At 39.3% G+C, this 57671-nt stretch carries 47 protein-coding genes and 4 pseudogenes; 21 read left to right on the forward strand and 30 right to left on the reverse strand.

The genetic code is table 11. The annotated features are described in order from the left end of the window. The 3 genes and pseudogenes from ACFIKY_RS05255 to ACFIKY_RS05265 form a co-directional block, all read right to left on the reverse strand. Window positions 1-325: pseudogene (locus ACFIKY_RS05255) on the reverse strand (tol-pal system protein); the annotation flags it as partial. Window positions 326-377: 52 nt separating this feature from the next. Continuing rightward, complete coding sequence (gene pal / locus ACFIKY_RS05260; protein ID WP_375644457.1) at window positions 378-899, reverse strand: peptidoglycan-associated lipoprotein Pal; 522 nt, start codon at window positions 897-899, stop codon at window positions 378-380. Window positions 900-1100: 201 nt separating this feature from the next. After that, a complete protein-coding gene (locus ACFIKY_RS05265) occupies window positions 1101-1796 on the reverse strand; it encodes a DUF1013 domain-containing protein (protein ID WP_375611764.1) in 696 nt (231 codons plus the stop codon). Window positions 1797-2163: 367 nt separating this feature from the next. Here ACFIKY_RS05265 and ACFIKY_RS05270 point away from each other — a divergent pair, with 367 nt between their 5' ends. Further along, the gene (locus ACFIKY_RS05270) at window positions 2164-2910 is read left to right on the forward strand and encodes a YebC/PmpR family DNA-binding transcriptional regulator (protein WP_005774608.1); all 747 of its coding nucleotides are present in this window, start codon (window positions 2164-2166) and stop codon (window positions 2908-2910) included. 1080 nt (window positions 2911-3990) lie between these two features. Here the strand turns inward: ACFIKY_RS05270 and tolB are convergent. The 10 genes from tolB to ACFIKY_RS05320 form a co-directional block, all read right to left on the reverse strand. Then, on the reverse strand, window positions 3991-5316 hold the full coding sequence (gene tolB / locus ACFIKY_RS05275) for a Tol-Pal system beta propeller repeat protein TolB (RefSeq protein ID WP_015856942.1): 1326 nt from the start codon (window positions 5314-5316) through the stop codon (window positions 3991-3993). Window positions 5317-5359: 43 nt separating this feature from the next. Continuing rightward, complete coding sequence (locus ACFIKY_RS05280; protein ID WP_375661511.1) at window positions 5360-6679, reverse strand: cell envelope biogenesis protein TolA; 1320 nt, start codon at window positions 6677-6679, stop codon at window positions 5360-5362. 106 nt (window positions 6680-6785) lie between these two features. After that, on the reverse strand, window positions 6786-7238 hold the full coding sequence (gene tolR, locus ACFIKY_RS05285) for a protein TolR (RefSeq protein ID WP_375661512.1): 453 nt from the start codon (window positions 7236-7238) through the stop codon (window positions 6786-6788). A gap of 15 nt (window positions 7239-7253) precedes the next feature. Further along, window positions 7254-7967, reverse strand: coding sequence for a protein TolQ (tolQ, locus tag ACFIKY_RS05290; protein ID WP_015856945.1), 714 nt, complete (start codon window positions 7965-7967; stop codon window positions 7254-7256). 1733 nt (window positions 7968-9700) lie between these two features. Then, window positions 9701-10141 (reverse strand): tol-pal system-associated acyl-CoA thioesterase, encoded by a 441-nt coding sequence (ybgC, locus tag ACFIKY_RS05295; protein WP_375635534.1) that lies wholly within the window; start codon window positions 10139-10141, stop codon window positions 9701-9703. Between the two features lie 213 nt (window positions 10142-10354). Next, window positions 10355-11449 carry a Holliday junction branch migration DNA helicase RuvB gene (gene ruvB, locus ACFIKY_RS05300; protein WP_375635533.1) on the reverse strand — a complete coding sequence of 365 codons (1095 nt, stop codon included), beginning with the start codon at window positions 11447-11449 and terminating at the stop codon, window positions 10355-10357. 13 nt (window positions 11450-11462) lie between these two features. Then, entirely contained in the window at window positions 11463-12077 is a 615-nt protein-coding gene (gene ruvA, locus ACFIKY_RS05305; RefSeq protein WP_375661513.1) for a Holliday junction branch migration protein RuvA, read from the reverse strand. A gap of 13 nt (window positions 12078-12090) precedes the next feature. Continuing rightward, on the reverse strand, window positions 12091-12606 hold the full coding sequence (gene ruvC / locus ACFIKY_RS05310) for a crossover junction endodeoxyribonuclease RuvC (protein WP_273787693.1): 516 nt from the start codon (window positions 12604-12606) through the stop codon (window positions 12091-12093). 1235 nt (window positions 12607-13841) lie between these two features. Continuing rightward, on the reverse strand, window positions 13842-14360 hold the full coding sequence (locus ACFIKY_RS05315) for a DUF1465 family protein (RefSeq protein WP_015856950.1): 519 nt from the start codon (window positions 14358-14360) through the stop codon (window positions 13842-13844). 182 nt (window positions 14361-14542) lie between these two features. After that, window positions 14543-15685 (reverse strand): OpgC family protein, encoded by a 1143-nt coding sequence (locus ACFIKY_RS05320; RefSeq protein WP_375661514.1) that lies wholly within the window; start codon window positions 15683-15685, stop codon window positions 14543-14545. Window positions 15686-16050: 365 nt separating this feature from the next. Here ACFIKY_RS05320 and ACFIKY_RS05325 point away from each other — a divergent pair, with 365 nt between their 5' ends. Together ACFIKY_RS05325 and ACFIKY_RS05330 are read left to right on the forward strand one after the other, a co-directional pair. Further along, a complete protein-coding gene (locus tag ACFIKY_RS05325; protein WP_375644454.1) occupies window positions 16051-16713 on the forward strand; it encodes a thiamine phosphate synthase in 663 nt (220 codons plus the stop codon). Window positions 16714-17024: 311 nt separating this feature from the next. Then, entirely contained in the window at window positions 17025-17780 is a 756-nt protein-coding gene (locus tag ACFIKY_RS05330; RefSeq protein ID WP_375644453.1) for a TIR domain-containing protein, read from the forward strand. A 305-nt stretch (window positions 17781-18085) separates the two neighbouring features. Here ACFIKY_RS05330 and ACFIKY_RS05335 read toward each other — a convergent pair whose 3' ends face one another. Continuing rightward, on the reverse strand, window positions 18086-18349 hold the full coding sequence (locus tag ACFIKY_RS05335; RefSeq protein WP_375644452.1) for a type II toxin-antitoxin system RelE/ParE family toxin: 264 nt from the start codon (window positions 18347-18349) through the stop codon (window positions 18086-18088). Further along, window positions 18349-18537: an antitoxin gene (locus ACFIKY_RS05340; RefSeq protein WP_375619989.1), complete on the reverse strand. Its 189-nt coding sequence runs from the start codon at window positions 18535-18537 to the stop codon at window positions 18349-18351. The genes ACFIKY_RS05335 and ACFIKY_RS05340 overlap by 1 nt, the downstream gene beginning before the upstream one ends. Window positions 18538-19033: 496 nt before the next feature. On the opposite strand from ACFIKY_RS05340, the gene ACFIKY_RS05345 reads away from it, so the two are divergent. From ACFIKY_RS05345 to ACFIKY_RS05380, 8 genes and pseudogenes are all read left to right on the forward strand, one after another. After that, window positions 19034-19399 (forward strand): helix-turn-helix domain-containing protein, encoded by a 366-nt coding sequence (locus tag ACFIKY_RS05345; protein WP_273787686.1) that lies wholly within the window; start codon window positions 19034-19036, stop codon window positions 19397-19399. Window positions 19400-19740: 341 nt separating this feature from the next. Further along, window positions 19741-20784 carry a tetratricopeptide repeat protein gene (locus tag ACFIKY_RS05350; protein WP_375661515.1) on the forward strand — a complete coding sequence of 348 codons (1044 nt, stop codon included), beginning with the start codon at window positions 19741-19743 and terminating at the stop codon, window positions 20782-20784. A gap of 602 nt (window positions 20785-21386) precedes the next feature. Next, a complete protein-coding gene (locus ACFIKY_RS05355) occupies window positions 21387-21746 on the forward strand; it encodes a helix-turn-helix domain-containing protein (RefSeq protein ID WP_375652710.1) in 360 nt (119 codons plus the stop codon). A 642-nt stretch (window positions 21747-22388) separates the two neighbouring features. Beyond that, window positions 22389-22787, forward strand: a complete 399-nt coding sequence (locus ACFIKY_RS05360) for a hypothetical protein (protein WP_375647364.1) — start codon at window positions 22389-22391, stop codon at window positions 22785-22787. Between the two features lie 315 nt (window positions 22788-23102). After that, on the forward strand, window positions 23103-23480 hold the full coding sequence (locus ACFIKY_RS05365) for a helix-turn-helix domain-containing protein (RefSeq protein WP_375661536.1): 378 nt from the start codon (window positions 23103-23105) through the stop codon (window positions 23478-23480). A gap of 610 nt (window positions 23481-24090) precedes the next feature. Continuing rightward, on the forward strand, window positions 24091-24666 hold the full coding sequence (efp, locus tag ACFIKY_RS05370; RefSeq protein ID WP_273787683.1) for an elongation factor P: 576 nt from the start codon (window positions 24091-24093) through the stop codon (window positions 24664-24666). Between the two features lie 11 nt (window positions 24667-24677). Then, on the forward strand, window positions 24678-25469 hold the full coding sequence (locus ACFIKY_RS05375) for an inositol monophosphatase family protein (protein WP_273787682.1): 792 nt from the start codon (window positions 24678-24680) through the stop codon (window positions 25467-25469). A gap of 154 nt (window positions 25470-25623) precedes the next feature. Continuing rightward, a pseudogene (locus ACFIKY_RS05380) lies at window positions 25624-25839 on the forward strand (inositol monophosphatase family protein); the annotation flags it as partial. Between the two features lie 475 nt (window positions 25840-26314). On the opposite strand, the gene ACFIKY_RS05385 reads toward ACFIKY_RS05380, so the two are convergent. Together ACFIKY_RS05385 and ACFIKY_RS05390 are read right to left on the reverse strand one after the other, a co-directional pair. Then, entirely contained in the window at window positions 26315-27583 is a 1269-nt protein-coding gene (locus tag ACFIKY_RS05385; protein ID WP_375655771.1) for a hypothetical protein, read from the reverse strand. An 875-nt stretch (window positions 27584-28458) separates the two neighbouring features. Continuing rightward, on the reverse strand, window positions 28459-30249 hold the full coding sequence (locus ACFIKY_RS05390; RefSeq protein ID WP_375661516.1) for an ABC transporter transmembrane domain-containing protein: 1791 nt from the start codon (window positions 30247-30249) through the stop codon (window positions 28459-28461). 187 nt (window positions 30250-30436) lie between these two features. Between ACFIKY_RS05390 and rpmE the strand changes: the two genes are divergently transcribed. From rpmE to ACFIKY_RS05405, 3 genes and pseudogenes are all read left to right on the forward strand, one after another. Then, window positions 30437-30658 (forward strand): 50S ribosomal protein L31, encoded by a 222-nt coding sequence (rpmE, locus tag ACFIKY_RS05395; protein WP_015856961.1) that lies wholly within the window; start codon window positions 30437-30439, stop codon window positions 30656-30658. A 243-nt stretch (window positions 30659-30901) separates the two neighbouring features. After that, window positions 30902-31027: a hypothetical protein gene (locus ACFIKY_RS05400; protein WP_375635519.1), complete on the forward strand. Its 126-nt coding sequence runs from the start codon at window positions 30902-30904 to the stop codon at window positions 31025-31027. A 339-nt stretch (window positions 31028-31366) separates the two neighbouring features. Further along, a pseudogene (locus tag ACFIKY_RS05405) lies at window positions 31367-31618 on the forward strand (ABC transporter); the annotation flags it as partial. 1978 nt (window positions 31619-33596) lie between these two features. On the opposite strand, the gene ACFIKY_RS05410 reads toward ACFIKY_RS05405, so the two are convergent. The 5 genes from ACFIKY_RS05410 to tkt form a co-directional block, all read right to left on the reverse strand. After that, on the reverse strand, window positions 33597-33935 hold the full coding sequence (locus ACFIKY_RS05410) for a hypothetical protein (protein WP_375635518.1): 339 nt from the start codon (window positions 33933-33935) through the stop codon (window positions 33597-33599). A 738-nt stretch (window positions 33936-34673) separates the two neighbouring features. Beyond that, on the reverse strand, window positions 34674-35705 hold the full coding sequence (locus ACFIKY_RS05415; RefSeq protein ID WP_375647357.1) for a class I fructose-bisphosphate aldolase: 1032 nt from the start codon (window positions 35703-35705) through the stop codon (window positions 34674-34676). 128 nt (window positions 35706-35833) lie between these two features. Beyond that, window positions 35834-37027 (reverse strand): phosphoglycerate kinase, encoded by a 1194-nt coding sequence (locus tag ACFIKY_RS05420; protein WP_375661537.1) that lies wholly within the window; start codon window positions 37025-37027, stop codon window positions 35834-35836. A 515-nt stretch (window positions 37028-37542) separates the two neighbouring features. Beyond that, window positions 37543-38550, reverse strand: a complete 1008-nt coding sequence (gap, locus tag ACFIKY_RS05425; RefSeq protein ID WP_375661517.1) for a type I glyceraldehyde-3-phosphate dehydrogenase — start codon at window positions 38548-38550, stop codon at window positions 37543-37545. 202 nt (window positions 38551-38752) lie between these two features. Beyond that, a complete protein-coding gene (gene tkt, locus ACFIKY_RS05430) occupies window positions 38753-40759 on the reverse strand; it encodes a transketolase (protein ID WP_375635515.1) in 2007 nt (668 codons plus the stop codon). 334 nt (window positions 40760-41093) lie between these two features. On the opposite strand from tkt, the gene ACFIKY_RS05435 reads away from it, so the two are divergent. Continuing rightward, window positions 41094-41369 carry a DUF4164 domain-containing protein gene (locus ACFIKY_RS05435; protein ID WP_005774573.1) on the forward strand — a complete coding sequence of 92 codons (276 nt, stop codon included), beginning with the start codon at window positions 41094-41096 and terminating at the stop codon, window positions 41367-41369. 12 nt (window positions 41370-41381) lie between these two features. Further along, window positions 41382-41759 (forward strand): cell division protein ZapA, encoded by a 378-nt coding sequence (locus tag ACFIKY_RS05440; protein ID WP_375635514.1) that lies wholly within the window; start codon window positions 41382-41384, stop codon window positions 41757-41759. Window positions 41760-42394: 635 nt separating this feature from the next. On the opposite strand, the gene ACFIKY_RS05445 is transcribed toward ACFIKY_RS05440, so the two are convergent. The 3 genes from ACFIKY_RS05445 to ACFIKY_RS05455 form a co-directional block, all read right to left on the reverse strand. Beyond that, on the reverse strand, window positions 42395-42586 hold the full coding sequence (locus ACFIKY_RS05445; protein ID WP_375661518.1) for a hypothetical protein: 192 nt from the start codon (window positions 42584-42586) through the stop codon (window positions 42395-42397). 663 nt (window positions 42587-43249) lie between these two features. Continuing rightward, window positions 43250-44686, reverse strand: coding sequence for a pyruvate kinase (pyk, locus tag ACFIKY_RS05450; protein WP_375661519.1), 1437 nt, complete (start codon window positions 44684-44686; stop codon window positions 43250-43252). Then, window positions 44683-45171, reverse strand: coding sequence for a DUF1036 domain-containing protein (locus tag ACFIKY_RS05455; protein ID WP_375661520.1), 489 nt, complete (start codon window positions 45169-45171; stop codon window positions 44683-44685). Before ACFIKY_RS05455 ends, pyk begins: the two co-directional genes overlap by 4 nt. 263 nt (window positions 45172-45434) lie before the next feature. On the opposite strand from ACFIKY_RS05455, the gene ACFIKY_RS05460 reads away from it, so the two are divergent. After that, on the forward strand, window positions 45435-45695 hold the full coding sequence (locus tag ACFIKY_RS05460) for a DUF2312 domain-containing protein (protein WP_005774567.1): 261 nt from the start codon (window positions 45435-45437) through the stop codon (window positions 45693-45695). A 534-nt stretch (window positions 45696-46229) separates the two neighbouring features. On the opposite strand, the pseudogene rimJ reads toward ACFIKY_RS05460, so the two are convergent. From rimJ to ACFIKY_RS05480, 4 genes and pseudogenes are all read right to left on the reverse strand, one after another. Further along, window positions 46230-46794, reverse strand: a pseudogene (rimJ, locus tag ACFIKY_RS05465) (ribosomal protein S5-alanine N-acetyltransferase). A 558-nt stretch (window positions 46795-47352) separates the two neighbouring features. Further along, entirely contained in the window at window positions 47353-49215 is a 1863-nt protein-coding gene (locus ACFIKY_RS05470; protein WP_375661538.1) for an ABC-F family ATP-binding cassette domain-containing protein, read from the reverse strand. Beyond that, window positions 49215-49601 (reverse strand): hypothetical protein, encoded by a 387-nt coding sequence (locus tag ACFIKY_RS05475; protein ID WP_375661521.1) that lies wholly within the window; start codon window positions 49599-49601, stop codon window positions 49215-49217. Before ACFIKY_RS05475 ends, ACFIKY_RS05470 begins: the two co-directional genes overlap by 1 nt. Before the next feature lie 103 nt (window positions 49602-49704). Next, window positions 49705-50340: a thiamine diphosphokinase gene (locus ACFIKY_RS05480; protein ID WP_375635511.1), complete on the reverse strand. Its 636-nt coding sequence runs from the start codon at window positions 50338-50340 to the stop codon at window positions 49705-49707. Window positions 50341-50487: 147 nt separating this feature from the next. Here ACFIKY_RS05480 and ACFIKY_RS05485 point away from each other — a divergent pair, with 147 nt between their 5' ends. Beyond that, window positions 50488-52065: a M48 family metalloprotease gene (locus ACFIKY_RS05485; RefSeq protein ID WP_375661522.1), complete on the forward strand. Its 1578-nt coding sequence runs from the start codon at window positions 50488-50490 to the stop codon at window positions 52063-52065. Window positions 52066-52381: 316 nt separating this feature from the next. On the opposite strand, the gene ACFIKY_RS05490 is transcribed toward ACFIKY_RS05485, so the two are convergent. Then, window positions 52382-53293, reverse strand: coding sequence for an RNA polymerase factor sigma-32 (locus ACFIKY_RS05490; RefSeq protein WP_015856975.1), 912 nt, complete (start codon window positions 53291-53293; stop codon window positions 52382-52384). A 581-nt stretch (window positions 53294-53874) separates the two neighbouring features. Between ACFIKY_RS05490 and ACFIKY_RS05495 the strand changes: the two genes are divergently transcribed. The 3 genes from ACFIKY_RS05495 to ACFIKY_RS05505 all read left to right on the forward strand — a co-directional run bounded on the left by ACFIKY_RS05495 (window position 53875) and on the right by ACFIKY_RS05505 (window position 56709). Beyond that, entirely contained in the window at window positions 53875-55455 is a 1581-nt protein-coding gene (locus ACFIKY_RS05495) for a hypothetical protein (RefSeq protein WP_375661523.1), read from the forward strand. A 21-nt stretch (window positions 55456-55476) separates the two neighbouring features. Further along, window positions 55477-55818: a ferredoxin FdxA gene (gene fdxA / locus ACFIKY_RS05500; protein WP_375635508.1), complete on the forward strand. Its 342-nt coding sequence runs from the start codon at window positions 55477-55479 to the stop codon at window positions 55816-55818. Window positions 55819-56124: 306 nt separating this feature from the next. Next, window positions 56125-56709 (forward strand): CarD family transcriptional regulator, encoded by a 585-nt coding sequence (locus ACFIKY_RS05505; protein WP_375635507.1) that lies wholly within the window; start codon window positions 56125-56127, stop codon window positions 56707-56709. The last annotated feature ends 962 nt before the right edge of the window (window positions 56710-57671 follow it).

Consider the following 57671-nt stretch of genomic DNA (forward strand, 5'->3'; position numbering starts at 1 on the left):
CGCTAGATGCTGCTTTATCAGCTGCTTCAGGTGCTTTCTTCACTGCATCGATAGCCTTATTAACAGTGTCAGTGGCTTTTTCCTCCGCGCTAGATGCTGCTTTATCAGCTGCTTCAGGTGCTTTCTTCACTGCATCGATAGCCTTATTAACAGTGTCAGTGGCTTTTTCCTCCGCGCTAGATGCCTTATCAACTTCATCAACTTTATCCGTATCATGTGCAGGATATTCGGAAGCCCTTCGTGCCGCACTTTGAACAAGTGAAGTAGAACAAGCTATGAAAACCGCCATATAAAAGAGTGTTTTCCAATTGATTTTACGATACATTCCTTTTTCCCCTTAAGAGCTTATTGAATAGTTGAAACAAACAATCTTCTTTTTAATGACTATTCATGTCACTCAACGTTGTCACAGCACGTCGATTTTGATTCCAACAGGAAATATCATCACAGACCGCTACAGGTCTTTCTTTTCCGTAAGAAATTGTTTGAATCCGTTGTTCAGACACACCTAGAGACACCAAATAGTTTCGCACAGCAACAGCACGGCGCTGTCCAAGTGCCAAGTTATATTCACGTGTTCCCCTCTCATCAGCATGACCTTCGATCATAATAGAATAATAAGGATAATGAAGCAACCATTCCGCTTGGCGCGTTAAAATACGTTCAGCATCAGCATCAAGTGAAGAAGAATCGAGACTAAAAAACACGCGATCACCCACATTAACCGTAAATTCTTGTCCTGAGCCTGGTGGCACCTGATTCAAACCAGCATCATTCATATAAGCGCCATTCATACCGTTAAGTGCACCGACATTTTTTTTGCCACACCCAGCCAAGCATAGTGCGAAAAAAAAGAGGACAGCTAAGGAATAAGAGAGGTTTTTTTGGGTAGAGCGCATAGTCCGTTTCTCCTTGAGTGTCGTAAAGAAGGGTAAATTCTTAAAAATATTTTCAAGAATAACCGTTAATTCCTAATGAAGACGAAATTTTTCTGTTTTTTGGTCATCATTTTTATTTTTGAGTCTCTGCCAATTTTTCTTCTCTCCAGCCATTCCTCTAACATTTCCATAAGAAATGTTTCCCTTATACGTCATAGCTTTTTATGCATCATCTTGATCTTGACGATTTTTTTGCAGCGCGTTCAGCTTTGCAAAAACTTTATCAGCATCAAAAGTCTTATGCAGATTTTCTTCACTCTCATTTTCCTCTAGGGCAGCGTTTTCCGTCACAGAAGCGGGAAGCAACGACCTATCTTCTTCTGCAGCAACAGGGCGATTTTTCGCCGCACGCTGGAGCTCAAAATCTAAATCGATTTGCGAACACAAACCAAGTCCTACAGGATCAAGAGGAACCAAATTTGCACTATTCCAATGGGTTCTAAGGCGGATTTGTTCAATTGTCGCTTTTGTTGTCCCAATCAACCGTGCAATTTGTGCATCTTTCAACTCAGGATGGTTCGTAACCAACCATAGGATACCATTGGGACGATCTTGGCGTCGAGAAAGAGGGATATAGCGCGCCCCTTTGCGTTTTTTTTCAGGAATATGCACCCTAGATTGAGAAATTTTCAAGCGTGCGTTTTGATCAGCCTCCACCCGTGCAATTTCACTGCGCGTCAATTGCCCAGAACTAATCGGATCTAAACCTTTAATACCATAAGCCGCATCACCATCGGCAATAGCTTTTACTTCCAAAACATGCAATTTACAAAATTCTGCAATCTGATCAAAAGAAAGAGCTGTATTATCAACCAACCAAACAGCTGTTGCTTTGGGCATCAAAAGTTGCGTTGCCATTTTTTATAAATCCTCTTCTGCGCCTCTTCTATGAGGCCGGTTACCGCCCACTCAAGAGCACTAGAACTTTTTATATGTTAGGTCTCTCCAACCACTCCTAAAACAAAGCGAGGCATGGAATAAACCATTTTGCCATGAGATTACATTCTGTTATAGCGTTATTTTTGCTCAACGACAAGAGATCTCTCTTGTAATGATCCTCAACTAAGGTGTCTTTACCTTTAAGATGAATTTTCTTATAAAGGGTTTATTCGATTACTTCACCTCATGCTGTGGCACATTTATTCTGGTGGGATGCGTGTTTTGTCGCCTTAAATTCTAAAGAGTATCCAACTGGAAAGAAAGCCCTAAAATAGGAAGGAAAACTATGGCTGGCCATTCACAATTTAAAAATATTATGCACCGTAAAGGGCGTCAAGATGCAATGCGCTCGAAAATATTTTCTAAACTTGCGCGGGAAATTACCGTAGCAGCAAAACAAGGTGCTCCTGATCCAGCCATGAATCCACGTTTAAGGCTGGCTGTTCAAAATGCCAAAGCACAATCGATGCCGAAAGATAATATTGAACGCGCGATTAAAAAAGCTTCAGGTACCGATGTCGAAAATTATGATGAAGTACGCTATGAGGGCTATGGACCAGGTGGCGTTGCCGTCATTGTTGAAGCTTTAACTGATAACCGCAACCGCACCGCTTCAAATGTGCGCGCCGCCTTCACAAAATCAGGAGGAGCCCTAGGAGAAACAGGATCGGTCAGTTTCATGTTTAATCGGATTGGTGAAATAATCTATAAGCCAGAAGCAGGGACAGCCGATAACATCATGGATGCAGCAATTGAAGCCGGTGCTGAAGATGTGCAATCAGAAGAAACCGGACATCATATTACCTGCGCATTTGAAGATATTGGTGAAGTTTCCAAAACACTTGAAGCAAAACTTGGTGAAGCAGAATCGATTAAAACGATTTGGAAAGCCACCACCCTTGCACCAATAGATGAAGAAAAAGCTTTGTCCGTTTTACGACTGATTTCAACATTAGAAGAAGATGATGATGTACAAAATGTTTATGCCAATTTTGATGTCAGCGATGAGATTTTGGCAAAATTATCTGTATAATTCCTATCATTTGCACAAGCCCTCTCTTCATTCATGAGGGCTTCAAAAGCATCTGTCACCTCGCCTCTTTATCCGCACATATAAAAGCCCCGCGTCAATAGCGGGGACTAACCATTGGTGCAACAAGAAAACCGCCATTAATTCCAGAAAACATAACCCAAAAAAGAAAGCATAAAAAACTCTGTAGCCTCACGCCTTTCTTACATGCCCCAAAGATTATCCCTATAACCCCTCTCTATTTAATCTTTTTGTTCTTTAAGATTAACCTCCCCACCCTCAAGTAATGAAGATGATCTGGTCTGTAAACAATTCGGATTTTCTTGACGTATTCCTATAACGAATCACTCATGGAATTCATTTGAAACTTAAGGCTCAAAAAATACACACTCCCCTAAATATTCGCCATGCACTTAAAAAACACTTAAATATCTCAAGGAAGTTTATATGCCTTATATCGCCACACCTCAAATGACAGTGTTTTTACAACATCACAGAATAAAAATAAGCAAATGGAAAGCCAGAGCTGATTGTTTAGCAAAGTATTATCCAAAAAGCCGATATATCTCTCTAATCCGTTGCGGATAAATTTTTGACTTTATAGCATTAACTTTATGGCATCGTATGTTTCATAAAATAATGTCATTTATCTTAAAAATCTGTCCTTTTGCTATTACCGATCAATCAATATTCTGACCTAAAACAACAGCGTACTTGAATAAAACACATCAGAGAGCAGCAGAAAAACACCCTTGACAAGAGTCTGGACTCTTCGCAAACCAAATCAAAGAGGAAGTCAAAAAAACATAGAGAGACACTTTGAATAAAAAGTTGAAATCTAGAGACCTCAGAATTTTCTGACTATATTTTTTCAAGATGTTGTTTTTGAATTTTTTAAGCATTTTCCCCCAAGGAAATTCTATTGTCGATAAACAACCGTAGATGATAGATGAAATCTACATAACTCCCCATGCCCACTATAATCGATTCCTTCTTTTAAATAATTAAAGACAATTGAGATTGTGTAAACTTGAAACTGTATAGACTATATTCCTTCTATGTTCTGTTTTTAAGCATTTTGTTTTACTGTATATTGAGCAATGGCGACCATGCTGGATCCGAAGCATCATTGGGGGTGGGTAATTGACGTTCATTGCGTCCTGTAATGTCAATCGTATAGATTTTTGGTCCCATACCGGGATTTTTGCGAAAGAACATCAGCACACGACCATTGGGTGCCCAAGTTGGTCCTTCATTGTGAAACCCTGTGGTTAAAATTCGTTCTCCTTGTCCATCAGGGCGCATAACACCGATAGAAAATTGTCCGCTTAATTGTTTTGTAAAGGCGATATAGTCACCCCGTGGAGACCAAATAGGTGTCGAATAACTCCCCTCGTTTGAAGAAATACGCTGAATATCACTCCCATCCGCATTCATTTTATAGATTTGCGGCTTTCCACTACGATCTGAGGAAAAGACGATTTGTTTTCCATCCGGTGAATAAGAAGCAGAAGTATCAATAGCAGAAGTTGTTGTAAGTCGCGTCATCGTACGGGTTCGTAAATCCATGGTGTAAAGATTTGCACTGCCATCATTTTGTAACAAACTCATAATGACCTTTTGTCCATCAGAAGAAAAACGCGGAGCAATTGTCATGTTATTAAACGTTCCGATCAACTCTCTTTGTCCCATTTCAATTTGTTGAAGATAAACATGAGGTACTTGATTGTCCTCATAAGCCATATAGGTCATTTCTTGTCTTTTTGGGGAAAAACGTGGTGTAAGCACCAATTCACTTCCATCAGACATATAAATCAAATTTGCGCCATCTTGATCCATCATTGCTAAGCGTTTAATGCGTGCATTTTGGGGGCCTGTTTCATCGATAAAAACAATTCGTGTATCAAAATAACCACTTTCTCCTGTCATCTCACTATAGATCTCATCTGCGATCATATGTGCCACACGCCGCCAACGTTCTGTCGCGGTATAAAAACGCCGTCCTTTCAATTGTCTTTGTCCAAAAACATCCCATAAACGAAAATCGACCCTCAAACGTCCATCGATTTCTCTCATGACTTGCCCCGTAACTAAACCTTGCGCTTTTATTTTCTGCCAAGACGCAAAATGCGGTTGTTTATTAGGATTAGAAATATTTTCAAGAAAATTTTCTTTATTAAGCGGTAAAAAAAGCCCCGACCGCTCAAGATCGGCTGTCACCACAGCAGATATTTTCAACCCAATCGAATCATTGGAAATAAAGTCTGTAATTGCAATGGGAATGGGATTAAAATCAGCGCTCGAAATAGTCCCTTTCAATTGCGCATAGCCCGATGAAATACTTGAAAGCCACAACCCACAAGTGACAATAAACCAAGCAAAAACTTTATGTCTCGTTATAGTCATCATGGAATGTGTCCTTTCGTTAAGCCAATTTATTTTTTCTCATTTATCATCTGATTTCTTGGAGGGGATCAACGTTAAAGTCAAAACCTTGCCCCCATAGATCATATTGATCACGTGGGAGATCTGCATAAGGTTGGCATGAAAAGACAGCGGCGTACACCTGCCTTATCATAATAGCTTGTTGACTCTCAAGACCGCTTACGGGATCAATGATAGGATCGCCCACAACCATCCCTTCACGATCTAAATAAAATCGCAACCGCACAACCGGACGGTTTTTTAAATCGCCACCAAGCGCCACAAGTTTAAGCTTCTGTTGAATACATGCCCCCGCAATATTGACCAATGTTTGTGCCATTTTTGTGGTATCATCAATGTTTTTTCTTGCGCCCAAAGCTTCTGGTGTATGAGAACGTTTTGCTCCCCCTCCTTGTGACCGCGCACGATTGAGCAAATTATTTTCCTCCAGTGCTAAAATATCTTCAATAGTCTGTTTTTCTTGGTTTTTCTTGTTAAGCTTTGGCGTCTTTTGATTCAATGCAGCCGCATTCTTCCTTGGAAATTCTTCGTCAAATTTTGGTTTAAACTGTGGAAGAAGAGATTTTTCTGGAAGTGTAATTTTGGGCGCTTGATGAACAATCTGTTCTGCTGGTACCTTCTGTACCGTTGGAGCCAATTCTTTTGGCGATATCATCTCTTCATTTTTGTGCGCAGGCTTGAGCGCATCTTCCGGCGCGCTCAAAGGCATCTCAGGCGCAACCTTGGGGGTATCCTCCGGCGGTGCGCTCAAAGGCATCTCAGGTGCAACCTTGGGAGTATCCTCCGGTGCTCTCAAAGGCATCTCAGGTGCAACCTTGGGGGTATCCTCCGGCGCGCTCAAAGGCATCTCAGGTGCAACTTTGGGAGTATCCTCCGGTGCTCTCAAAGGCATCTCAGGCGCAACTTTGGGAGTATCCTCTGTTTTTGCTTCTAATAATTCTGGTTTTGTAAGTTCGGGTGCAAATGTTTCTGACGTGTTCTTGCTTGGTGGTAGCGATGCTGTTTCAACAGGACGCAGTTTTTCCTTTGGTTGAAAAGGTGCTAGACTATCTATTTGTCCCTCTCCAATATGGCGTGCATCTTCTTTCTCTTGTGGTTGCATAGTTGGTTTAACGGCAGGGATTGCACGGATGGGAGCCTTCACGGATCCTTGTTGAGAGGACAACTCGTCCACTAAAGGAGCAAGAGTGATGGGAATTGCTTCCAATGGTTGTGGTAAAGAGACAGAGCTTGTAAACTGAACGGCTCCCCAACTGAGAAAAATGACATGGACCACAAGGGATAAAGCCAAGCCTCGTTTCATGCTATGATAGGAGTCTTTGTTCATTCTTTATGCCTTATTTATGACTTATATTTTTTCATTTTTAATCACTCTTCGCTCTATTAAACACTTTAAAAACAACGGGTTATGCGAAAATTTTATTACTTATTATTTATTGTGCTAGACTTGCTAACGCAACTTGAGAAAACCCCGCTTTTTGAATATCCGCCAGCAGTTTTAATACTTGCTGATATTCAACAGTTTTAGCAACCCGCACAAAAACCCGTTGATCTTTTTGTGTAGCATCTTCTTCCAGAAGAGTTTTAAGGTGTGCAATCAGTGCTTGTGACGTTTCATAATAATCTTGATTAATGGCAAAGTGCCCTTGCGCGTCAAGTGAAACCGTAAGGGGCGTTTTTTGAGCTCGTACGGGACCCGCTTGACTATGAGGCAAATCTAGAGGAACACCGTTCACTAAAAGGGGGGCAGAGACCATAAAAATAATCAACAAGACCAGCATGACATCCACAAAAGGAGTGACATTGATCTCACTCATCAGTTGGCTTCGTGAATGATAGCGCCTGCGTGTATTTTTTCGAGAAGAAGAAGCAACAGAAATTCCCATGGGATAAGCTCCTTTTTATAATGAGGAAGGTGCTGTGCGTGTTTCATCAATACGCCGCGATACAATTGTTGAAAATTCATCGGCAAAATTTTCTATTTGTGCAATGATGCGCGCACTTTCATGAGTCAACTTGTTATAAGCAATAACGGCTGGAATTGCTGCAAACAAACCAATAGCGGTTGCTAAAAGCGCTTCTGCAATCCCTGGCGCGACAATGGCAAGTGATGTATTTTGAGAAGCTGAAATAGAAAGAAAAGACTCCATAATACCAATAACTGTTCCAAAAAGTCCGATAAAGGGCCCCGCAGATCCCAGTGTCGCAAGAAAACTTAATTTTGATTCTATTTTTTCACTTTCACGTCCCAGCGTCAAATCCATAGCCTTATCAATTCTGCTCTGCAAACTTTTCGATGTATGGGTCCCTTTTTCAAGAGATTTTTTCCATTCAATCATCGCCGCCATAAAAACGGCGGATATACTATTGGTGTGTTGACTTTTACATGATGCATAAAGATCTTCTAGCGCTTTGCCTGACCAAAATGTACGTTCGAACTGCTTTATTTCACGCCGTATTCTCCGATACGTAAAAATTTTATCAAAAATAATTGCCCAACTCCAAATGGAAGCGAGCAGCAACCCGATCATAACACCTTTCACGATCCAACTCGCTTGCATAAACAAATGCAACATTCCAATTGTTTCCGGATTCGTTAGTTCACCATGCGGCATAATTTTTGTCCCTCTAAATAAAAGGTGTATTTTTTAAAATTCTATAAAACAGATTATTTTATAGTTTCTAAATTTAAGTAAAAAACCTTAGTTTCACATAAATTCATGTGCTAAAACAAGACTTGTTTCTTAAATTTCTTTAAAAAGTGATGACGAGAGACATCCCTCAACACACGCCCCCCCTCATTTCACAACAGCATTTATGAAAAATATAACGATAAAGCCTTCCCCATAAATGCTATAAAAACAAAAGATATAAAAATGCATGATATCAAATCTATTATGCACCACCACCTTTACGCTCATGAAAAAAAACTAAAACATCATACACGTTTTAAGCTCAAAATGCAGCGATAAATCTTAGCACTTGAAAAGATTCATAAGAGGCATTTTTATTCCTTTCTCAAGTGTTTCTGTATTGTATCCACTCACCAACCCCGCTTGTGACATGTAAGAAAATGTTTTTGATTAATTCACAGCAATAGGGCTTGAAAAGAAAAAATCTTACAAGTTTCAGAATTATCCAAAAGTGACAACGCAATGAATTATCATTATAAATAAATATGTTATAATCATGAAAGATTACGCTTTGCCTCAGACTATTGTTTCTCTCATTTTTCATCGAATTTAATACGGGGATACCCTCGGGCACAAAAACGACAATAAACCACCATAAAATGCCTCACAACAATGCGCCTCACCCATGCACCCCTATTGTAGTCCCATATAATCTATTGTAAGTCTCATATAGTCTCATTGTGTTGTGAATTCGCCCCTTTCAATGCCCATCATCTCTCTGACACCATGGTATAACGTACAAGCTTCTATGACGTAAAAAAAGCCTTTTCACATCTTTACTTCATGAAAACCGGCTTCTTCGCTCTCTTTGCTCACTTGCGATATTTGATCGTTATTGCATTGAGAATGATCCATAAGAAACATTTTTACAATTTTTTCAATGATTTATATTGCTCATCTTATGATGTATAAGCAAATGATTTTAATTGTTTCAACATGAACAGATTTGAAATGAAAGTATTTTACTCTATGACTCTATTGGGGTTTGTACCCGTGAGAAGTGATAATTTATCTTTCTAAGTCAATCTATTATATAAAATAATATGCTTTTGAAACTTTAAATCCAGAATACATTTCTGCTTTGTATACATTAATCTCTCACTCATTCACTGCGTTTAGGAGCGCAGATAAAGTCATGCATTATGGATGAAAATGGATGGGACATGCGCTCTTGTGATGCCAAATGACAATCCAGTAAAAAACAAATCAAATTGCTTAAAATACTCTTTGGGTGTTTTGAGAAAATTTTTGACCTAATAGCTTATTATCACTTTATTGCAATATTGTGCTGGGTATGTGCATTTTTATAAAAATAAATCTTAATCCATTTTTTATTTCTTTTTTGTTTTGTACTTTTCTGCTGTTTTCTTATGCCAACGAACCTTTCTTCAAAAGAAAGAAAATATCTTGAGTTTATAGCAGAAAATGGATGATGAGACATTGATTTTGAATCATAACATGGATGAGGCGTGTTTAATTTTGTGGGATATCATCTTCAATTTAGTGTAGTTATTGTAGCAGAGGTGCTTTCTTTTGATGTATCATGTGACCTTGTTGGGAAACATTTAGGCTATGATAAATGTATGGTCTTAGATTGTAGGTTACTTTATATCCCCTGATCTCTCCTGAAGCTGCTCGCTCAATGAATAACACTTTTAACCAAGCATTTTTGCAAAAAGTTCTTTGGGTAAACGTCGCGGTTTTGCCTCCTCATTAATCAGAGCAATTTCAACTTTAGCTGTTACCAACGTGGTCGCCTCATGCAAAATAGATTGCTCCATAAAAAAGCGTGCCCCTTGGATATGAGTAACACGTGTTTTAACAACTAAAAGATTATCAATTTTAGCTGGTCTTGAAAAATTAATTTCCATATGACGCACAACAAAAAACAGTTTTTCCCCCTCAACCCCTGCTGCTAACATCTTATTATTAAAACCGGTATCCCGTAAAAACTCTGAACGTCCTCGTTCAAAAAACTCAAGATAACGCGCATGATAAACCACTCCGGAAAAATCTGTATCCGCAACATAAACGCGGACCTGAAAATTATGAAAAGCATTTGTATGATTGCTCTTAAAAGGAGTTATTTCTGTCATTGGCTTCATGTCCCATAAAATCATCTAATATAGCAAATTATTTATCAATCAAAAGATTGAACACATTTTTGTGTTGAAGTTGTGAAAAGAAAAAGCCCCCCCTTAATCGTGCAAGACCTTTTTGGTCAGAATATACTAAAAGAAGCACGTCTCTTGTATTTTATGACCTTGCTATAAAATATTCACATAGTTTCTTTTAATAAAGAGAATATCTTAGTCATCTTCCCCATCCCATAAAGACGTCTGAAGTGATGAATTGTCTTGAGCATCAGAAAGTTGAGAACGCCTTTGTATAGACGTTGTAGAGGCAGGAGCAGAAAGCCCTAAATGGCTCCAAGCCTTTTCAGTTAGAATGCGTCCACGAGCGGTTCTTTGAATAAAACCTTGTTGGAGCAAATACGGTTCAACAATATCTTCAATGGCATCGCGTGGTTCTGATAAAGCAGCAGCAATTGTTTCAATCCCCACCGGTCCCCCTAAAAAAGTTTCCGCAATCAGGAGCAAGTAGCGACGGTCAAGCGGATCAAGCCCAAGATGATCGACCTCAAGGCGCGAAAGCGCTTCATCGGCGATTTTTTGGTCAATTTGTTTTGCCTGTTTAACCAAAGCAAAATCACAAACGCGCCGTAAAAGCCGCCCAGCAATACGAGGAGTGCCCCGTGCTCGGCGTGCAATTTCATGAGCACCATCATCACTGATCTTGACGGCAAAAAGCCGTGCATTACGCTGCACAATATATTCCAATTCTTCTATAGTATAAAAATTTAGACGAATTGGGATGCCAAAACGGTCTCTCAGCGGTGTGGTCAAAAGCCCCAAACGTGTAGTTGCCGCTACCAAAGTAAATTTAGCCAGATCAATTTTCACCGAACGTGCTGCCGGCCCCTCCCCAATAATCAAATCAAGTTGATAATCTTCCATAGCTGGATAAAGAATTTCCTCAATCGCCGGATTTAAGCGATGAATTTCATCAATAAACAAGACATCACGTTCTTCGAGATTGGTCAAGAGAGCGGCTAAATCTCCTGCTTTAGCGATGACAGGTCCTGAAGTAGAGCGAAAATTAACGCCTAATTCTTTTGCCATAATCTGTGAAAGCGTTGTTTTTCCTAACCCCGGAGGTCCTACAAACAAAACATGATCCAGCGCTTCTTGCCGCGTTTTTGCTGCTTCAATAAATATTTTTAAATTAGCCCGTGCCGCTTCTTGACCAATAAAATCATCGAGAACTTGTGGTCTTAAGGAACGATCTGGATCGTTAGGAAGGGGAGCGGGACCCAGAAGGCGTTTATCTTCATCTTTATGCATTGTTACCTTGATTTTAAGTAGGAGAAGAAAGCAATTTGAGACTATGGCGGATCAGCAGGGCAGAAGAAACAGTTTCCTCCTCAAGAGCGTTCATCGCAAGAGCAAGAGCACGGGATGCTTGCTCCCGTTCAAACCCTAGCTTCATCAACGCGGAAAGCGCATCATGCGCAGGTTGATTGGTCATCTCTCGCTGAGAAACCGAAACAGTTTTGACCGCTTGTTCAAAGGGGAGTGTTTTACTTTTCAGTTCACCCACAATTCTTTCACTGACTTTTTTACCAACGCCCGGCGCTCGACTAATCATCGCAATATCGTTTAAGGCAATAGCTTGTGCGAGTTCATCTGGCGATAAAGTACCCAAGATTGCCAAAGCAACCTTCGCCCCTACTCCAGGAACATTTTGTAGAAGACAAAACCACTCCTGTTCAGCTCTTGTAGCAAAACCAAAAAGGCGGATTGCGTCTTCCCGAACATGCGTTTCAATAAAAAGGCTTAACGCCTCCCCAACAGAAGGCAAAGAAGGACGCAGCCGATTTGACACAAAAACAACATACCCCACACCGTGCACATCAAGAAGGATATGATCATCAAAGATATGTTCAAGGGTGCCCTTTAATTTGCCAATCATGTTGCCACCCCACTCATATCGCCATCCTTGCCTGATAAGATCGGTCAATACTCTTACGATGCATACTATGACAAAGAGCAAGAGCAAGAGCATCAGCCGCATCACTGCTATCAAATTCAGCACGTGGGAGTAGAACTTTTACCATCATATGGATTTGTTCTTTAGCACCGTGTCCAACACCAATAACTGATTTTTTCACTTTGTTGGGCGCATATTCAAAAACAGGAAGAGTTGCTTGCGCAGGAACCAGCAATGCAATTGCACGTGCTTGCCCAAGTTTTAAAGTTGCTGTAGCATCTTTGTTAACAAACACATGTTCTACAGCGGCTTCATGGGGCATAAATTGATGCACAACCTCTGAAAGACCTTTGTGGATCTGACATAATCTGGAAGCCAGCTCACACTTTACATCAGAAGAAACCGTCCCTGCTGCAATAAACTGAAGACGATTACCAGCAACATCGATAACGCCCCACCCTGTACGCCGTAATCCGGGATCAATGCCTATAATACGAATCGTCTCTGCCATAAACTACAGTCTATACACTTTTCCCCCTTGTGAATAAAGACAAGACCACAAACAAAACAGCAGCACAAGACAAAACCAGTCAAAAGATGGTCATGCCCCCCCAATTTATACAATTATAAAACGCAACGAACAGCATCTTTATGGAACATACTTTATGAAGCATAACTAAAATCAATCAAAATCTTTTATCTGCACATCACACGTGGGATTTCCGTATGGAGTGAAACTGTACAAGAAAGGACTAAACATGCCTCTAATGAACCATCTCAAGAGCCAAGAACTTGTCGCAACACTGGGGACTGGCAAATATGATGATGGTGCCGGCTTGCTCCGTTGCAAGCGTTAAGATGAGGGAGCTCAATGGATGTGAACAAGAACTGAGAGGTGTTTTTGAATATGCCCATTACACCACAATGTCATTGCATAGAGAGGGGACATTGCATGGGGGCACAGAGAACCCCTGAGGCATTCATTATATGGCACTTTATTTTGGATGTTTTATTTTACGCGAAGAAAATAACTTCCATTCAAAACAAGAGAAGCCCAAAAACTGACACAATGTGTATCATCCTCATTAACACACGCTCTACAGCAACTTTATAGGCATAAGTTATAGAGCATAAATAAATTGATATACAAGCCCCAGCTCTATCTAGCGCCTGATCATTATCATAGCCAAAACAAAATCACACGATATATCAACAGAAAGTGTTCCAGCTGCAATCAATCAAAGCCGATTTCCACAAGACCAACCATACCCCATCCCATGCCATAATTCGAAATCAATACCTCTCAGCTATAAGCTCAAGATATTTCCTACGCTCAAATAGAAATTAGGCAGAAAAAAGCACTCTAGATTGGTTTTAGTTGTGACATTTTGGTTGTGAAAAATGGGTAGATTGCTCTAAATATCGCAAGAAAGAAGCAAGGCGCTATTCTTCTCAAAACACCCCCAAAAGCTGTTTTCAGTAATTCGATTTGTTTTCCCACTGGATCGCTTAAACTACAGCCTCCCCTTATTTACCAGAGCGCTTAAACTACAGCCGCATATCTAAACGAAAAAAATGCGCGCTTCTAAACGCAATGAATGAGAAACAAATTGGCGGAAAATTTCTGGCAATTCATGCCAATGAAAGGGAAAAATTCCAATATTGGTGTATGAAGTGACACTTTTACAATTGCTTTTTTATTTGTTCTGATGACATTTCCCCTTCGCGCAAAGCAAGGGAATACCTCTAAGAACGCCCAAAGGCTGTTTTGAGCAATTCGATTTGTTTTCCTACTGGATTATCATCTTCTAAGGCACAAGAGGCTGCAGTTTCCCACCCAGCACGCATATACTGTATGCGCGCTTCTAAACGCAATGAATGAGAAACAAATTGGCGGAAAATTTCTGGCAATTCATGCCAATGAGGGGTTTCAAGTTCCAATGTCGGTGTATGAAGTGATACTTTTACAATTTCTTTTTTTATTTGTTCTGATGACATTTCCCCTTCGCGCTCTGCCCGAAGAAGAAGGAGTTGAGAAGCAATTTGCATCAGTCGTGTACTTAAATACATAGCTTCTTTCGCATAGATTGCAGAAACTTCTGCCGAAAGGGAACGTGCCACTAATTTCCCTTCTGAATCAATATACGCTGCGGTTTTTTCAATCAGCGCCATTGTTTCTTCATAGAGACGATTAAAAGCATTTTCAAAAGCATTATGCTCAATCATGATAATAGGTTCATCATATGGACGTTTATGTACACTCACGCTTTTATACTCCAAGTATCAGCACAAAATTACACCACTCAACGAATAGAGTATTAAAAAGTTTCTTTTGTTGCTGTGTAGAACGCTTTTTTTTTAAACTGCTACCTCTTTTAATTTTTTTGCGCAACGCGCTTTTTATACTAAGGTTAACGCACCCAACAAACGCTACAGGAGCGTTTTTCTTATAAACGGATCAGTTTCCTTGAAAAGGACCACTGCCAAGATCGCCGTCTTTCACAATAATAGGCGACTCCAAATTGCAGAGCAATACCCGTTATTATTAAGAGGGTATCGGAAAAAAACGTTCCTGTCATCACTGTTTTTATAATTTGTCCAAACATCGCAAAAATGGTTCCCGTTACAAAGACCGGTAAACTATGTTTTCCTAAGATTGCTAAAGGATGTTTCTGAGAGACATAAAACCATTTATTGATGCAGGGCAAAGAAAGAATAAAAAAGGCTAATGCAAGAACATGGAGTAAACGTGGCAAGCTTAAAAAGGTTTTATTAAAGTTCAGCAATGGGGAAGACCAGCCAAGCCATCCCAAAATACCCCACCAGTTTAAGCGAACCCATAACAGCGCCAACAAGAGATACGCTGCCGCACAAACAATCCAAAAAGACTGAAAAGCGATTGTTTTTCCTTGTTTAAGCGCTAAAGTACTGGTCAATCCTATGACAAATAAGAATTGCCAAGACAAAGGATTTAAAAACCACTTTCCCTCTAAGGGATAAGAAGGAGGAGCAATTTTATAAAATCCGCAGATAAGATACAGTGTAAAGGAGCCCAAAAGCAGCCACTTTGTCTGTTTACAACTCAAATAAAGGATAAAAGGCGCAAAAAACATCAAAACGATATAAAGAGGAAGAATATTATTATATCCCAATTGATGCCCAAAGCTTAAGGTACTCAAAAATGCGATACTAGGCTCTTTAAAAAAGAGTCCCACATTGTTCATTGATAAAAGTTTTTCTGTTTTCCATAATAAAAAGGCAGCAAAAAAAAGACTTAACGTGACAAAAGTAGTAAAAAGATATGCGCCATAGAGCTGCAAAGCTCTGTACCACAGTTTTCGGATGATAAAAGCAAAGGATTTTTGCTGTAACCGTCCATGAAAACTTAACCCAAGAGCAATCCCTGAAAGCAAAACAAACACTTCTGCACAATCAGAAAAACCGAAATTTCTATGGGTAAAAGACTCATAGATCGTTCTGGGAATATGGTTGATGAAAATCGTCAATAAGGCTAAAGAACGAAAAACGTCAATACGCGTATCACGGTGAAAAGGTTGAGTATTATGCTCAAGAACACCTTGGTATTTCATCAGTGGACTCCCACACGCCACAAACCCCTTGAAGTCCCATAAAAATGGTGGTTACCCTTATTGCCAACAAGCATCAACAGGATGAAATTTTAATTTTTAAGAGTCAAGTTTCATTTTAAGCGTTTATTTTTTAAAAGGCAAAATTTTTTTAAAGGTAAAAGAACGAAAAGAATCCATACATGTATCACAGCAAAAAGGCGACATATTATGCTTAAAAACACTCTCATTTCTCATAAGCAGGCTCCCACACACCCACAAATCCTTTAAATTACGTGAAAATGGTGGTCACTTTCATCGCAAATAAGCATAATAGAATGAAACTTTAATTTTAAGCATTATTTTTCTCTAAGAAACAGGGATTTGACATGACAGAACAAAAAAATAAACCAATTGATCCACCTCTTTTCCCTCAGTTGATTTTAACACTCGATGTTCGGCGCAACACCCCACACACATTTTTGCAGCAAATTTTGCAAACAAAGTCTTTTGCATGCGTCATCCTCTATGATTCTGAAAAGTTGAAAGATGATAGCTCTTTTTTACAACAACAAGCGCAAACTTACGCAGAAGATATTCAACATCATAACGCAGCCCTTCTCATCGCTGATGACAGCCGCATTGCTGGGCGCATAAAGGCTGATGGATTGCACATAGAAGATGATCTTAACGCTCTTGAAAGCTTCAAAAATCAGCAAAAGGAACAAAAAATCATAGGCTTTGGCAATCTACGCAATCGCCATAGTGCTATGCTTGCAGCGGAAACAGGTGTTGATTATCTATTTTTTGGCAAATTAGGGGCTGATAAAAAACCCCATGCGCACCCCCGCAATCTCCAGTTAGCAACATGGTGGGCAGAAATTATGCAAACCCCCGCCATTATCCAAGCAGGAAGCGATTTTTCAACCTTTGATGAAGCCTTAAAAACTGGATGTGAATTCATTGCTGTAGAAGAAGTGATTTTGGGAAACGACAACCCCTTAATACTGCTTAAAACAATGCAAGAAAAATGTGAAAACACCCCCTTGTAATATAGGAGGAGAATTTATAAATAAAGCGTTAACTTTCGTGCTTCTTATATAGAGCACATAACGGCATATATAAATAGGAGAAAAATTCGTTTCGTTCATTCACAATTCAATCAGATCGCTTCATCACGCAGTAAAATTTCCCATCATTTAGTCAAGTTTTCCCACGTTTCAATCAATTGAATGGAAGGTGACCGTTTCTTTTTGTGCATCGTATAAGAATATGAAATCATAAAGCTATTTAAATTCAAATAGTTATAAAAATAAACCAACATTTTATATTAATAGCCAGCAATATTGAAAGAATATAAACAGTGAAATATAGCGGAACCTTCGAAGACCTTAAAGATATAGTTAAAACAGCTGGATATAAAATCATAGAAATTAAGTCTCTATCACTTAATTCTTCTAAAGGATATCAAATCAAAACCTCCGAAGGAGGCGTTATTAATTGGTATGAAAGCACAGGAACAATCAACGTTCAAGGCAAAGAATCCGCTGTGACAAATCTAGAAAAAGCTTTGGTTAAACACATACAAGAAACATCAACAATTCCTTCCTCAAAAACTGCTTCCAATCCTTCAAATAAAAAAATTTTTATCGTTCATGGTCATGATCGTACTGCCCTAAAGCAACTTACATCTATTCTTAATGATTTTAATCTTGAACCATACATTTTACAAAATACTGGCGGAAATGGCTTAACCATCATTGAAGCTTTAGAAAAAGGAATCTGTAGCGATTTCATAAAATTTGGTATTGTGCTGCTTACTCCCGATGATATAGGCTATGCCAAATCTGCCGGCAAAAAAGCAGCACAACCCCGTGCGCGACAAAACGTTATTTTCGAAATGGGCATGTTAATGTCTACGCTTTCTCGCAAAAATGTCGCTATTCTAAAAAAACAAGACCTTGAACTCCCTTCAGATATTAATGGAATTATATACCTTCCTTTTAAAGAACACGTAAAAGAAACACTTAAAGATCTTTCTCATCGACTATGTGAAGCCGGCTTCAATTTAGATGCAAAGAAATTAGATGAAAAGAAAGTTACTCGTGCATTAAATTAAATTTGAATAATGCTTATGTTTATTTTTTAAAGCGCACGCCCAAAACCACAAGGCACCCTACCACATTCCACAGACACACACATCCTATAGGCTCAAAGAAACGATCACCCCCCACCCTTCCTCAAACAGCAAGCAATTGTGCAAATTTAAATGAAGAGACTGCGTGTGAATTCACTACCGTAGAAGAAATCATTTTAGTCTCTTTGATAAACGCGGGGCTGTTGTCATAATTTTGGTAATTGTTCCAGAAAGGTTTAAGAGGCAGATAGCCTCTGATTAGATTAAAGAAAAATAGGAAATTCACGTCAGGCATGTACTACAGCTACAATTTCGATTTGATTTGCAGCTACTCGATACAATATAAGGTAATTTGGATGCGCTACAATTTCTCGTAATCCTAATACCTTCTCGCTCTGTCTGTATAAATATGGATGTTCTGCCAATGGCAGTACGGATGCTTCCAAAAACCTTTTCATTCGGCGCGCAGCGGATGGATTTTCGCGAGCAATGTACGTTAAAATCTGACGCAAATCGTCGCGCGCCGAAGACAACCAAACAATCGGAAGCATCACTTTTCCTGTTCAGCTTCAAGCTGACTGATTATAACTTCCATTTCAGCCATAACCTCATCATGCGGAATAGGAGGATATGGATTTGCAAGACTTCTCGCTACCTTATCGCGCAGCCATGCAGTGTAGCTGCTTTCCTGTTCAACGGTTTCGAACTCTGAAATTAGCGGAGAAAGGGTGGTCTTCATATGTATGTCCTTTCTATTCCTGAATATTGAAGATAATTACTCTTGTCTATGTTGTCAATATTAGCGAATTGAAAATGTTTAACTTTTAAGCATCCAAAGTTCTTTTGATCTTAAAACTTAAGGCTTTTTAACCCTCTCAAAAAACACGGGGGCTAATGTCATGATTTTGACAATCATTCCAGAGAGATTTAAGAAGCGGATAGCCTCTCATTAAAAAACAAATTTTGTAAGTAAAAAACTATTTTTATTGTAAATTTCCTGAAATTACTTTATGAATTAAAAGATGTTTTGGTCGCATACGCAACGACCAAGAGGGTCTTGAAAGCCCGAAAATCTAAACATGAATTTATCCCACTTTGTGGGTATCCCGGAATTCCGGGAGTTTTTGCTATGTCCAGGTGCTTTAAGCACTAAAAGCAAAAAAAGCTGATTAGATTTCAGTACTTTCAAGCTCCCGGAATACTCATGCGAGGGCGCTCGCAACCGGCGGGGAAAAATGCAAAGTAAAAATCCTCATATTGATCTTTTTGTTGGCAAAAAAATTCGTTTGAGACGAAAAATGCTAAAAATGTCTCAAAAAACATTAGGTCAACATTTAGGTGTCACTTTCCAACAAATTCAAAAATATGAAAAAGGCTTAAATCGTGTCAGCGCAGGGCGTTTAATGGAAATTTCTGATATTTTGAATGTTCCACTTTCCTTTTTTTACGCGGATATCTTAACAAAACAACAGCCCCCATATCATCATGATGAAATCGCATCAAGCACAGAGGAATATCTGCTGCTCAAAAGATTTAGAACTCTCACCACGGTAAAAAAGAAAGCCTTTTTACAGCTCATCGCTGATGAGAATGCAAGCTAATATCACACGGATAGCGCACTATTCATAAGCATTCATACGTATTTTAAAAAGCAGCCCCCATTATAAGCATTTTTTCATTTTAGGAGGAGATGCCCTTAATATAATAGAAGATAAGCATTTTTACACACGATACCCTTCATCATTATTATTTTTAACAGGATTGTTTTAAACAGTCTGGCTCTCGTCGACATTTATGCTATTTTTTTAAACTTACCCAACCCTACCTTAACTAAGATGAAAAACTGAGAAATAAAAAGTAATATAGAAATGAGATTCTTATACGGCTTGTAATGATGAAAGAAAAATGTGAAAATTCTGATCGGTAATGAGGAGAAAACACCATGATCAAGAGAAGCGTGAAGCTGCTTATCTTAGGCGTGATTGGACTTGCAAGTTCTGCTGTCAATTCAGCTGGAAACACTGAAGAATTCTCAAGTTCTGAAGGCTCTTTCAATACGATTCAAGAAGCTTCAAACACTCAAGAACCTTTTCAGCCCTTAAAAGCTGGAGACTATGATCAAGCCTATGACTATTACATCCAAGGTTATTATTTAAAAGCTTTTCGTGAAGCACTCCGACGTGCTGAAAAAAATGATCCTTTTGCACAAACTCTTCTTGCCAGAATTTATATGGAGGGATGTGCTATCCCTATTGACGGTGCGCGTGCTGCTTTATGGTTTGAACGCGCCGCAAAACAGGGGGAACCCCAAGCACAACTACGCTATGGACTTATGTTGTTTGATGGTCACTTTATAAAACAAAATCAAGAACTTGGTGAACAGTTCATTCAAAAAGCTGTCAATGCAGGCGTCAAGGAAGCCTATTTTTATTATGGACAACTGCTTCTTTATAAAGCCTCACAGGAAAAACAAGCTCTCCCCGGTGTTTCTTCCCAAAGTCGTGAAAATGAAGCAATCGAGCAAGCCTTAAAATTGTACTTAAAAGGTGCAGCTCTTGGGGATGCTGAAGCTGCTTTTTCTGCTGCAAAAATTCTTGCCTTAGGCACGTTAACACGACCCAAGGATGATCGCAATGCCCGCAAACTCATGGAGGTAGCGGCTCAAAACAACCACTTAAAAGCTCAACTTCATTTAGCACAATGGCTTATACAGGGGCGTGGAGGAGAAACAGATTTTCCCCGTGCTTTTCATTTACTTCAAAGAAATGCTATCAACATGATAGCACCAGCACAGATTTCTCTTGCTAGGCTTTATCGAGATGGCACAGGAACAAAAGGCGATATAATAATGGCAGCGGCATGGTATATGCTCGCAAAGGAAGCAAAAATGCAAGCCCCTGATCTTGAAATGATGCTCCAAGGCATGGATAAAACACAACTAGAAAAAGCGCACAAAGAAGCAATAAAGCTCCTTCCTGTTTTTTAAAATACTCCTCTCTGCTTCAAAAAGATAAAATTTATAGAAATTCCGGGAGATTTTGCACTGTCCAGGGGCGATAAGCCCTAAAAGCAAAAAGGCTGACTAGAACTCAGTATTTTCAAGCTCTCGGAATACTAACGCGAGGGTGCTCGCAACCGGCGGGGAAAAATGCAAACCAAAGATCTTTATAACGGCATTTCCATTGGTAAAGAAAACGTACTGGTATCATTTGCTTAAGCAAACAATATCCAATAAGCAAAAGAGCTAGGCTATCCGAAAATTCCAAAAGCTCTATTTGTTCATTCTTTTTGCTTGGATGAAAAACACGCCGTCTCTTATAAAAAAACTATTTTTTATTGTAAATTCCCTAAAATTACTTTATGAATTAAAAGATGTTTTGGTCGCATACGCAACGACCAATAGGGCCTTGAAAACCCGAAAACTCAAACATGAATTTACCCCACTTTGTGGGTATCCCGGAATTCCGGGAGTTTTTGCTATGTCCAGGTGCTTTAAGCACTAAAAGCAAAAAGGCTGATTTGAGTTCAGTATTTTCAAGCTCCCGGAATACCAACGCGAGGGCGCTCGCACTCGGAGGGGGCTTTAAAATGCAAGCCAAAAATCTTGATAACGACATTTTCATTGGCAAAAAAATTCGTTTTAGACGAAAAATATTGAAGATGTCTCAAAAAACATTAGGTCAACATTTAGGTGTTACTTTCCAACAAATCCAGAAATATGAAAACGGCTTAAATCGTGTCAGTGCAGGGCGCTTAAAAGAAATTTCCGATATCCTAAATGTTCCGGTTTCCTTTTTCTATGCTGATATCTTAACAAAACAACAGCCTCCATACCACCATGATGAAATCGCATCAAGCACAGAGGAATACCTGCTGCTCAAAAGATTTAGAGTTCTAACCTCGATAAAACAAAGAGCCATTTTACAATTACTCTCTGAATCAAAATGAAAACTTTTAACATTATGATATAGGGCGCTACACTCTCTGTTCTTAACTTGCCTCCCACCCCTCAAAGAACAGAAGTCCCTTCCCTATCCAGTTGGTAAACAATCCGTCTTCTCAGAACAGAACTCTTTTAGCTTCCCATTTCATGTGGTTCATTTCACAAGATTATCCGGACAAGCCCCCCCCTCATATATTCACCACACATTCTCATAAAAATATCACATGTGCAAAGTTTGATGCCTTACAGCACCACACCTCAAACGATAGTATTTTACAGCAAACAAAATAAGCATTCATGCGGATTTTAAAAAAATAGCCCTCAAAAAGCAATGCTTGAAATTTTTTTTGGTCAATCTGGAACAGCACCTAACGCATGATTTTATAATGGTGACAGAGGACGTGATCTTAACATGCAAACGCAAAAAATTGCTTTTTTATCACAATCACCAAAAACAGCTGTTTATTAAAATATACGCCGCAAGAAGCACTTCAAGCAACCTTTACAGCTGAAACCATTATTCATTGATTAATTAACCGATTGATTAGATACCGATATGTTGTTAAGTAGCTATAGGTAAAGTTGCTCTTAATTTTTGGAATAGGAGCTTCGCAAAAAAGAGCAACAATAAGTAAGGGGAATTAACGATGTTAAAATATTTATTGCTGTCACCGGTTGTGTTGGTGGCAGGTTGCGCATCTGTAGGCAATTATTCATCAAATTATGTTGATCAAAGTCTTACAAAGCGTCAGGCACAATTAGTCGCTAACAAATTTATTAGCGGTAACAAAGGGTTTTTACCACCCGCTACAACCACACTTCTTATAAAGAAAAATAATACAGCAGACAACTTTACTCCTGTATTTATCAATCTGTTGCGACAGAATGGATATAATGTGATTTATACAGATCAACCCCAAAAACAACAAAACATGGGTGTGAATTTGAGTTATAGAATAAGATTAAATAGTAGCACTATAGTGTCTCTTTTTCAGTATAACGTGAACGGAGAGCCGCGTTCTTATATAAATACTCATCCCAAATGAACCCGCTATTTCATGTAACCATTCTCTATATTTTAAACGTAAAAACTTAAAAGCTCTTGCGAAAGGCAAAGAGATTTGCAGCTTAATAAAAAACCTCATTTTTAGCCAGAGTGGATAAATTTTATTATAGATTGTGACAATACAAAATAGTGTAAGTTACAGCTTTAAGATTTAAGGAAAGAAGAATACTAAAAATAATGAAAATGCCCCACACCCTAGCAAATTATTACGCGAAGATGCAAATGCAAAACTTGGCTTATCTGTGGTTGAAGCAGCTGAATAGCTTTCTATATCCCGTGTAGCATTTTCTAGGGTATCGGTAAAAATCCTTATAACGACATTTTCAGTGGGAAATTCATTGGCAAAAAAATTCGCTTTAGACGAAAAATGTTGAAGATGTCTCAAAAAACATTAGGTCAACATTTAGGTGTCACTTTCCAACAAATCCAGAAATATGAAAAAGGCTTAAATCGTGTCAGCGCAGGGCATTTAAAAGAAATTTCCGATAGCCTAAATGTTCTGGTTTCCTTTTTCTATGCGAATATCTTAACAAAACAACAGCCCCCATACCACCATGATGAAATCGCATCAAGCACAGAAGAATACCTGCTGCTCAAAAGATTTAGAGTTCTAACCTCGATAAAACAAAGAGCCATTTTACAATTACTCTCTGATCAAAATGAAAACTTTTAACATTATGATATAGAGCGCTACACTTTCTGTTCTTAACTTGCCTCCCACACCTCAAAGGACAGAAGTCCCTTCCCTATCCAGTTGGTAAACAATCCGTCTTCTCAGAACAGAACTCTTTTAGCTTCCTCTTTTATCTTCCCATTTCATGTGGTTCATTTCACAAGATTATCCGGACAAGCCCCCCTCAAATATTCATCACATATTCTCAATTAAAAACACCTCATGGTTTTACGGAACTTATATCATTGCCATCAATTATATCATTGCCATCAATGATGATATTTTACGACACAACGGGATAAATTCCCCTAAAAATTCTAAAAAATTTTTGTGCAATTTTTTAAAAAGCTTGCGTCTGAGCGCTTTTTATGGTCTTGCAAAGAACTGAAAAGCAAAAATACATCAAGGTCCTTTTTTACTTAAGCTTTTCTCTTTGCAAAAAACATGAGAAAACCTATGGAGCACACAGGACCATGAGAGAGCCACAAGGCTAATCAAAGGAATTTGAGCCCGAAAATAACAAAAGAGCTCACCGTTAAAGGCAGCAAAGAAAAGCGCCATAACGACAACAAAAGAGTTCTTTTTGCAAGAATAGAATTGGATAGAAACGATGAAAATTAATGGCAATGAAATTCGCCCTGGTAATGTGATCGAACATCAAGGAAGCTTATGGGTTGCTGTTAAATGCAACGCTGTAAAACCAGGAAAAGGTGGTGCATTTAACCAAGTTGAAATGAAAAATTTAATTGATGGTACAAAACTTAATGAACGATTTCGTGCTGCTGAAACGGTTGAACGCGTGCGCCTTGAACAAAAAGATTTCACATTTCTTTATCAACAAGGGGATGCTTTGGTCTTTATGGATTCAGAATCTTATGAACAACTTGAACTTCAAAAAGATTTTGTTGGTGAACGTGCTGCGTTTCTCCAAGATGGGATGACTGTCACAGTTGAACTTTATCAAGAAAAGCCTATTGGCATCTCACTTCCTGATCAAGTTGCTGTCACGATTGTGGAAGCCGATCCTGCCATCAAAGGACAAACGGTTACCTCCTCTTATAAACCCGCCATTCTTGAAAACGGGATTCGTATTCTTGTTCCCCCCTTTATGAATGCTGGTGAACGTATCATTGTAGACACCAATGAGTTGATTTATTTGCGTCGCGCAAATGAAAAAGATAAATAAAGGAATAAAAAATGGCCCATTCTGCAGTCATGAATGTCATGGTGCAAGCTGCAATGAAAGCAGGACGCTCGTTGGTGCGTGATTACGGTGAAGTGCAAAATTTGCAAGTGTCTTTGAAAGGACCAGCAGATTATGTCAGCCAAGCAGATCGCAAAGCGGAAAAAATCATTTTCAATGAATTAAGCAAAGCGCGCCCCAAATTTGGTTTTCTAATGGAAGAATCTGAAGAAATCATTGGCGAAGATTCCCAACATCGTTTCATTGTTGATCCTCTAGATGGCACCACAAATTTTCTCCATGGCATTCCTTTTTTTGCTGTTTCCATTGCCTTAGAAAGTCAAGGGAAAATCGTTGCTGGTGTCATTTACAATCCCGTAAGTGATGAACTCTTTACCGCAGAACGCGGGTGTGGTGCTTTTTTCAATGACCGACGCTGTCGCGTTTCTGCTCGACGCAGACTAGAAGATTGTGTCATTGCCACAGGTATGCCTCATTTTGGTCGCCCAAATCATGGAACCTATCTTATTGAATTACGCAATGTGATGGCGGAAGTTGCTGGACTTCGCCGTTTTGGCGCTGCTGCTCTTGATTTAGCTTATGTTGCTTCTGGCCGAACCGATGGCTTTTGGGAAGATAACCTGCAAATTTGGGATATGGCTGCTGGAATATTGATGGTTCGCGAAGCCGGTGGTTTTGTCACCGATAAAGAAGGCGGCAGCGATATATTCCGCAAAAAAAATATCATTGCTGGCAATGAACACATTCGCATCAAACTAGAAAAAACCCTCAAAAAAGGCATTTAGACCTCAGAAGTAGTGTCTTTTTAAAAGGCAATGCTAAAAGTGCAACTTTGCAACATCCCCATAGAGATATCTCTCATCACGCAACCTTATCTCTTATTGAATTGCGCAAGTAATGAGGGAAGTTTCTAGTCTTCGCCGTCTTAGCGCTGCTGCTCTTGATTTAGCTTATGTCGCCGCAGGAAAAACCGATGGCTTTTGGGAAGATAACCTACAAATTTTTGATAGAACTACCGGCATACTGATGGTTCGCAAAACCGGTAGTTTTGTCACCGATAAAGAAGGCAGCGATATATTCCGCAAAAAAAATATCATTGCTGGCAATGAACACATTCGCATCAAACTAGAAAAAAACCTCAAAAAAAGTATTTAACTCTTACAGTTTTTTACAAAAACCTTAGAACCTTAAAAAACCACGTGGAGAGAGAGAGTTTTAAATTTTCTTTACATAAAACGATAGGAAATAACTGATCAGATAGTGACAAAAACATCATCGCAAATAAAAAATATACTCGCTATAAACCCTCACAAAAGCAATCCTCTAGCTTACCTTATTAACGTTTCTGTTATTCAAATCCCCCTCCAAACAAGCTAAAAAAGGCAATAAACAAAAAAATATCATAACAAAAAGCTACAAAAAGCAATTATCGCACCCAAAACAAAAACACAATCCATTTCCTCCTCAATATATGCTCTTTATAGTGCGCTATCCATTGATCGAAAATCTCCTCCCTCAAAAATCTGCCGCATATACCTCTATTTGCTTTTCACAAAAATACGCAATTATGTCAATTTCCATTAATATACTAATTCATACAATTGTTACCAGCTTCTCCCTCTTTTCAGCATTATTCTAAAGTATGTATCAAATAGGCATGGGATTTATGAAAATGCACATTTTTGTTCTCGAGAATTGCTTTCTGCACTTCACTTGCAAGCTGCTCTTTATCTTTTTCAATAGCCTCTTCCAATGCATTTACCTTTTCATCACCGAAAATGATTTTTAATTTTTCTTTTGAATTTCCTATTTTGACAAGCATTTCCCAAAAGATCCATTGATTATCACATTTCTTACTTGACCACTTCATCCATTTTATGACTCCTAATTTATAGGCTTTTTCAAATTTTGGAGTCTCTTTAGCAATACGCAACCCCTTTTTCTTTTCTTTATCTTTCTCTCTACAAACATCAATGTCATTTCTAACCGCGGAGTAGCAACAATCCTTATCAAAGGCCATATATCCTTCTTTTACCGTATCAATAAGCTGCTTATAGTAAATGAAAGTTTCTCTTGCCGCCTTATAATCACTGGAAATATCATACAATAATGCTAGAAGCTCTCTTTTACAAATGCATAGTAATTCAGCATCTCCAGGCAGACTAAGATACCAACGAGACAGTATCTCTTCTAGCGTTTCATATTCTGTATATTTAGGTATATCTTCATAATAAATTTCCAAAGATTTTAACTCTTCATAGTATCCTGAAGCCTTTTCTTGTAGTTGCTGTTCATATTCAGCCGTAATCATATCATCAACCATATATAAACACCAATGAAGCGACAACATTGTATGTTTATATCGTTTTTTTTTCGTAAGAGGATCTACAAACTTTCGCAAAGTGATCCTATTCTTTCTCATCAATCGCACTGCTTTTAGATAAGTTTCCTTAAAAGTGATTATGAACGCATTTATTTTTTTGATATGTTCATCAGTCAGTTCTTTTGTCAGCGCCGTTTCATACAAAAACCACGCTTCTCCATATCCTTGCATACAAATATCTTTTACCATCAAAGGCCATTGTCCGCTCGATTCAGAAGATAGCCAATGTTCAGGATTTTTTATCTCCAGTAAATCTCTTTCCCATTCCTTTACTTCTTTATCCCATTGTTTAATCCATTTTGGCGATATTTTTTGAGTTTTTTTAACAAGCTTTTGTTCCCATTGAGCAATAATATTTTGGTATATCGCGCACTCTCGATCTTTTAGCTGCAGTAATTTCTCAAACTGTTCAAGTTGTTCACTTAATTGCTTTTTCTGATAATTTACTAACCAAAGACTATAGATTATACTCCCTGCTATAAATATTCCCCCTATCACTATGACAGCTTCACTCATTCTTGCTCTCTTTTATTCTCACCAACATTTAACGCAGTTCTTTTCTCGATATTGTATCATTGTGTGTACATCTGATTTGAAAGTCACTACATATTATATTTTAATAAAAACAATACACAAAATATAGATATTTTTGTTGGTAAAATAAAACAATTTGTATTTAATAATGCTGTTTTAGTGATTTATGTACTTTAAAGAAAAGCCTTATAAGCCCTCAAAATGCATGATCCATGAAATATTGGTTTTCAAAGTAATAAAAACCTTAATCCAACCAAACAGCAAAACAAACTGCGTGCTTTGTTCGCACTGTTTTATAACATCGATAAAAAGCGCCTCTCTGCCTATTTATCAGCTCTTCTTTAAGTAGCCCAGCACCATCATACTCTTATGCCAGCACCCCAATGTTGTGACAGCCCTTGAAACTTGTGACGATTCATGAAGAGGACTTATTCTTTCTAAAGTGTTTTATTCACGCGGGCTCTCTCTGCTTGCCACATACAAGAGACATGGTTTTGATTGATTTAATATAACTAAATTTGACATGAGAAAATCCTATAGTATTAATAATCTCTCATAAAAAACAATGAATTATCCTTATAAATCAACGTGACAGTGCTGTTATGAAGAGAACTCCTTGCACATTTTAATAGTTCATAGAGATTAACTGGGTGTCATTTTATATTCTGTACACAGATGAAGTATTTTTATAAAAATGCTCCGTCTCACGCAGAAAAAAGGACAGCCCGTTAAGACTTTAAAAAGAAAAACCTCTCAATGCTTGCCCCTCTTTTTCCATGAGAGATTCAAATTGATAAGCCTGTCTGAAAGGAGTGCTGGTTATGTCCTTAAAGATACTGCTCTTGTATCAAGATCACTTACTCCGGTGAAAATTGGAGTTTTGCGAGGTAAGCATAGACGCCATTTTTTGCCACAAGTTCTGTATGGGTTCCTTCTTCCACAAGAGCGCCTTTATCCATCACGAGAATACGATCAGCTTTTAAAATTGTTGCCAAACGATGTGCAATTACCAAGGTTGTACGATTTTGCATCAATCCTTCTAAGGCATCTTGCACCAACTTTTCACTGTTTGCATCTAAAGCAGATGTTGCTTCATCAAGTAGCAACAGGGGTGCATTTCTTAGAATTGCCCGTGCAATACCAATGCGTTGTTTTTGCCCCCCAGAAAGCATGGTACCACGTTCTCCTACTTGCGTATCCAAGCCATCTGGTAAAGCTTGAATAAATTCAAGTGCATTAGCCGCCTTAGCGGCAGAAAGGATTTCCTCTTCATGAGTATTTTCAGTTCCAAAAATAATATTATCACGCAATGTTCCATCAAAAATGGCGACATCCTGTGGAACATAGGAAATTGCGCTGCGTAAATCTTCTAAAGAAAGGCGATTAATTTCCATGCCATCCAACCGAATTGTTCCACTTATCGGGTCATAAAAACGAAGGATCAAAGAAAAAATGGTGCTTTTTCCTGCTCCTGAAGCCCCAACAAAAGCAACCGTTTCGCCTGCCTTCACAGAAAACGAAAGCGAGCGTAAAATCTTCTCTTGTGGTCTAGAAGGATAAATAAAATCAACCTGATCAAAAACAAGTTCGCCTCGAACAGGTTGTTCCAATGATAACGGATTTTTAGGAGCTACAATAGTAGGTTGTTCTTGTAGCAATTCGGAAAGCCGCTCAGCAGCGCCTGCTGCTTGGATTAACTCTGCCCCCATTTCCGATAATTGCGCAAAAGTAGAAGCTCCAAAAACCGCATAAAGGACAAATTGCCCTAATGTCCCGCCTGTCATCGTTCCATTCAAAACATCGCGCGACCCAATCCATAAAACAGCAACCACACTGCTAAAAACCAAAAAAATTGCAAACCCCGTAAAAAAGGAGCGCAGGATCACAGAAGCACGTGCTGTTTGAAAAGCCCGTTCTATCAATTGTGAAAAACGTGTTGCAACGAGTTTTTCTGCGGTAAAAGCTTGCACAGTGCGAATAGCACTTACCTGTTCTGTAGCAACAGCATTGGCATCTGCCAGACGATCTTGCGCCGCGCGCGTACGAGAGCGAACTTTCCGCCCAAAAACCACCAAGGGAATGGCCACAACAGGAATAGCAACCAAAACCAACAAAGACAATTTAGCATTGGTAATCACCATCATCACGACGGCTCCGATCACTATAATCAACTGACGCAAAGCAGTAGAGGCGGTAGAACCCACAGCTAATTTTATTTGTGTGGTATCTGTTAGAAGCCTTGAAACAATCTCTCCTGAATGCGACCGATCAAAAAAAGCAGGAGAAAGTTTCATAATATGAATAAACACATCACGCCGTAAATCGGCAACAATCCGTTCTCCCAATGTGATAACACAATAATAACGGCCAGCAGAAGCAAATGCGAGAAGCAAGGCTAAAATAAACAAAATTCCGAAGTAAAAATTGATATGTCCATGGCTTGAAGTAGAAAACCCATGATCAAACATTTGGCGGATAGCCACAGGCAAAGCTAATGTGACAAGAGCAGCAACAGATAACGCTAGAAAGGCAAAGATAAACAACCAACGATAGCGCAAAAGATAAGGAAAAAAAATTGCAAGCGAAGAGAATGAAGATTTTTTAAGGGAAGACTTTGTAGATTTTTCTGAATGATTGAAGAGATTCATAAGGTTTCGCTCACTATATTGAATTTATAACACTTGATACAATGATGCATCTTGAACACTTGTTTTTTTATGCATGCTCAGCTATAGGAATAAATACTTTAATCAATGTATCAAAAAGACAAAGGAAGCGCACTTAAAAAATCGAGCAAGTGCTGTTTCATTCTGTAAACGCAAAAGGTTTTTACGCATGAAAGCGAATATTCATCCCAACTATCACACAATTACCGTTGTTATGACGGATGGAACCCAATATAAAACGCGCTCTACTTGGGGAAAAGAAGGCGATACTCTTAATCTAGATATTGACCCAAGAACGCATCCAGCATGGACTGGTGGCTCCCAGACACTCGTAGACCGTGGCGGTCGTCTTTCTAAATTCAAAAATCGTTTTGGTAATATTGGCATGTAAAAGCCTATTCCTGATTATAAAGAGCACAAGTTTTAAAAAATGATTGCTCTATTGTAAGTGATTGGTTTTTTTATGCTGTAAAGAGTGCACTTTAAATATTAATTCAAAAACGCATCCAACATAAATAGATGGGATCTTAGGCACTAATAAATCTTGGTGGCTGCGTTTTTTAAATTTAAAAATCAGTTTGAAATACGAGCATAAATCCTTCCTCGTAGAGTATAACGACCTGAAATAAAATAATTGCAAACCATTCTTCTTTTTTTGGAACTGAAAAATACCCGTGAAGAGAGTATTCTTGTCGCCGCTAAAGCGGCTAATGCGCTTGAACTGATTCAAGCTTTACCAGATAGCTTGATACGTGAATAGGAGAACGTGGTACCATGCTTTCTGGGGGACAAAAACAACACATTGATATTGCACGTGCAATTCTAAGAAATGCACCCCTGTTGCTGCAAGCCGGCACCATCATTATATTTGCCAGCTCATGGGTATTGCTACAGCCCTTGGCACTTGAGACGATTTATTATAAACATTTTAAGTCCTTCCTTAATATTTTTTTATTCACGCGGTCTCTCCCCACTTGTAACGTACAAGAGACATGGTTTTTGTTGATTCAACCTGGAACAGGTTTGAAATGAGAAAATCCTGTAATATTCGGGATCCCCATTCAACATACAAAACAGTGAACTATTATTATAAATCAAAGTGTTGCTGCTTGATGAAGCAACATCTGCTTTAGATGCAAACAGTAAAAAGTTGGTGCAAGACGCCTTAGAAAGATTGATGCAAAATCGTACAACCTTGGTAATTACACATCGTTTGGCAACAATTTTAAAAGCTGATCGTATTCTCGTGATGGATAAAGGCGCTCTTGTGGAAGAAGGAACCCATGCAGAACTTGTGGCAAAAAATGGCGTCTATGCTTACCTCGCAAAACTCCAATTTTCACCTGAGTAAGTGATCTTGATACAAGAGCAGTATCTTTAAGGGCACATAAACAGTACTCTTTTCAGACAGGCTTATCAATTTGAATCTCTCATGGAAAAAAGAGGGCAAGCATTGAGAGTTTTTTCTTTTTAAAGTCTTAACGGGCTGTTTTTTCTGCGTGAGATGGAGCATTTTTATAAAAATACTTCATCTGTGTACAAAATATAAAATGATCCCAGTTAATCTTTATGAACTATTAAGATGTGCAAGGAGTTCTCTTCATAACAGCACTGTTACGTTGATTTATAAGGATAATTCATTGTTTTTTATGAGAGATTATTAATACTATAGGATTTTCTCATGTCAAACCCTCATAGTGAATCAAACAAAATCTCTTGGCTTGCACATCACAAGCAGAGTTAGCGTGTGGAGTGAAGCTTTACAAAAAAGAACAAAATGCCTCTCTTATCCCTTTAAATACCAAGGGCTGTCACAACATTGGGGCGCTGGAAAGAGTATACGACTGGCAAAGAGTATAATGGTGCTCGCCTTACCGAGGGAGCCCTTATGCGGCTCACTTGATAAGCTCTACGGACACAAGCTCTACCCTAAAGACTGACCACACTCTTAAAAAAACTGAATATTAAAATTTTTTCATACCCTCTATCACCGCCCTAAACAATAGTGTTTACCGAAAATCATGATAAATTGTAATTCACAAATAGGCTTTTCTCATCTGCAAGAGTATCCTTTTATTCTCTTTCAAAAAAACGAACACTTTTTGAACATTGTTTGCAGATCCGTACTATTGAAAAAGAGCAAAGACTCTTTTAGCGCTTTTGGGCTTCTTATAACTTTTGTGAGCGCGTATAAGCAACAGCTTTTATAATAAACCAGCTGTTGGCAAAATCGTAAAATTTTATCAAATTTATTGTTTGTAAATATCACCACAACCACTGTTTTGCTCTTGCAGACACGCATCCTCAAAACACTTTCTCTTTGCTCATAAATTGTCTCTCCAGCTCTCTCTTCCAGTCATAGCCTATAAAAATAAGGATAGCGTACTTTAATTGGACACCATCTTCCCACACCACCACCAACGCCATCATTTATATTTACAGCCATCAATTTTATAGCCACCCCCTGTCGTGCTTTAAGAAGGCACATTAACGATGATAGAAACATGTACAAAAAGGATATATTTTTAAGGTATTTATGTTTTAAAGCTTACACCAAATCGTAATTTTTTCATAGCTAGTCAAGCGTCTGCAGAACTGACACCCTAACCCTTTCAAACCGTTCAGCTGTTTCAGTAACAGATAAGCCAAGTTCTACAATTATATCTTCAACCACGAGTTCACCGAGGTACAGAGGATTTTCCATCATTTTTTAGCACTCCCTCTTCAGTGATCCTCTGGATAATTAACTCATTCAGCATCTATACCAGCAAAGCTAAATATTACGTGCTAATTTTCCTTTACAATCATTAACCAAGAACCCTCAAAATGACCTTTTAGTGAATAGAGCTAAAAGGATAAGTCATTCAAAGTCATCTGGAGATATAGCTATATCAAAAGCACCTAAAATACGCCCTAGTTGCTAAGTATAGGCGACCTTCCCCCTTTTATCGTATCAGCTTGTAGAAGACTTTAAGTCCTTTATGTTTAAATAAAAAAATCATAATTGGATTATATTGCATAAAGATGCTTTGTCTGATTTTTCCATTTAACACACGATAAGGTACCATTTAGGCACCATGAGAAGCTTTCCCCTTATATCATGATTTCAGAGCCGCATGAGAAAAATAAAATAAGCCGTTTGGGTGTCTTAGGTCAAGGATGCCGTTAGACGCAACCTTTAAAGAATTTCCTTGAGCTTAAGGATCAAGGCTTGTTAGTCCTCTCATTAAACGCAGGTCTAATGTTATGATCTTGGAGAGCGATTATTAAGAATTTGAGAGGCAGACAACCTCTCATTTTGATTTATATGCAAACAAATTGCACTCTATTTATTCAGGGAGAATAAGAACATACCCAGGAGGTGCTAAACGGAATAAGAGAGCGTCGTAACCCCACGCAGCAGACAGGCAGCAAATAGAAGAAACGCCTTCAAGAATTGTTAAGAATAATGCGTACGATATAGCGGCTTCATCTGCTGCTTCACGGCGTTCTATGAGATATCCGAAAAAAAACAAAAAGCACCCTATTCCACTCACCGACCCAAAGACTTTTAATGCGGTATGAACCGGTCCACGTATGCTGAGCAAGATAATAAAAATTATGAAAGTAAATACTGTAAAGATCCCTTCGAATACCCCACGCACCATATTGCACAATTTTCGCATCATAATTACAGAAAAGCTCTGTTCTGCGTATCGATTTTTTCTTTTTGTGCTTGTATTCTTAGAAGATATGCTGTCCACAACTCCCCCCATTTTAAGCCAAAATGCTGTAAAATTAGCTATTTGTAATTATATCATCATAAAATACAAGAAAAATTTATTCATTTTAACGAAAAATAGGTGTTTTATTGAGGTGCAAATCTATTTTGTTAGCAAGAGTTATTCAATCCGTTCGTCAATAGAAAGGCTACCCCCTTGCAGAGGAAGCTATCCTGACGCACAAAAACTTCATAAGCTGTATATTAAAATCCACTCAGACATCGCAACTCTCTAATCTACCCGCTTAATCCACCTTTGAAACTGCAATCAAATGAATTCTGCTGATGACAAGTAATGATAACATGAAAAAGAAAAAATATCACAATATCAAACTCTTCAATACAGTCTTAGTTTTATGATTTTCATTCAAAAAGCAAGTGCCCACCCATGAACGACACCATACTAAGATGCTGCGCATTCACAAATTTCCTTTAAAGCACCATCTCCCCTTCCCGAAATCGGACCTCTTGCGCAATATTATCTCTCGATAGTACCCATTAGAGACTTTTAAAAGGTCCAAGGAGAAAACTCTCTGAGAAAGCTTTCAAGCCTAAAACGCCCCCGCCATTTTTATCATGATGAGGGCACCCAAAATCACGCAGAAACATGTAAAACCTCTCCGCATTTAGGTATAAGGCTTGTGCTTCAAGCGCAGGCTTTTTCTCGTTCTGTTGTCCATTGTCCCAAAGCCGCAAGATGATTCATCAAAGCCCGATGACTAAATGCCTTCTGTGCAACAGCAATATTCTCATCTTTTCCAGCCCATGCTTTTAAAGCAGCTGCTTGCAATGCCCGTCCATAAGAAAAAGTCAATTTCCAAGGCAATGCGCCCAAAGAATTCATGGCAGATAAATGCGCCGTTGCTTCCTGATCAGACTGTCCTCCAGAAAGAAAAGCAATTCCTGGAACAGCGGCAGGAACAGTCTGTTTAAGCACCTGGACGGTCTTTTCAGCAACTTCTTCAACAGAAGCGTTGCGGGCATCCTTTCCATCAATCACCATATTGGGTTTTAAAATCATCCCCTCCAAAAGAACACGAGCTTCAAACAATTCTTTAAAAACGGTCTGTAAGACAGCTTTTGTCACCTCAAAGCAGCGTGTAATGGAATGCCCACACGATGGTCCATCCATCAACACTTCGGGCTCAACAATCGGCACAATCTTGAACTCCTGACACAAAGCAGCATAGCGTGCAAGAGCTTGTGCGTTTTGTCTTATTGCGCCTCTTGTTGGCAAAGTGTGTTCATCAATAGCAATTACCGCACGCCATTTAGCAAAACGTGCTCCCAAAGCATAATAGTCTTTTAGCCGCTCACGAAGACCATCCAACCCTTCGGTAATTGTCTCTTGTGGAAAAGCGGCCAAAGGTTTTGCACCGGTATCAACTTTAATCCCTGGCAAAGCGCCTGCATCCCGAATAAGATCCGTCAACATTTTCCCAGTTGATGCTTTTTGCCGAATGGTTTCATCAAATAAAATAACCCCAGAGATGGCGCTTTCCATTGCTTCTTTTGTACTAAAAAGCATTTCACGATAAGCACGGCGTCTATCTTCATTGGATTCAACACCAATGCTTTCAAATCGCTTTCCAATGGTCGCCGTACTTTCATCTGCCGCCAAAATACCTTTACCCGCATGCACCAAAGCAAGTGCAATATCTTCAAGCCGTTCATTCATAAAAAATTCCTCTTTATTTTGTCTTAAAATTTCATTTTGTCTTAAACTTCCAAAAGTGCGCAACACTATCAAAACACCCTTAAACGACCGTATAGTTTTTCTTTAACCTTCTTCTTCAAAGAAGCCCTCTAAGCCTGCATAAGGGCAAGAATTCCAGGCAGAACCTTACCTTCCATCCATTCTAAAAAAGCCCCTCCAGCAGTCGAGAGATAAGTAAAATCATTGGCAACACCAGCATGATTAAGAGCAAAAACTGTATCGCCCCCTCCCGCAATTGAAACCAACTTTCCCGTCAAACTACGTTCTGCTGCATGGCGTGCAACTGCAATGGTCCCCTTATCAAAAGGAGACATTTCAAAAACACCAAGGGGTCCATTCCACACAAGAGTAGCAGCTTTATCTATCACAGTATTGATATGCGCAATAGAGCGTGTCCCAATATCCAATATCATGCCATCTTGTGGAATATCTTCAATGTCATAAAGACGATGCGGTGCATCTTTTTCAAAGCGAAATCCAACGACAGCATCCTGAGGAAGCAGAAGGGTACATTGACACTCTTGCGCTTTTTTGATGATTTTTTTTATCGTGTCCATCAGCGCATGTTCACACAGTGACTTACCAACAGACACACCTTGCGCTGCTAAAAAACTGTTAGCCATGCCCCCACCAATCACGAGATGATCAACCTTTTCCACCAAATGATTGAGCACAAAAAGCTTGCTGGAAACTTTCGCTCCTCCCACAATGGCAACCACAGGGTGTGTTGGATTGCCAAGTCCTTTTTCTAACGCCTGCATCTCACCTTGCAAAGAGCGCCCTGCATAAGAAGGCAACAAATGCGTTATTCCCTCCACCGAAGCATGGGCACGATGAGAAACTGAAAAAGCATCATTGACATAGAGATCCCCATTATGAGCCAAAGCTTCCGCAAAAGAACAATCATTCTTTTCTTCACCAGCATAAAAACGAACATTTTCAAGCAGTAAAACACCCTCATTTTGTAATGACTCAACCGCAACCTGCACCACCGAACCGATACAGTCAGGAACAAAAGAAACAGGCTGATTAATGATCTTTTCCAGCACTTGCACAACAGGACGGAGTGAAAACTCTGGCTCTACCTTTCCTTTGGGGCGACCACAATGAGAAAGCAGAATAAGTTTAGCACCCCGCTTTTGTAGCTCAACGAGTGTCTCTTTATGTCGCTCTAAGCGTGTCGTATCACAGACCTTGCCCTGCGCCATTGGCACATTAAAATCCACCCGCACAAGAACACGTTTTCCAGTGACATCAACATCATCAAGTGTACGAAACCCCATCACTGCTTCCTCTTCACTTTCCATTGTTTCAAATAAAAACGCATCCAACAACCCTGCCCACTTTTCTTTCCACTTATCCCCTCTTTGCTTTTACAAGAGATCCACGACAGCCCATCTCTCACCCTCTGCTTCTGAAAAGCCAAAGCTTTCATCATCAAATGTACAAAAGCCCACCATTGCTCTTAATCTTCATATCCCATTGTGGCAAACAAATGCATTGGCTCAACTTGATCTCTATTAAAGCTTCCTTTTACTTCTAGGCAAAAGAATTTACATCTCCTAATTTTCTGACGTTTTCTCAAAGAGTGTCTCGTTCAGATCTTACTTTTTCAAAGTTTACTCTTTCATGCAGCTTTTAAAAGCACGTATTGACCCAGTATTAAAACAAAACACACCATCAATTTTTCAATAGTTTCTTCTCTCCAGCGCATGAGAACAACAGCCTCTATCTGTTGTTCTCAAAATTGTACAAAAATGAGACTTTTTCCTATAAAAAGGAGGACCCTGAGGTCCTCTTATATTGTCTTAGCAAAAGCCACAGCCGTATCACTCATACGGTTAGAAAAGCCCCATTCATTATCATACCAAACCAAAACGCGACAGAGCTTACCATCAATCACTTTTGTTTGATCATTGTGGAAAATAGCTGAATGAGGATTATGATTAAAATCACAACTCACGAGTTTTTCTTCTGTATAATCCAAAACGCCCTTCAAAGGACCTTGTGCAGCAATAGCAATGGCTGTATTAATTTCTTCAATTGTTGTGGAACGCTTAGCGGTAAATGTCAAATCAACCACAGAAACATTAGGGGTCGGAACACGAATCGATACACCATCAAGCAATCCCTTTAATTCTGGCAAGACCAATCCCACAGCTTTTGCCGCTCCTGTTGAGGTAGGAATCATAGAAAGAGCTGCCGCACGTGCACGATAAAGGTCACGATGCATTGTATCCAACACAGGTTGATCACCCGTATAAGAATGGATTGTTGTCATAAAGCCCTTTTCAATGCCCACCGTGTTGTGCAAGACTTGTGCAACAGGCGCCAAACAATTGGTTGTACAAGAAGCATTTGAAACAACGCGATGCTCGCTGCTTAAAGATTGATGATTAACCCCATAGACGACCGTAAGATCTGCTCCTTCAGAAGGCGCAGAAACAAGAACACGCTTTGCCCCCGCATCCAAATGAGCACTTGCTTTATCACGCGCAGTAAAAATGCCCGTACATTCTAAAGCAATATCAATATCCAAATCTTTCCAAGGCAATTGAGCAGGATCACGCTCTGCGCATACCTTTATTAAACCACTCCCCAAATCAATGGCATCCCCTACCACCTTAACGGTCCCAGGGAAACGCCCATGAACTGAATCATAGCGCAACAAATGGGCATTTGTTTCCACCGATCCCAAATCATTAATTGCGACCACTTCAATATCTTTCCGTTCACTTTCCACAAGTGCACGTAAAATATTGCGACCAATACGACCAAACCCATTAATTGCAACACGAACTGTCATTTCACATGTTTCCTCATCAATTTTTTAAGCACAACATTTAAAATACAATAAATGGGTATTTCACCAATCCCAAATCATTAATTCCCACAATGTCAATATCTTGATCACTCACTCACTTATCCACAATAATGCACAAGATCATCCAGAACACTGCACAGAATATGATGCCCTAAAACCACCCCATTCATGACAACACAAGCTGTCATTTTGTCTTTTCCTCTTTGATCTTTCCAAGCTCTTTTTCAACAGTGGCGACCACATTCTCACAAGTAATACCGAAATGCGCATAAAGGGCATCAATTGTTCCACTTGCCCCAAAGCCCTCCATACCAATAAACACACCATCACAGCCAATAAAACGGTCCCATCCTTGGGCGACAGCAGCTTCAATGGCAATTTTAATCGGCGCATCTCCAATGAGAGCACGCTGATAGGAGAGAGATTGTTGAGAAAAGAGTTCAAAACAAGGCACAGAAACCACACGCGTTGGAATGCCTTTTTCTTCTAACACCGCATGTGCCTCCACCGCAATTTGCAATTCTGAACCAGAAGCAAACAGCGTCACTTGTGCATCATCGCTAGCTGTTAGGAATTCATAAGCACCGAGCATACAGAGATTTTCTTCTTCATACTCTTGACGCAAAAGCGGTAGATTTTGTCGACTCAAAGCCAAGGTAGAAGGCGTTTTGCGTGCTTTCAAAGCCAATTGCCAACACTCAACTGTCTCCATAGCATCAGCAGGGCGGAACACAAGATGATTAGGCATTGCGCGCAGGCAAGCCAAATGCTCCACGGGTTGATGGGTAGGACCATCCTCACCAAGACCAATGGAATCATGAGTCATGACATAAATCACCCGCAATCCCATCAAAGAAGAGAGCCGCATAGCGGGACGCATATAGTCAGAAAAGCATAAAAAGGTTCCCCCATAAGGAATAAAGCCGCCATAAAGGGCAAGACCATTCATCACGGCTCCCATTGCATGTTCGCGAATTCCATAATGCAGATAGCGCCCTGAAAAATCTTCAGCAGAGATACTTTTCATCTGGCTGCTTTTTGTATTATTAGATCCGGTTAGATCAGCCGAACCACCAATGGTCTCAACAACGACTTCATTGATCACTTCAAGAGCCATTTCCGAGGCTTTACGCGTAGCAACAACGGGGCGCTCTTCAACCAGTTTTTGTTTATAAGTATCAATAGCGCCATCAAATCCACCCACGAGATCGCCTCGCATCAATCTTTCGAACTCCACACGCTCTGAGACAGGAAGATCAGCAAATTTTGCTTCCCACTTTTGACGTTTTTTAGCAGCATTGAGACTAGCCAAGCGCCAACTATCGAGAATATCGGCTGGAATAACGAAAGGCTCAGCCTCCCACCCTAAAGCGATACGGGTTTCAGTGATTTCTCGTGCGCCCAAAGGAGCTCCATGAACTTTATTGGTACCCGCTTTATTTGGCGCTCCAAAACCAATTGTTGTTTTACAAGCAATCAAAGTTGGTTTATCGGAATTTTGTGCCGCCTCAATAGCCCGCGCAATTGCTGCTTGATCATGCCCATTGACTTTATGGGTCTCCCAACCAGAAGCTTTAAAACGCGCAATCTGATCAGTACTATCAGCAAGTGAAATCTCTCCATCGATGGAAATATTATTATCGTCCCACAACACAATCAACTTATTGAGTTTCAAATGGCCAGCAAGGGAAATCGCTTCTTGAGATATCCCTTCCATAAGGCATCCATCACCCACCAACGCGTAAGTGTAATGATTGATGAGATCACCAAAACGGGCATTTTGCAAACGCTCACCAATCGCCATTCCCACAGCATTTGCCAACCCTTGTCCAAGTGGCCCAGTGGTTGTTTCGATTCCTGCAATATGCCCATATTCTGGATGCCCAGCAAGTTTAGACCCTATCTGGCGAAAATTTTTGAGATCCTCAAGAGAGAGATCTTCATAACCAGAAAGATACAAGAGAGCATAAAGCAACATAGACCCATGCCCCGCCGATAACACAAAACGATCACGGTTAGGCCAGCGAGGATTTTTAGGATCATGAGCAAGGAATTGTGTATAAAGGACCGTAGCAATATCGGCTGCCCCCATTGGCAAGCCCGGATGACCAGAATTTGCTTTTTCAATCGCATCAATAGCAAGAAAACGGATAGCATTGGCCATCTGATTCTGTTGGTGGGTATTTGTCATGAATAATCGACCATTTCGTTAAATACGTTATTCTGTTGCTTTTTCCGTATTCTCTTAAAATTCTCAAAGAATACTATTTTTTAACCATTAGCGTGAAACTTTTTGCCACCACTTCAATAACATTAACAACATTCCCCTCACGCGTCCTGTATATCCATGTCATTTATGTCAATACGCGCAAAAAATCCAGCTTTTAATTTATATCTATCCCCTGCTTTGCTTGCTAAAATATCCTACATACTTAAAAATAAAATGCACACAATACAAAATTGAAAGTGATTCGTTTTTGCATAACACATTGATAAAGGATACAATTACCCAAAGGATAAAAGCAATGAACCAAGAAACGACGGTTCTACAAGATGCTCTAGAGCACCTAGAAAAAGCACTTAGAACTTTAGAGATCACCATAATAAACCGCAATGCCGTTATTGATAAAAATAACGAATGGGAAGAAGAAATTCAACGAATGAATGCTGACCGCAGCCATCTTGCTCAAGCGCTTGACAAAGCTGAAGCCCAAATTGAACGCTTAGAGTCCGTAAACAAAGAAGTTTCCAAACGTCTTATTAAAGCAATGGAAACAATTCGTGTTGTCATTGATAGATAAAGGTTTGAATGTATGGAAACTGTTTCCGTTACCATTGATGGTAAAATTTATCGCATGGCTTGTGATAAAGGACAAGAACGTCGTCTTATCGCGCTTGCTGCTCAATTGGATCAATATATCACACATTTAAAGAACAATTTTGGTGAAATTGGCGACCATCGTTTATCGGTTATGGCTGGCATAATGATTATCGATGAAATGGAAGAAATAAAACGAGAAAATAAAAAACTACAAGAAGACTACAATGCTCTTTTACGACTCCACAACGAAAGAGACCGCACCATGGGGAAAATTATGCGTGACACCACACAACGCATTGAAAATCTCACCAACCAATTGCTCAAAGATGATCAAAACAGCACAAACTTTCAAGAACAGGAAGATTTCTAAAAGTACATCAGCGCGTAACAAACCAGTGATTTTACTTGTCCGCTACACCTCACAGGATAAAAACTCTTAAACCCACACCAGTCTGTAAATGGTCCAGTTTTTTATAGAGAGGATTCCAGCTACTCACCACTTATGGGATAAACTTAAAACTCAACAAGAAAAACTCGGCCCTGAATATTTCACCCCTGCACAAACACTTCTTATATCAAAGAGGAAACCTTATATCACCACCCTTCAAATGAGATGTCTTTTAACAGCACAACAAGATAAAAAACCAACATCATTGTAAAAAAATCATATAAATGACAACAGAAATAAATAAATAAAGCATCCTTCGAGAAAAAGAACTATATTCATGTTCCCTATGAATGCATACCAAAAGTCCTTACCCCTAGATAATATCAAGCAGATTTAAGATATATTTAAAAAATAACCTTATCTATTATACCGTAAAACACCGCCATTTGATAATATAAGCACTATGGAGTCTTTGCACCTAGAATGTCCATCAGATGAAACCCTCCTAAGAAGAACCGTATCATTTATAAACCAGCGTGAACTTTAGTATTTTCATCCTTTAGAGCAAGAAGAAAGCCAAACCCGAAGATTATGTTAATCTGCGACAACTTCAAACATCATAAACTACAATAATAGCTCTTGAAAACATTCTCTACCAACATCTTTATCCTTATAACAAACAATCCATCCATATCTCTCTCCCCAGTCCTCAAAATCTCCACGCTTAATAAAAGAAAGAGCAAACCAGCACCATCATAACCAGCCTCCAATATTGCAACAGCCCCCCCTTGGCTCTTAAAACGATTCATACGAGGGGACGCCTTTCTTGTACAGTTTTTCCCCACAAGACCCCCCGCTTGTGACGTGCAAGCAAATAGTTATGATTGACAAAACATGCACAAATTTAAAATAAAACAATCTTGCGGTATTCGGGATTTTGATAGAATATAAAGAACGCTATATTATCATTATAAATCAATATGTTGCAAATGCGCCAACAAAGTATATTTTTAAAACACATTCACCCAACACTTTTTTTCATGACATACCAGCATGACTTTTTAGGCACATAATTCTAATTTTATTCAATTCTGTTTGCAAAAGTTTAAAATGAGAAAAGTTTCAAGGTTCTCATTCAACAAGCAAAAGAATGAACTCTCATTACCAATGAACATCTTGCTCATATAAACATCAATAAAGCAATCCCAATATGCCTCAATGAAATAAAAGGGAGTCTCCCATTAAATGCCCTACCGTAAAAGCAGCTTCTTCAGAACTAAAACAAAATCAACAGACAACATTCACCGCATCTGCTCCCATCCCCAAACCTTATAACCTAAAGCAACACCTTGCTATCTTTACAATGGGAGATAAAAGAATAATAAGTCTATGGAAGCATTCACAAAAAGCGCACACGCGTTGTGTTTAAAGCCTGTTCAAAGGCGCATGAAAAAACACCATGCGTAAACGGCTCAAATCCCTTTCGTTCCATCTTGAGAGACAGAAGCAATACGCAAGAGATTTGTCGCTCCAGGCGTTCCAAGGGGAACACCAGCTGTCACAAGAAAGCGATCTCCCCCTTTGCAAAAACCTTCCTGAAATGCAATGGCTGCTGCACGATCAACCATATCCTCTAAATTCCGTGCATCTTGCGCAACCACACAATGAAGCCCCCAAACTAAAGCTAAACGCCGTGCTGTCTCCACAATAGGAGATAAAGCAATAATCGGTCTATTGGGACGTTCACGAGAGGCGCGCACCCCCGTTGTTCCTGAAGCCGTATAGGCAACAATAGCTGATAGCGCAAGTGTTTCAGCAATCTGACGCGCAGCAAGAGAAATCGCATCTGTTCCTGTTGATTCTGGTGCTGGATGTTGTGCCCCAACCTGAGCGGCATAAGTGTGATCTTGTTCGATTTGCCGCGCGATTCGATCCATCATAAGAACGGCTTCTTCAGGATAACGACCAGAAGCAGATTCAGCAGACAACATCACCGCATCTGTTCCTGCATAAACTGCTGTAGCAACATCCGACACTTCTGCGCGTGTCGGAACAGGAGATGTAATCATTGATTCGAGCATTTGTGTTGCCACCACAACAGGCTTTCCTGCTAAACGACAAGCTTTTATGAGCTCCATCTGAAGTGCAGGAACCCTTTCCAAAGGCATTTCCACTCCAAGATCACCCCGTGCAATCATAATACCATCGGATACATCAATAATTTTCTCTATATGCTCCAAGGCTTGAGGCTTTTCGATTTTAGCCATCAAAGACACCTTGCTTTTCGTCAATCGACGCACCGCTATAATATCTTCTGGACGTTGAATAAAAGAAAGAGCAACCCAATCAACAGGCTGCTGTAAAAGAGCCTGAAGATCCTCTTTATCTTTTGACGTCATCGAATCAAAAGGCAAAATTGTATCGGGAAAACTGACACCCTTTCGATCAGAAATACGGGTTCCAGAAACCACGCGACACTGTACAGAATGACCATCACAAACTTGCGCACGCAGTTCCAGTTTTCCGTCATCAATCAACAACCGATCCCCTGGTTTAACAGCCGAAAATACATCCTCATGAGGGAAAAAAACACGCTGTGCATCACCTGACACATCGCGATTATCTAACGTAAAGCTTTGCCCAACACGCAAATCTTCTTGACCCTTAGTAAAACGACCCACACGCAGTTTTGGCCCTTGAAGATCGACTAAAATACCAATGGGTCGCCGAACTGTTTTTTCAACTTCTCGTATAGACTTGACCAAATCAACCATCATATCACGGTCAGTATGGCTCATATTAAGACGAAAAACGTCTGCTCCTGCCCTAAAAAGCTTCTCAATTATTTCACTGGAAAAAGAAGAAGGACCAAGAGTCGCTATAATTTTCACTTTACGTGCACGTTTCACGGCGGAGCATTTCCTGAAAGAGAAGGGACAACAGAATTGTTTAACAAAGACTCATCCGTCAACTGTACCATCCAACTGGTTTGATTTCCGGTATCGATTTCTTTAAATTCAGCCTTTTGATATCCTCGAGGGAAACAATCATGAACCCCTTGAATGGTAAATTGGCTATCTTGCACACACATGGTTACAGAGCCTGCCCAGTTCCCTTTTTTTTGTGCCCCTTCCGCATAAAAATAATAAAACCGTGAAGCAAGTGGCCCCTCAATTAAGGTTTTACACTCCGTCACGGGTACCGTCCACCAGCCTTCGCTCACCCACCCTGAAAATGTACGATATCCAAGAGCAACCCCTACAGACTGTTGGGTTGTATTACAAACCCTAAAGTCAGCTTTTGCAAAAACAACAAGGGGAAACAAGAACAAAATGCTCAAGAGAAAAACCTTTAATCCTTTTTGAAACACCCAATATCGTTTTTTTAAAATCACAAAACTTCCTCTATGATGTCAAATTCTCAAAACAAATTACACACTTCTTTTTCAAAAGCTTTTCAAGTCTAAAACGTATATTTTTATATTTTTCTTTTTATAGCCCTTTTATCAATGCATATATCTTAAAAATTTTACAAAATATTTAAAGTCAATTTGTAAAAAAACAGTGTAGCTTGATTTACTTTTTGTTTTTCAAGCTTTTTCAACATAAATTCGTCGTCGAAAAACAACTTAAAATATATAACTTGGAGAAAAATACAATGAACGATACAGTAACCGATCAAACACACGCTATATCCGTAAACCAATTACGCTCTTTTATCGAACGTATTGAACGACTAGAAGAAGAGAAAAAAACCATTTCTGATGATATTAAAGACGTTTACACTGAACTTAAAGGCTCTGGTTTTGATAGTAAAGCTGTTCGAAGCATTATACGGTTGCGTAAAAAAGAAGAGCATGAACGAATGGAAGAAGAAGCAATCATTGAGCTTTATAAAAATGCGCTTGGTATGAATTAAAATCATTGATACCATTGGAAATTTTCTTAAGAAAAGAAAATGCAAAAAAAAATGAATGTATAAAAATTTCACCCAACAATAAGCAGTTTGTGTAACTTGTAACGAGACTATCGGTCACAGAATACACAATATTGCAACAGCCCTCACATTAAAAGGATTTATACAGAGCATTTTTATCCTTGTCCTCCAATCATTTTTATCCACACAAACCCTCACTTGTACGCCAATCCAGTTTGTGATGTGCAAGAGAGGTGATTTTTATGATTAAACATCTATAGATTTGAAATGAGAAAGTCTTACGATATTGAGGACTCTCTTCCTTCAAATTGAAAAAATGAATGATGATGATAAATCAATTCATTATCTACGAAAAGAAACATATAAAGTGGTTAGCAGTTGAAATCCGCTAAATGAGAGTCTGAACTGTTTACAAAAGAAGAGGTGGTTAAGGATCTTCGTCTTTTAGGATAGGCAGAAATTCGGCATATTTACACATTTGATAAAAAGCCCCTTGATAGAACTTTTAACAAAACTTTATTCGAATCTATTAACGGGCTCATACAGATCATTGATTCGAGAGGTTAGAATGTGGTCTCTCCATTTTCCAGAAATCATCAAATAGTCTTTGGCATAGCCTTCTTTTTCAAAATGAAGGCTCTTTAATAAACGTTCGCTTTTTATGTTCTCAGGTATATAATTTGCCATCACTCTATGCAGATGATAAACATGAAAGATATGCCGTATTAGAGCCGATAAACTCTCAAACATGAGACCTTTGCCTTGTTGTTTTTCATCAAGAGAAAAACCAAGATGACAAGCTTGAAAAACACCCCGAACCACATTTGTAAAATTCACAACACCAATGACTGTTTTTTCATTTTTTAATCGTACGGCATATCGGTATGCTTGTCTTTGTGCACTTTCACAAGCAAATGCATTAGCTCGTGTTTCCCAAGCTGTTAGGCTGTGGTAACCATCAGATCTAACAGGTTCAAAAGGACGCAGATGATTCGCATTACGGAGGTAATAAGGAAGACAGTTCAGCTGCATCTTCTAAACCGATCAATGTGGAAATTGTTCGCTTTGTTTTAATTGCCATCATTTTCTCCTCCTCGAAATGTTACAATAACACGTTGGTTTATCCTAACAAATCATCATTTTTAAACTTAAATCATAACGTCGAATACAGTAAGCTTTCCCCATCACAACACTTCTCACGTTAGAATCAATGAAGATCATTTGCTTTTCCGTCAGAAGCGGGGTTGGTGCATTTAGGATATAAGGTAAAGATAAGGGAATGTTTCTTATGAATGCTCTCAAATTCCAAGGGGGCTGTAGCAACATTGGGGACTGGCAAAGTATGCAATGGAACTAGCGTACTTCCATATACGAAATTTTGAAAAAACTCACGGCAAAGATAGTTTTGTTTCTTTGCCTTGTAAACTCAGAGCATGCTTGTTTTGCGCTATCATATCACTGCACCCGCATACAAATCCCAATGACCATCACCTTGAAATGCTATATGTTACAGTGCGATCTAAAAAGTTTCTGCCATGACTCATCAACAACACTGTTCTCGCAAAATCAGCCATAAGATCTTGTAACAAATCCAAGAAAACGTGATAATGAATACAAATCTCTTAAAATGTTTTAGACATTACCGTGAACACGCTTCCATTTCTTCGCGTAAAATTTCAAGTTCTAACCATTCTTCTTCTTTTTGTGTGCAAGTATTTTTCTTTTTTTCCAACGCTGTTGATAAACGCTCAAAACGCTCTTTATCACTGCGATAAAGAGCTGGATCAGAGAGCTCTTGTTCAATTTTTTTGATTTCATTTTGCAAAACAGCAATTTCTTCAGGCAATCTTTCCAATGCATAAACCTGCTTATAAGACAATTTACCTCGTGTTTTTTTCTCCCGCACTATCAAGCTATGATCTGTTGATGAGTCCTGCTTTGAAAGCTCTCCCACATGAGATTTTGAAGGTGCTTTACGCTGCGATAATTCTGTTTTTTTTCGTTGTAAACTCAGAGCATGCTGGTTTTGCGCCATCATATCACTATAGCCGCCCGCATACAAAACCCAATGACCATCACCTTGAGGTGCCAACATATGCGTTACAGTACGATCTAAAAAGTCTCTGTCATGGCTGACCAACAATACTGTTCCCGCAAAATCAGCAATAAATTCTTGCAACAAATCCAAAGTTTCCATATCCAAATCATTGGTCGGCTCATCAAGTATCAAAAAGTTTGCAGGACGTGAAAGAAGTCGTGCAAGCATGAGGCGTGCTCTTTCTCCCCCCGAAAATTCTTTAAGGGGAGTGCGTGCTTGTTCAGGCAAAAATAAAAAGTCTTTCATATAAGAAACTACATGCCGCTCCAGCCCATTGATCACAAGAGTATCACCTCTTCCTCCCGTTAAATAATGCGCTAAAGTCTCTTCTTCATTTAAAATACGTTGCTGATCAAGCAATGCCATAGAAAGGTTATAGCCATGCCTCACTGTTCCACTATCCACGGCTTCTTGCCCAATTAATGCAGAAAGGAGCGTTGTCTTTCCGATACCATTGGGTCCTACCAACCCGATTCGATCACCACGCTGAATACGCAAAGAAAAATCTTTCACGATAATGCGATCACCATAGGATTTTGAAATTTTCTTTGCTTCAAGAACCAATTGCCCAGACTCATGACTTTTCGCTGCTGTCAAAAGTGCATTTCCAGGCTGCCCTTTATAGGTTTGATGACGCTGTCTTAAGTTTTTTAATTCGCCTAAACGCCGTACGTTACGCTTACGCCGTGCACTCACGCCATAACGCAACCATTGTTCTTCACGGGCAATTTGGCGCCCCAATTTATGCTGCTCAATGGCTTCTTCTTGCAACGCCTTATCACGCCAACTTTCAAATTCTGAAAAACGCTTTTCCAGTCTTTTGGTTGTGCCACGATCAAGCCATACCGTTGACCGCGTAACATTTTCTAAAAATCGCCGATCATGGGAAATCACCACAATCGCTGAACGCAAAGACGATAAAACAGCTTCCAGCCATTCAATGGTTGGTAAATCGAGATGATTGGTTGGTTCATCTAAGAACAAAATATCGGGTTTTGCAGCAATGGCCTGTAACAATGAAACACGCCGCTTTTCGCCTCCCGAAAGCGTTTCCAATTTTTCCGCCCCCGAAAACCCTAAATTTGTGCGAAGCGTATTGATCCACTGAACATCAGATATATCGTCCAGCCCCGCTTCCATATAAGCGTTAATATCTTCAAATCCTGAACAATCCGGATTTTGTGAGACATAACGGAGCGTCACTCGCGGGTGGCGAAAAATTTCGCCACCATGAGGCTCTAATATTCCTGCGGCAATTTTTAATAGGGTTGATTTTCCACAACCATTACGACCAACCAGCGCGATACGCGCCCCCTGCTCAACCGATAAACAAGCTTGATTGAGCAAAGGCGTTTTTCCAAAATTTAAGAAAATGCGGTCAAGCCGCAGGAGCGGCGCCGCCATTAACGAACGCGGTGCGGACAAGGTGCTTTATACATCACCCCTCTTGCATCACGGTAAGCACACAATTGCCGTACAGGGACTCTTTGTGCACAAGGTGCTTGGTAAACATGCCCTCTACGACCACGATACGTGCACAATTGTGATACCTGTCTTTGTTGTTTTCTTTGATTTGCAGCCGCACCTGTTACTGTTCCAGCCAAAGCACCAAATGCTGCACCGGTAAGTGCTGCTCCAGGAGTACTTCCAGCAATAGCAGTTCCAGCCAAAGCACCAATTGCTGCTCCTCCTACGCCGTAACGTGCAACGCGTTCATCGTTTGTGGTACAAGCGACTGAACTGAAACCAATGGCTGAAACAACAGCCACTTTAAAAATTGATTTTAACATATCAAAACCTTTCCTTCTCAAGATCAATACATAATATATCGTTTATGTCGGCACTTAATCACTAGGCCCCCCCCTGCCTTATTCAAAATATATTGGAAGAGCTTTATGGAATAGGCACAGACGCTAACAATATAGCTTTTCCAGAACCTAAATGGCAAGAAAAGGTTCCCAAAATACGGTTAGAAAGTGTTAAAGAAGAGCCAAATGACACATTTTTGTCACAAATTGGCCATTTTACCCCTGCAAGAGTTAAGCCTTTTAAATCAGAAAAACCGATAATACTAAACAAACATCCCTTAGGCAAATCATACGAACAAGGTCTTGGCAAAACCGGCCAGCCTTCTTCCAAACCGCTTGTCAACAACACTGAAATGCCCCTTTCAGCCATCACCAATGCTTGCGTCATATGAGAAAGGCTATGATCACTTCTTTCACCTCCCAAAGCACCGCACAAAATAAGCTTTTTAGCACCATTTTGCAGCGCTCTTTCGCAAGCTAGAGCACTATCTGTCATATCTTTATCAGAGGGAAAAATCTCACGCGGAACATGACTATATTCGCGTATTAAATTCTCATCCGATGAATCAAAATCGCCTAACCACAACTCAGGCAACACATTAAGCGCTGCCGCATGACGCATACCACCATCAGCAGCAATCACCCGACTGTTTTGAATTTGATTAAGCAAGCGATCAGTGATACAAACATCTCCATTTAACAATATCGTAAATGTTGTCATGCCATACTTTGCCTTTCACAAAATTTCCTTTATAGCGCACCCTTTTATCAGTGAGAGTCATTTTTTATAAACAAAAAGCGTGATATAGCCAAACGAATCCTTATCCCTGATGACTCTCTTGAAGAAACATACGATACAAAGATACAAATGCAATTTGCCAAATTACTCCGCAGAAACAATGTGCACCATGATCCAACGCACTCCATTTTTCAACGCAAGTTTCTTTTTCGCTCACGCCTGTATAAAGCAACTTTCATAAGTTTAACGTTTCTCCTTTCGGCTTGTCATACGCCCCTCTCTCAAAATGATAGGCTTTCTTCCACTTCTTCTAAAACGATCAAACGTACCAACAATCACAATATCTATGTCACATTAAGCGCTCTGCAACACCCACGTATTTTGCAAATGTATGGCGGCGCTTATTATGATGCAAAACTTGAACACCTTTTAGCAAAGATTGTCCGTAAACTGACAGTTGCATCCCATAGTTCTCATCAAAGCTATTCTGTAACCATTTTAAACTCAGAAAGTATTAACGCATTTGCGCTCCCCAATGGCGCGATCTACATCACTCGTGGTATGCTGGCATTAGCCAATGATTCTTCAGAAGTTGCAGCCATTTTAGCCCATGAGATAGCACATATTAGAGCCAATCATGGCATTTTACGCCTGCAAAAAGAAGCCCAATTAAAGATGGCAAATCACGTATCTTCACATCTTCTTTCTTCTATTGGCAAAAAACTTCATAACCCTACGCAAAACAAGCAACAACTCGCGCAATTTTCCCGCAATCAAGAGCTAGAAGCTGATTCCCTTGCACTTGAAATGCTCCAACAAGCAGGATATGATCCATTTGCTTCACCACGCTTTCTTCAAACAATGGAAGCCTATAGTGCTTTGCGTAATATCTCCGGCACCCAAAATGCCTCTCTAGATTTTCTAGCCTCTCACCCAACCACCCCTCAACGCATTCGGCTTGCGATAGAAAAAGCGCGTAAAATAAGTAAAGGGAATAGTAAAACAACCGATCGCGATTCTTTTCTCAAAAGCATTGATGGCATGATTTTTGGAGGAGGATTTTATACAGGTTTTGTACGAGGCAACCAATTTATTCACCCACAGTTGCGCATAGCTTTCTCTGTTCCAAACAATTTTACAATAGAACATTCAGCACACACTGTTTGGGCCAGTGGACCAGATAAAATTGCGATTCGTTTTGATGCTATTCCGCATCCTGCTGGAATATCTGCGAGTGATTATTTGAAAAGCGGCTGGATTATCGGGCTAGACCAATCATCTATCCGCCCCATCACAATTCAGGGACTCCCCCATCAAGAATTTACGCGTCAAGGATTCCAAAGCCAAAGTTTACTTGGAGCACGAGCCCATGCTACCAATGAGCAATGGCAATTTGATGTAGTTGTCATTCCATTCAACAACCACATCTTTCGTTTTCTGACAGCCGCCCCACATAATTCTCAAAATTTTGTAGAGGTTGCCCAAAAAACGCTACAAAGCTTTCATTCTCTTTCATCTTCACAATTAAAAAAACTGAAGCCCCTAAAAATCCGTGTTGTCCGCGTTAAACAAGGAGAAAACGTTGCAAACCTAGCCAATAAAATGCAACACACACCAGATAAAGAAAAACTCTTTCGCATCCTCAACGCCCTCTCACCAACACAAACTTTATCCGCAGGTACAAAAGTGAAAATCATTACAGAATAAGCCTTTTTTCTCATCTGCTACAGTTTTGATTCTTTTCTATCTGTATGACTCCCTCCCCCTTAAAGCATATTCACAAATGAAGAGGGACATTTCAAAAACCAATTTCATCATACCTTCATACGACTCCGTTTGATACATACTTCCTCGAACTAATATCACCCCCAATCTTCCTCTGTTCATCAATAGCACCAAACACATCCCCAAGGAGGCATAACCCTAGACAAATCTGGCAATCCTCTAAATCCAACTTCATCATACTCTCATATACCCCCTACTTATACGTTCTCTCTCTTCCTCCCACAAAGCCTTTCACTGCTTATATATCGTAAGCATCTTCTGAATGAACCGTAAGAAGAGCAGAACGCAATTTCTGCAAAGCCCGAGCTTCAATTTGACGCACGCGTTCTTTTGATATTCCTAACTTTTCACCCAAAACTTCGAGAGTTGCACCCTCTTCATTTAAGCGACGAAAGCGAATAATTTCCAACTCCCGTTCATTGAGAATTTGTAACGCGTCGTAAAGCCATTGTGTACGCCGTTGACCATCAATTACTTGCTCAATTAAAGCATCAGGAAGAGGACTATCATCCACCAAAACATCCATCTTAGCAATGGGATTATCACTGTTCTCAGAAACAGAAACACTCAAGGAATTATCAGAACTGGAAAAACGAAAATCCATCGTTTCAACATCGCGCACGGAAACGCCAAGCTTTTCAGCGATTGTGCGAAAAATATCCTGTTTTGACAAAGCACTATCATCTTGTATCAGCTTTGCACGCAAACGCCGAAGATTAAAGAAAAGTGCTTTTTGCGAAGAACTAGTTCCCCCTCGAACGATTGACCAATTTCGCAAAATATAATCTTGAATAGAAGCGCGTATCCACCACGTTGCATACGTTGAAAAACGCACTTCCCGATCAGGTTCAAAACGTGCAGCTGCTTCCAATAGTCCCACATACCCTTCTTGTACCAAATCCCCCAATGGCATTTTGAAACGTTTAAAGCGGTTAGCAATAGCAATCACTAAACGCATATGAGCTGCTGCAATTTGATGCATGGCATCATCATCACGTTTGTCTTTCCACCGCAGAGCCAAATCATGCTCTTTTTGTCGTTCAAGATAAGGCGCTTGCATAGCAGAACGCATCATATTACGTCCTAAGCTTTTGTCTGCATCGCTATAATTTTTGCTGCTTTTATAAACAGCATTTGAAAGATTACCCATAATAACCCCTTGCGATTAAAATTATCAAAATTGATTTGGCAACGACATCATTGTTCTTTGCTTAAAAAGAACGCAAAAGTTGTTAACTTCTGTATCCACTACTTTAACGTGTATTTTTATAATCGCAATTGTTTTTTTTTACTGTCATGGTAAAATTTCTTGTCATAAGACACAATTTCACCTGCAAAATGCCTTTACAATATGCCTTTTAGCCTATGAAATATTTGAAAAAACTTTCTCTTCACTTTTCATGACAAAACAGCAAAAAAAATAAAATGATCATGTAAAACAAAAGCTGTTTATTAATAACCGGTTCTGTTTCCTTTTAAATTGAAGAATTTATTTATGCTTTCATCTTTACAATACAACTAATAAGTGTAATTTGCAAATATAAAGCATCCAAACTGAATGAAAACTGAATAAAAAAAAGAATCATCCAAGTTTTAAAGGCGCAAAAAGAAACAGCAAAAAACGACAAGAGTGATTGAAGAAAACGCAACAAACATGTTAAAGAAAAAGAAGCATTATGAAATTGTCGCAAAAAGCTTTTGACCAATTTCGCACTGAGAAAGAAAATGATCATGGATAGCAAGATTGTTCAACAGGATGAAATTCTTCAAGATGATATTCTCATTGAAAAACACGGAAGGGGTAAATTTGAAGGTTTTCGTTTTTATGCCAACAAAAACAGTACCGATCAAATAGCTGAGAAGCAAATTTCAACAGAGAATGAAAATTTGATTCTTGCTTTTTCCAAACGTGCAACACGTTTTTGTGCTTGTGCAAATGGAGATTTTACCCTCGGTTCTGATGGAATTGTGCGCTGGATTGGTCAGCCCGTAGGACAGCTTGTAGCAACAGAAGATTTTTTCAAACCAAAACTGATTGTTTTAGCAGATGAACAACTCACAGGAGAATCTCGCGATAACGTTGTGAAACGATTAGAACGCTTTGTCACCTTTCATTTTGAAACGACTTTAAAACCTCTATTTGATTTGCGTAATGCTGATAATTTAACGGATTCGACAAACAATCTTGCTTTACAACTTTTTAACTCTTTAGGGATTTTACCACGCCGCGAAGTCTTAGACATTGTCAAAGAACTTGCGCAAGAATCACGTGCCGTGCTTCGGCGTCTAGGTGTGCGTTTTGGCGCTTTTCACATCTATGTTGCCGGAATGCTTAAACCTGCTCCGGTTCAAGCCATTACTCTCCTGTGGAATCTTCAAAATGCGGAACAAGATCAAACTGGTTTGGGTGAAATTTTGTCAGCATTATCTGCTGGTCGAACCTCTTTGATTGTTGACCCTACCTATAACCGCCAATTTTATCAATTAGCCGGCTACCGAATCTTAGGACAACGTGCTGTACGGATTGATATTTTAGAACGTCTCGCCAATCTCATCCGCCCCGCACTGCATTGGAAACAAGGAAGTGATCCCAAACCCGATGGCGCCTATGATGGCAAAAGTTTTTTTGTTACACCAGCTATGATGTCCATTCTTGGGGCTAATGGAAACGATATGGAAGAAATCCTCAAAGGACTTGGTTATCAATCGTACAGCATAAGCAATACTGTTTTTGAACAAAATCTCCTTGCACACCAAGCCTCTTCCCCTATCAATGAGACAATGCAAGATGTTCCCGCAGCAGAATGCGTTGGCAGTCAATGGAAAACAATAAGCGATTCAGAAACAACACAAGAAGAAAAAAATACCTCATACCCAAATACTTTATCCTCTGGTATTGAAAAACATCCCCATAAAACCAATCGTTTACCGGCGGCTGAACCTGTTGGGAATTTTGCCAAAACCCCTCTCCCTACAGAAGAAGATAAAGTTATTTTACTATGGCATTATAGACATCAATTTCATCACCACGCGCAAAAAAAACGTGATAAATTAGGAAATAAGTGGCAAAATAAATCGAAGAGCGCTGTAAAAAAAGGGGAACACACAAATGAAAATTCCCCTCAAGAAGCGCTATCACAAACAAAACGCTCTCATAAGTTCCACAAATCCCAAGGCAAACATGCAAATCATAAGCCTTTTCAAAAAGAAAAGCGCCTTAATCCTGATTCACCTTTTGCAAAACTAGCTATACTACGCGATCAACTCACCAATCATAAAAACACGCACACACTTTCCTCTAAAGAGAATTAAAATAACAAATGGAGTTTGATCTTGACCCACGTAGTAACCGACAACTGCATTCACTGCAAATATACGGATTGCGTTGAAGTCTGCCCTGTTGATTGTTTTTATGAAGGGGAAAACATGCTTGTTATCCACCCAGACGAATGCATCGATTGTGGTGTTTGTGTGCCAGAATGCCCAGCAGAAGCGATTTTACCTGATACAGAACCAGGATTAGAAAAGTGGTTAGAACTTAATCTTCATTATGCAGACAAATGGCCTAATCTAACCACCCAAAAAGATCCTCTTCCTCAAGCAAAAGAAATGGATGGCGTTCCAAATAAATTAGAAAAGTATTTTTCAGAAAATCCAGGAAGCGGCGAAGAGTAATGATACAGTGTACACCCTCCTCCTCCAACAATTGAAAGACTTCTCTTGTAAAAATAAAAAAAATCCTTAAGCGAAATGATTGATTCTTTGGAAGTTTGATGTTAATGTTATTTTAACATGATCATCTTTCTAAGTATTTTTCTTTGCTTTTTATAGTAAAGCGATGTATTTTTTTTGGATTTAAAAGTACTCGGCTTTTATGCTCGCTTAATTGGTACAATATACTTGGTTAAAGAAAACTCAACCCTCAGGTTTATAACCTGTTTTCCGATACATTTGTTGATCATAAGGGAGTAAACTAAAATTATGGCATCCCAACATGGAACGTCTTCCAAGACCAAAGAATTTGCAACCTCTGAATATATAGTCTACCCTACGCATGGAGTAGGACAAATTATAGCGATTGAAGATCAAGAAGTTGCAGGACATAAATTAAAACTTTTTGTCATTCATTTCGCGAAAGATAAGATGGATGTCAAAGTCCCCATTGCAAAAGCCCTTTCCGTTGGAATGCGTAAATTATCTGCTAGTGATTCTGTCGACCGCGCCTTAAAAGTTTTACGTGGAAAAGCACGCGTTAAACGAACCATGTGGTCACGTCGTGCGCAAGAATATGATGCTAAAATCAACTCAGGAGATCTTATTTGTATCGCCGAAGTGGTCCGTGATCTTTTCCGCTCTAATCTACAGCCTGAACAATCTTACTCTGAGCGCCAACTTTATACAGCTGCTCTTGAAAGAATGGCCCGCGAAATTGCGGTTATTAATAGTCTTTCTGAAACAGAAGCTATCAATCTCATAGAGATGCATCTCTCCAACAAACCGAAACGCGAATTTAAAACTGAGAGAGAAGAAACAGATGAAAGCAGTAAAGCTGTCTACGCTGCATAACACACTCTTTCATCATAATGAGATATTTTGATAAAACCAGCTTTTGCTGGTTTTATTTTTTTAACATCCTCTCTGCCCTTAAGGACAAAGTTTCTTAACCTGCGCCAACCTATAAACAATCTAACTTTTCGACAAATTCCTTCTCCCTATTTGCTTGCTTCATAGATAACAAATTGATTAATCATCATAATCTAGCATTATTCATATTAAATTAGAATCTTGAGTATCGTAAGATTTCTCATTTCAAATTTCTCTCATGTTGAATCAATCAAAATCACTTGCTTTTCGGTCGCAAGCGGAGCTGATCTGTGAGTAAAAACTGTACAAAAAGAGCTAGTAGAACCGTCTCAAGCACCAAAGGATATACCAACATTGGAATCTGGCAAGATGTGTAAGGATGCGGGCTTGCTTTTTCATTAAGCGTAAAGATCATAGTGCCGTTTATACACTGCACCGAAACTTTACCATTTACCCTTCTACAAAACCATTATAACATTCAAAAACGCCGTCATAAAATGGATGCAACAAATATTTCTTTTAAAAAAAACGCGTGACAGTACAACATAAGCATATTTTGTCTTGGGCGCTCTATTTTGCATGAGAAGCATTCCCCATTAAAGAACGCGATAAACAAAAGCATGAAATAAACCATTATCTCCATTCTGTAACAGGCATTCCAAATACTTTTGAAAGTTTGTAAAGCTAACTTAAAAAAATAACAATACAAATGAGCGTTGATATTGCCCCTTGCAACTTCATATTTTTCCAAAATGAGGTTATATTCTCATTTCAGAGATTACGAGATATACGCAATATTCTTACTCCAATCGGACATACAAAATCTAAAACGATTCATAGAACTCTTAAAAGTCTTAACCTCTGTTTTAAACAGACCGCTAAAGATTAGATATTGATGAACAGATAACAAAAAAATCACAAACTTAGGTAAGCAACACCATAAA

The organism is Bartonella sp. CR127HXZ (assembly GCF_042194555.1).
Taxonomy (GTDB): domain Bacteria; phylum Pseudomonadota; class Alphaproteobacteria; order Rhizobiales; family Rhizobiaceae; genus Bartonella; species Bartonella grahamii.

What these genes read in the sequence shown, in the direction of transcription:
- pal (WP_375644457.1), bottom strand. Translation starts at nt 899, where the DNA reads ATGCGCTCTACCCAAAAAAACCTCTCTTATTCCTTAGCTGTCCTCTTT.
- ACFIKY_RS05265 (WP_375611764.1), bottom strand. Translation starts at nt 1,796, where the DNA reads ATGGCAACGCAACTTTTGATGCCCAAAGCAACAGCTGTTTGGTTGGTT.
- ACFIKY_RS05270 (WP_005774608.1), top strand. Translation starts at nt 2,164, where the DNA reads ATGGCTGGCCATTCACAATTTAAAAATATTATGCACCGTAAAGGGCGT.
- tolB (WP_015856942.1), bottom strand. Translation starts at nt 5,316, where the DNA reads ATGATGACTATAACGAGACATAAAGTTTTTGCTTGGTTTATTGTCACT.
- ACFIKY_RS05280 (WP_375661511.1), bottom strand. Translation starts at nt 6,679, where the DNA reads ATGAACAAAGACTCCTATCATAGCATGAAACGAGGCTTGGCTTTATCC.
- tolR (WP_375661512.1), bottom strand. Translation starts at nt 7,238, where the DNA reads ATGGGAATTTCTGTTGCTTCTTCTTCTCGAAAAAATACACGCAGGCGC.
- tolQ (WP_015856945.1), bottom strand. Translation starts at nt 7,967, where the DNA reads ATGCCGCATGGTGAACTAACGAATCCGGAAACAATTGGAATGTTGCAT.
- ybgC (WP_375635534.1), bottom strand. Translation starts at nt 10,141, where the DNA reads ATGACAGAAATAACTCCTTTTAAGAGCAATCATACAAATGCTTTTCAT.
- ruvB (WP_375635533.1), bottom strand. Translation starts at nt 11,449, where the DNA reads ATGCATAAAGATGAAGATAAACGCCTTCTGGGTCCCGCTCCCCTTCCT.
- ruvA (WP_375661513.1), bottom strand. Translation starts at nt 12,077, where the DNA reads ATGATTGGCAAATTAAAGGGCACCCTTGAACATATCTTTGATGATCAT.
- ruvC (WP_273787693.1), bottom strand. Translation starts at nt 12,606, where the DNA reads ATGGCAGAGACGATTCGTATTATAGGCATTGATCCCGGATTACGGCGT.
- ACFIKY_RS05320 (WP_375661514.1), bottom strand. Translation starts at nt 15,685, where the DNA reads ATGAAATACCAAGGTGTTCTTGAGCATAATACTCAACCTTTTCACCGT.
- ACFIKY_RS05325 (WP_375644454.1), top strand. Translation starts at nt 16,051, where the DNA reads ATGACAGAACAAAAAAATAAACCAATTGATCCACCTCTTTTCCCTCAG.
- ACFIKY_RS05335 (WP_375644452.1), bottom strand. Translation starts at nt 18,349, where the DNA reads ATGCTTCCGATTGTTTGGTTGTCTTCGGCGCGCGACGATTTGCGTCAG.
- ACFIKY_RS05340 (WP_375619989.1), bottom strand. Translation starts at nt 18,537, where the DNA reads ATGAAGACCACCCTTTCTCCGCTAATTTCAGAGTTCGAAACCGTTGAA.
- ACFIKY_RS05345 (WP_273787686.1), top strand. Translation starts at nt 19,034, where the DNA reads ATGCAAAGTAAAAATCCTCATATTGATCTTTTTGTTGGCAAAAAAATT.
- ACFIKY_RS05350 (WP_375661515.1), top strand. Translation starts at nt 19,741, where the DNA reads ATGATCAAGAGAAGCGTGAAGCTGCTTATCTTAGGCGTGATTGGACTT.
- ACFIKY_RS05355 (WP_375652710.1), top strand. Translation starts at nt 21,387, where the DNA reads ATGCAAGCCAAAAATCTTGATAACGACATTTTCATTGGCAAAAAAATT.
- ACFIKY_RS05360 (WP_375647364.1), top strand. Translation starts at nt 22,389, where the DNA reads ATGTTAAAATATTTATTGCTGTCACCGGTTGTGTTGGTGGCAGGTTGC.
- efp (WP_273787683.1), top strand. Translation starts at nt 24,091, where the DNA reads ATGAAAATTAATGGCAATGAAATTCGCCCTGGTAATGTGATCGAACAT.
- ACFIKY_RS05375 (WP_273787682.1), top strand. Translation starts at nt 24,678, where the DNA reads ATGGCCCATTCTGCAGTCATGAATGTCATGGTGCAAGCTGCAATGAAA.
- ACFIKY_RS05385 (WP_375655771.1), bottom strand. Translation starts at nt 27,583, where the DNA reads ATGAGTGAAGCTGTCATAGTGATAGGGGGAATATTTATAGCAGGGAGT.
- ACFIKY_RS05390 (WP_375661516.1), bottom strand. Translation starts at nt 30,249, where the DNA reads ATGAATCTCTTCAATCATTCAGAAAAATCTACAAAGTCTTCCCTTAAA.
- rpmE (WP_015856961.1), top strand. Translation starts at nt 30,437, where the DNA reads ATGAAAGCGAATATTCATCCCAACTATCACACAATTACCGTTGTTATG.
- ACFIKY_RS05410 (WP_375635518.1), bottom strand. Translation starts at nt 33,935, where the DNA reads ATGATGCGAAAATTGTGCAATATGGTGCGTGGGGTATTCGAAGGGATC.
- ACFIKY_RS05415 (WP_375647357.1), bottom strand. Translation starts at nt 35,705, where the DNA reads ATGAATGAACGGCTTGAAGATATTGCACTTGCTTTGGTGCATGCGGGT.
- ACFIKY_RS05420 (WP_375661537.1), bottom strand. Translation starts at nt 37,027, where the DNA reads ATGGGGTTTCGTACACTTGATGATGTTGATGTCACTGGAAAACGTGTT.
- gap (WP_375661517.1), bottom strand. Translation starts at nt 38,550, where the DNA reads ATGACAGTTCGTGTTGCAATTAATGGGTTTGGTCGTATTGGTCGCAAT.
- tkt (WP_375635515.1), bottom strand. Translation starts at nt 40,759, where the DNA reads ATGACAAATACCCACCAACAGAATCAGATGGCCAATGCTATCCGTTTT.
- ACFIKY_RS05435 (WP_005774573.1), top strand. Translation starts at nt 41,094, where the DNA reads ATGAACCAAGAAACGACGGTTCTACAAGATGCTCTAGAGCACCTAGAA.
- ACFIKY_RS05440 (WP_375635514.1), top strand. Translation starts at nt 41,382, where the DNA reads ATGGAAACTGTTTCCGTTACCATTGATGGTAAAATTTATCGCATGGCT.
- ACFIKY_RS05445 (WP_375661518.1), bottom strand. Translation starts at nt 42,586, where the DNA reads ATGAATCGTTTTAAGAGCCAAGGGGGGGCTGTTGCAATATTGGAGGCT.
- ACFIKY_RS05460 (WP_005774567.1), top strand. Translation starts at nt 45,435, where the DNA reads ATGAACGATACAGTAACCGATCAAACACACGCTATATCCGTAAACCAA.
- ACFIKY_RS05470 (WP_375661538.1), bottom strand. Translation starts at nt 49,215, where the DNA reads ATGGCGGCGCCGCTCCTGCGGCTTGACCGCATTTTCTTAAATTTTGGA.
- ACFIKY_RS05475 (WP_375661521.1), bottom strand. Translation starts at nt 49,601, where the DNA reads ATGTTAAAATCAATTTTTAAAGTGGCTGTTGTTTCAGCCATTGGTTTC.
- ACFIKY_RS05480 (WP_375635511.1), bottom strand. Translation starts at nt 50,340, where the DNA reads ATGACAACATTTACGATATTGTTAAATGGAGATGTTTGTATCACTGAT.
- ACFIKY_RS05485 (WP_375661522.1), top strand. Translation starts at nt 50,488, where the DNA reads ATGCAATTTGCCAAATTACTCCGCAGAAACAATGTGCACCATGATCCA.
- ACFIKY_RS05490 (WP_015856975.1), bottom strand. Translation starts at nt 53,293, where the DNA reads ATGGGTAATCTTTCAAATGCTGTTTATAAAAGCAGCAAAAATTATAGC.
- ACFIKY_RS05495 (WP_375661523.1), top strand. Translation starts at nt 53,875, where the DNA reads ATGGATAGCAAGATTGTTCAACAGGATGAAATTCTTCAAGATGATATT.
- ACFIKY_RS05505 (WP_375635507.1), top strand. Translation starts at nt 56,125, where the DNA reads ATGGCATCCCAACATGGAACGTCTTCCAAGACCAAAGAATTTGCAACC.